The sequence below is a fragment of the Halomonas sp. genome (assembly GCF_014859505.1).
GTDB lineage: Bacteria > Pseudomonadota > Gammaproteobacteria > Pseudomonadales > Halomonadaceae > Halomonas.
The window spans coordinates 1-46108 of sequence record NZ_JACUUD010000013.1 but is presented as its reverse complement, the minus strand read 5'-3'; the positions used below and the strand labels follow the sequence as shown (position 1 = coordinate 46108).

The following is a 46108-nucleotide window of genomic DNA, read 5'->3' as shown; positions in this document are numbered from 1 at the left end:
AATAAGAGGATGGCTCAGCATCGGCGGGCCTCCTGCCGTGGTCCGAGTGCTTAACAGGCTAGCCATAATACCCGTCAACACTGTGACAACAATTCACAAGCGGGTGACGCGAACCAATTAGTGTACAAGTATTGTACATTGGTTCCGGTGCTGTGCACCTCTTGCTTGCCATCAGGCTGTCAACGAGACGTACATCAACAGGATGTCGCAGCCCTGCTAGAATGCGCGTCCCTTCGAGACGCGGCCGGGAGTGAGCATGACCTATGACGCGGTGATCATCGGCGCGGGCGCCGCCGGGATGATGTGCGCACTGACGGCGGGCTATGCCGGGCGGCGGGTGCTGGTGATCGACCATGCCAACCGGGCCGGCCGAAAGATCTTGATGTCCGGTGGCGGCCGCTGCAACTTCACCCACCTGGCCTCCACGCCCGCCAACTTCTTCAGCGCCAATCCGCACTTCTGCATCTCGGCGTTGAAGCGCTACCGCCCGGAGCACTTCGTCGAGCTGGTGGAGCGCCACGGGGTCGACTACGTGGAGAAGGCACCGGGCCAGCTGTTCTGCGCCGACTCCGCCAAGGAGATCGTGCGGGTACTGCTCACCGAGTGCGAGTGGGCTGGGGTGGAGCTGCGCCTCAGGACCGCCGTGGAGGGCATCGAGCGCCACGGCGAGGGCATGCGGCTCAAGACCTCGGCGGGCACCATCGATTGTGGCGCGGTGGTGGTGGCCACCGGCGGGCTCTCCATTCCCACCATGGGCGCCACCGGCTTCGGCTTTGATCTCGCCCGCCAGTTCGGCCTCGCCGTCACCGAGACCCGCCCGGCACTGGTGCCCTTCACCCTGACCTCGCAGTGGAAGGCGCGGGCCGAGGCGCTCGCCGGGGTGTCCTGCGCGGTGGCCGTGCGCACCCTGCGCTGCGGCCAGGCTCGCGGCCACTACCGCGAGCCCCTGCTCTTCACCCATCGTGGCCTGTCGGGACCGGCGATGCTGCAGATCTCCAGCTACTGGGAGCCGGGCGACGAGCTGGCCATCGACCTGCTGCCGGGGGTGGCGGCCTTCGAGGCGTTGTGCGCAGCGCGTCGGGAGACGCCCAGGCGCCAGCTCTCCAGCTGGCTGGCCGAGCGGCTACCCAGGCGCCTGGCCCAGGCGCTGGTGGAGTGGCACGGCGGCGACGGCGTGCTGGCCGAGCGCAGCAATGCCGAGCTGGCCGCCTGGGCGGCCCATCTCGGCGACTGGCGACTCAAGCCCGCCGGCACCGAGGGCTGGCGCACCGCCGAGGTGACGCTGGGCGGTGTGGACACCCGAGCGGTGTCGTCGAAGACCTTCGCGGTGGAGGGGCTGTCCCAGCTGCGTTTCATCGGCGAGGTACTCGACGTCACCGGCGAGCTGGGCGGGCACAACTTCCAGTGGGCCTGGGCCAGCGGGGTGGCCTGTGGCAGTGCCCTCTGAGGGGGCGTCAGGCGCCAGGTTCAGAGGTGCTAGGCCAGGCGCTGGGCGATCTCCTCCCACAGGGCCCGGTAGGCCCGGGCCGCGGGGGTAGCGGGGGCGAAGTGGCGCAGCGGGGCGCGCTCCAGGCCCATGCGCTCCACCACGCTGGCCCCGGGGATGGTGGTGGAGAGGCGTAGCGGCCAGCGCTCCGGCAGCGCGGCGATGGTCTCGCGGTGCAGGGTGCGTCGGCGATCGGCGAGGGTCACGAAGGGCCATACCTGGCAGGGGATGTCGCGCTCGTCGAGGAAGTCGCGCAGCTGCTCCAGGGTGCGCACCGAGAGCACCGTGGGCACGACGGGCACCAGCAGGGCGTCGACGCTGGCGAAGACGCTTTCGGAGAGTGTCGAGAGGCTGGGCGGGCAGTCCAGGATGACCAGGTCATAGACGTCGCGGACGGGCTTGAGAATGCGGCGCAACTGGGTGTCGCGCCGGGCGGCGAGCAGGTGGTCCAGCTCCCGGGAGGCCAGCGCGGCCGGCAGCAGGTCGAGGCGCTCGATCTCGGTGGCACGGATCACCTTGTCGAAGGCGGCATCGCCCTTTACCAGCCGGGCCACGCCGCCGCGCACCTTGGGCTTGGCGCGCAGGTAGAAGGTGGTGGCGGCCTGGGGGTCGAGGTCCCAGAGCAGGACGCGCCAGCCGGCGGCGGCGGCCTCGGCCGCCAGGTTCACCGCCGAGGCGGTCTTGCCGACCCCGCCCTTGATGCTGTAAAGCGCCAGCATGCGCATGGCGACCCTCCCTTCCCCGTTCCTTCCGGCCTGTTTCCGTTATTCGCGCCACTCCGGCCAGGCGGAGAGGCCAATTACATTAGCAGCTTCAGGCGTCCCTTTAGATGACAGTTTTCTGACAGTCGGCCAGCTCGCGCCGTAACGTCTATCCTCGTGGCAGAGACGGCTCGTGTGCCGCAAGGCTTGGATTCCCTGGAGGTGCTACATGACCCTGATCGCCGTTCACCGCGACCCCGGTGCCGACGCGACGTCGCTGCGCGATCGCGTGGTGGACGAGGCTCTGCGTCAGGCCGAGTCGCAAGGCTGGGAGGCGGTGCACCTCACCGAGGTGGCCGCTCGCCTGGAGGTGCCGATGGCCGCGGTGCTGGCGGAGTTCCGCGACATCGATGCGGTGGCCAATGCCTGGTTCCAGCGCGGCCTGGAGGCGCTGCTCGCCGACAAGCCCGACGGCTTCGCTCACTGGCCCGAAGCGCAGCGCCTCGAGCACTGCCTGTTGGCCTGGCTCGACGCCCTGGCGGTTCATCGCCGTATCACGGTGGCGATGCTGCGCACCAAGGCCCATCTGCCGCACCTGCATACCTGGGTGCCGATGGTGTTCGACCTGTCGCGCACCGTGCAGTGGTGGCGCGAGGCGGCCCGCCTGCCGTCGCCCTACGGCACCCGGCGCGCCCAGATCGAGGAGCTGTCCCTGACCGGGCTCTTCCTGGCCACCCTGGCAGTATGGGCCGGCGACGCAAGCGAGGGCCAGGCGCAAACCAGGCGCTTCCTCGAGAAGCGCCTGGCCTGTGGCTCGCGCTGGATGCGCTGGGTACCCGGCGGCCACGCGCATGACAGGGGTCACGAGGTGGCGCGTCAGATATAGCGCCCGCCCGAGGCGATGGCGACGGTGAGCAGACCCAGGATCAGGTTCACGCCGATCAGTCGGCGGATACGAGCGAGCTGGCGTCCGCCCTCGGGCCAGTCGGTGCCATCCACAGCGCGGCACAGTCGACGGTAGGGGACGAACCAGACGTGCAGGTAGATCGCCATCATCGCCAGGCCCAGCAACAGCATCAGGTGGATGTGCCAGCGCGCGCCGGCCATGCCGCCGAACACCGCGAACAGCATCCACAGCCCGGTGACGAGCAGCACCGCCACGGACGCCCACACCCAGGGAAAGAAGCGGGCGAAGACGCCGCGCCACAGGGTCAGGCGTACCGGAGGCTCCAGCAGTCCGGCGGCCACCGGCCTGAGGATCATCCAGGCGAAGAACATGCCGCCTACCCAGAGGAGAGAGGCGAGCACGTGCAGGGTAATGGCGAGAGACATGGGGGATTCCTTTCGTCGATGGGGTCAGCGGGATGGTGGAGTGCCTTTCCCGCACCATAGCGCGGTCCGGCGCTCAGCGTCACCCGCGGCTGGTGGGCGGCGCCGTCTCGCGGCATGATGGTCGGCGACTTGTTGTCGACGCCGGGAAACTCATGAAGAAGATACTGCTCATAGCCTTGTTGGCCCTGGCGGGCGTCTCCCAGTTCGAGGAGATTGGCTCCTGGTTCGGGTCCGGAGAGCCTGCTTCCGTAGAGCAGCGCCTTACCGGTCAAGCCCAGATCGACGAGACCCTGCGGCTGATCGAGCGGAGCGGGCCCTTTCCGCACGCCCAGGACGGCACGACCTTCCAGAATCGCGAGCGGCTGCTGCCTCAACGCCCAAGGGGCTACTACCGTGAGTACACGGTCGAGACCCCGGGGCTGTCCCATCGTGGCGCGCGACGCATCGTCACCGGCGGCGACCCGCCGGAGATCTTCTATTTCACCGATGACCACTACGCCTCCTTCCGGGTGCTGGAGGATCGTCGATGACCTCGCATTCTTCCAGCCAGGCGCTGGCGCGCTTCCTGGCCGACCCCGCCCATGGCGGCGTCTATCGTCTGACGGCCTCAAGGGCCGAGGGCTTCATCGAGGCCGATGGCCTTGATTGGCACTGTCTGTCTGTCCCGCATCGCTGGACCCGCGAGACGCTGCTGGATGCCCTGGCGGTGAGCCTGGCCTTTCCCGACTACTTTGGCCGTAACTGGGACGCGGCCTGGGATTGCCTGACGGAGCTCGGATGGGAGGCGGGCAGGGCGCAGGTGATCTTGTTACCCGCGGCCCCTGCCGACGACACGGCCATGGCCATTTTTCTGGATCTGATGAGGGAAGCCTGTGACCACTGGGCGGTTCGGGGGAAGACCCTGGCGGTCCTGTTGGTCGAAGAGGGATCGGATGCCAGAGCCGAAGCCGAACATATAAGCGCCGACAGCGAAGTACCGGCGTGGCTGACAGCTTTGCCACACTTACCGGAGGTGGGGCTGGGAGAGGGGGATTAGGCGTCAGCGCAGCAGGCGCCGCGCGCGACGCAGCAGCAGGACGCCAGCGGCTATCCGCTTGGCCACCCGCAGCAGGGAGTTCGGGTGGCGGGCGCTCTTCAGCAGCAGCACCCCGCCGATGGCGTAAAGCGGCGCCTTGAAACGCATCAGCGTCTGCCATCCCTCGTCGATGGGGCGGCTCGCCTCCCGCAAGCGGCTCGCTTCCACCAGGATATCGATACGCTGCTGTTCGATCCTGGCTTCAAGCTGGGTCTTGCGTTCGGCACGAGAGGGCTCGAGCGCCTCGTGGCGTGCCGGCAGCCTGGTTCTGGTATCAGCGCTCATGGCGTTCCTCCCGCCGCTCGCGTTCCACCAGATCGCGGTCGGTGGCCAGATGCTTCAGGGTGCTGGCCAGCAGGGTGCGCCGCTTGGCCAGTTGCAGCGCGCGCAGCGCCAGCAGCAGGCCGCCGCCCAGCAGCACCCCGGCGCTGACCGCGATGGCGGTGAGCCGATAGCTGTCCCAGAAGGCGACGATCACCAGGGTAGTCAGCACCCCGATGCCGAGCATCAGCAGAATCAGGCTGAGCCCCACGATCAGCAGCAGGCTCACCAGCCGAACTCGCTCCTCCTCGAGCTCGAGAACGGCGAGACGCAGACGCGTCTCGCCGGTGGCCAGCAGGCTGCCCAGCAGACGCCGGGCGGCAATGAACAGGCGTTGCGCCGGTCCCTGGCTTTCCTGCATCAGCGACGCCCGATCAGCATGCCGACGACCACGCCCAGGGCGGCGCCGACGCCGATGCTGGTCCAGGTATTATCGTGAACGTAGCGATCGACGGCATCGACCTGGTGCTCGACGGAATCGCGGGCCTCGCCATAGAGGCGCTCGCCGCGATCCTCGAGGCGGTCGCGGGTCTCCTTCAGGCGTTTCTCGGCGCGGTTTCGCAGCTCCTTGATGTTGCTTCGGGAGTCATCTGCAGTGGCGCTGACCAGCTCCTCGATGGTCTGGGTGAGGTGGTGCAGGTCTTCCTTGAGCTGCTGGGTGGATTCTTCGGTATGGTGGGCGCGTCTTGCCATCGGGTCTTCCTCTGACGGTGAATGACAGGAACAGCATAGCAGCCGGTGCCGCTCTTGCCACGGCTGTGACCGGTTGGGAGAGGAGGACGTGATTCGAGTCAGGGTCAGCGCGTCATGCTGCCGCCGCTGAACAGCGGATTGAGGCTGAAGCCCAGACTAAGACGGTGGTTACGGTGGTCATAGTCGATCATGCTTTCGCCGTGGCCGTAGTAGTACTGCACGTGGCCGCGGACATTGCTGTTGAACAGCGGCCAGGAGTAGTCGACCTGGGTACCCATGTTGCCCGCGCTGGGGTTGCCCCGCCATAGCAGGCTGAGTTCGTTGTCGCCGAAGCGCCGGGCCACGGTGACGTCCCCATAGCCCATGAAGCGTTCGATGTCGGGGTTGTCGTCCTCGCTCTTGGACTCCGGGATGCGCCAGTGGGGGGCCAGGCTGAAGGCCCAGTCGCCGCGCTGGAAGATGCTCTCCAGATAGATCCGGTTCCAGCTGCGCGAGAGCGGATCGGAGCGACCGTTGGAGGTATGGTTCAGTGCCAGGCGGTTGCGAACGTTGGTCCACCCCAGGGCCCGCCAGGCGTTGTCGAAGTTCATGAAGATTTCCGGCTCATAATTGGTCTCGCGGAAGGGCGAGGAGGAGTCGGTGTTGTAGGCCTGCCACCAGCTGCGCTGGGTAAAGGCGAAGTAGAGATCGCCAGTGTCGCCGAACAGCCCCTCGATCAGATTGACCTTGGCGCTGAACTGGAACTTCACCTCCAGGTCGCTGGGCCCGTTGATGTCGGAGATCTCGCGGAAGGCCTCTCGGTTGGGGCTGGTGGTGTAGCTCGCCGGGAACAGGTAGTTGCGCCGGTAGGTGGTGATGGCATAGGGGTTGCGGCGGGACTCGAGCTCGAGTTGGCGCCGCTCCACGGCCTCCAGGGCCGCAACCTCTTCCACCGGGATCGTTTCTGTCTGGGTGACGTCGTCGTCGGGCAGCGCCTGCAGCTCGCTCTGCAGCGACTCCAGCTCCTCGTTGAGCGCCCGGATGCGGGCCTGCAGGGAGGCGCGGTCCGCGGCGCTCTCCCCGAAGCTTGCCTCTCCGGGTTGTGGAGTCTCTGCCCGCACTACGCCTGCGAGCAGCAGCAGTGCCAGGGCGGCGCCGGCGAGGGTAGCAGGGAGGTTGAGCGAGGTCATGGGGAGATCCGGAAGAGAACGAGATTCAGACCGTCCTTCTACCACGCCCGGCGGTCAAGTCAACACGTGGTACCCTGCCGGAGGTGATTGCCATGCCTGCAGCAGGGTAAGAGAATCGTCACTGATGGATCCCTTCGGCAAGCGAGGTGGGCTGTGGATAAAGGTGTGGGCGCAAGCGCCGCGAAGGGAGGCGCAGCGAGTCGCCGGGGATGGCTTGCACTGGCGCTCCTGGCCCTGCTGCTGCTGACGGCGCTGCAGCCGGCCCGGGCAGAGGTGGAACTGCCGAAGCGCGACGACGTGGAGGCGCGGCTCGCCGCCCTGGCTCCCGAGGAGGGCGAAAGCCCCGGTGCGACACAGCGTCGTGAGATCGAGGCCCTGGAAGGCACGCTGACGGGCCTGGATGAAATGGCCAGGGTCGAGGAGCGCCTGGAGGTTCTGGAGGCGCGGGTGGAGCGAGCGCCCGCCGAGCTGCTGCGCCTTGAGCGGGAGTTGCTGACCGAGGAGGAGGCGGCCCTGGGCATGTCGGCCACCGACCTTGACGACCTGCCTCTCGACGAACTGGAGCAGCGCCAGCAGGAGGCGGTGATCGAGCTGCAGCGGCTGCAGGATCGCCTGGCCGAGGTCAACGCTCAGTTGCTCAACGCCCAGACCCTGCCCGAACGCGCCCAGCAGTCCATCTCCGAGGCCATGCAGGCGGTGGAGCGGGTGCGTCGTGCCCAGGATGAGATCGATAACCGTGAGCTGCCCAGCGATGCCCCCGGGGTCTGGCAGCACCAGGTGGAGCGCCGCCTGGCCGAGCTGACCCTGCTGTTTCATCAGCGTGAGCTGAGCACCAATAATCGCCTGCGCGAGCTCGACCAGCAGCGCCGCGACTTGATGATCCAGCAGATCACCCGCCAGGAGTCGGAACTCTCCCTGCTGCAGAACGTCATCGAGCGCAAGCGGCGCCTGGCCTCGGAGCAGGCCATTGCCGATGCCGCCCGGAACGATCCGCTGCTCGAGGCGGGTCATCCGGTGCTGGAGCGCGCCCAGGAGATCAACCGCGACCTCAGCCTGGAACTGCTGCGCGCCAACGACCGCACCAATGCGCTGGTGCGCGAGAGCCTCACGACGCGCAGCCAGCTCGACAATGTCCGCCAGCTGCAGCGCAGCCTCAACGAGCAGATCGACGCGATCCGTGGCAGCATGCTGCTGTCTCGGATTCTGCGCGAGCAGCGCCGCTCCCTGCCCCAGGTGGCGCCGCGCCGCGATCTCCAGGACGAGATCGCCGATCTGCGACTGCGCCAGTTCGATCTGGTGCGCCAGCGCGATCAGCTGCGCCAGGGTGAGCGCCTGGCTAACCAGCGGCTGGAAGAGGCCGGCGTCGAGGTCAGCGATGCCCTGGTCGATTCCCTGCAGCGCCTCTACCAGTCACGGCGCGAGCTGGTGGACCGCCTGGAGCAGACCTACGGCAGCTTGCTGAGCTCGGCCATCGAGCTGCAGCTCAACCAGCAGCAGCTGCTCGAGACCTCGCGAGAGCTGAGCGCGACCATCGACGAGCAGCTCTTCTGGGTCGCCAATACCCGGCCCCTGGACCTGGCCTGGGTGCGCCAGCTGCCCGCCAACCTCGTGCTGGAGTGGCAGGAGGGCGAGTGGCGGGAGGTGCTGCCGGTTCACTGGCGCCTGCCCACGGCCGGTGCCCTGGTCGGGGTCCCCCTGCTGCTGGCCGCTGTCGTGATGCTGTGGGTGCGCCGGCGCCTGAAGGCCCGTCTGGCGGTTCTGCATGAGCAGATCGGTCGGCTCCGCAGCGATACCCAGTTGCATACGCCTCGGGCGGTGTTGCTCAATGCCCTGCTGGCCCTTCCCGGGCCCCTGGCTCTGGCAGCCGTCGGCAGCGCCCTGCTGGCAGGCGGCGAGGGCATCGCCCACGGCCTGGGCCTGGCCGCCCAGCAGCTCTCGCTGGCCTGGTTGGTGGTCGCCTGGGGTCGCCGGTTGCTGGTGCCCGATGGCGTGGCCACCAAGCACTTCTACTGGCCGGCGGACTATGCCGCAAGGCTGCGCCGGCTGCTCGGCTGGCTGGGTGTCTCGCTGGTGCCGGTGCTGATGATCGCCACCCTGGCGCGGGACACCGACTTTGGCCTCAACCACCGCCCGGTCGCCCTGGGGCTGCTGGTCTCGGGCCTGCTGGCCATGAGCTTGGTGCTGGCGCGGCTGATCCTGGCCCATGCACCCTTCTTCGGCGTGCGGCTGTTCCGGCTGGTGCTGGGGCTCAGCATGGCCGCGGTGCCGCTAGCGCTGCTCGGACTGATCGCGGCGGGCTACGAGTACACGGCGTTGAGCCTGGTGGGACGCTTCGCCATCACCCTCTATCTGCTGGGACTGTGGATTCTGGTCGAGGCCGCGGTCGTGCGAGGCCTGGCGGTGGCGGCACGTCGCCTGGCCTTCAAGCGTGCCCTGGCCCGGCGGCGGGCCCATGCCCAGGAGGGAGCCGACGGGGGGCTGGAGGTGGTGGAGGAGCCACCCCTGGACATGGAGCAGATCAATCAGCAGTCATTGCGCCTCTCCAAGCTGATCCTGCTGATCGGCTTCGTGTTCCTGCTCTACCTGGTCTGGGCCGACCTGCTGACGGTGCTGGGCTACCTGGAGCAGGTGGCGATCTGGGAGACCGACGAGGCCGAGGGCGCCGACCTGGTCGGTGGTACCCTGTCGGTGGCCGATATCTTCACCGCGCTGCTGATCCTCGGGCTGACCCTGATGATGGCGCGCAACCTGCCCGGCCTGCTCGAGGTGATGGTGCTGTCGCGCCTGGAGTTGAAGCAGGGCAGTGCCTACGCCATCACCTCGCTGCTCTCCTATACCATCATCGGTACCGGCCTGGTCGCCTCGCTGGGCACCCTCGGCGTCTCCTGGGACAAGTTGCAGTGGCTGGTGGCCGCGCTTGGCGTGGGCCTGGGCTTCGGCCTGCAGGCGATCTTCGCCAACTTCGTCTCGGGGCTGATCATCCTCTTCGAGCGGCCGGTACGTATCGGTGACACCGTGACGCTGGGCAACCTCACCGGCACGGTGAGCAAGATCCGCATCCGCGCCACCACGGTGACCGACTTCGATCGCAAGGAAATCATCATCCCCAACCAGACCTTCATCACCGACCAGCTGATCAACTGGTCATTGTCGGACACGGTCACGCGAGTGGTGCTGACCTTCGGGGTCGCCTACGGCTCGGACCATCGCCTGGTGCATCGCCTGCTGCGACAGGCTGCCGACGAGAACACTCGGGTGCTGGCCGACCCCGAGCCTCAGGTGTTCTTCATGGATTATGGCGAGAGCACCTTGAACTTCGAGCTGCGCATCTTCGTCAACGCTCTGGGTGATCGACTCTATGCCACCGACGAGGTCAACTGCCGGGTGGGTGAGCTGTTCGCCGAGCACGAGGTCGATATCGCCTTCAACCAGCTCGATGTCTGGCTGCATCGCCCCGGCGGGGCGTCACAGCGGGTCCAGCAGGTGCTCTCCGCCGGCGAGCCTGCGCCGGCCCACCCGCCTCCCGGCGCCCACGGCGACCCGGGGGAGGTCGATCTTGACGGCGGGGGAGACGGCGGTGGCGGGGGAGACGGCGGACGCTGAGTCCCGTCAGGCCGGCGACGGCTCGCGCACGGCGTGGAGCAGAAACTCGCGGTTGCCGTCGCCACCCAGCAGCGGGCTTGGCTGCCAGTGGCGGATCGCCAGGCCCACCCCGGCGCAGCATGCGCGGATCCTTGCTTCCACCTCCTTGTAGCGGGCGGGATCGGTGACCAGCCCGCGGGCGTTGACACCGCCCGGTCCGACCTCGAACTGCGGCTTAACCAGGCTGGCGAGCTCGCCACCCTCGCGCAGCAGGGCGCTGATCTCCGGCAGGATCAGGGTCTGGGAGATGAAGGAGACATCCATCACTGCCAGGTCCGGCCCCGCGGCGCCCTGTGCCTCGAAGGCCGCCCGCAGGCGAGGGTCGGCGCTCATGGCCCGGGCGTTGAGCCCTTCCAGGCAGGTGACCCGGGAATCCTCGCGCAGGCCTGGGTCGAGCTGCTCGTGGCCCACCTCCACGCCGATCACGTGGCGGGCTCCATGGGCCAGGGCACAGTCGGTGAAGCCGCCGGTGGACTGGCCCACGTCGAGGACCAGTCGGCCCGTCAGGTCGAGTCCCAGCGCCTCGATCAGTCCCTCCAGCTTGAGCCCCGCCCGCGATACATAGCGCTCCTCGGGGTCCTCCTGCACCGCCAGCCGGGTATCCGCCGGCAGCTTCTCGCCGGGCTTCGTCAGCACGCGGCCGCCCTCGTCCAGGCTCACCCGCCCGTGGCGGATAAGCCGCTGGGCGCGGGTGCGTGAACGGGCCAGGCCCAGGGTGACGAGAAGCTGGTCGAGACGCGGCATCTTCCCCTAGGGTCCTTCGTCGGCCTGCAGGTCGGTGGGCGGGACTCTGTCTGCCCCCCAGCTGCGGTGGATGTGACCGATCACAAGGTCCAGCTCCGCCTGGGTGACCTGGGCCAGCTCGCCGCGCTCCAGCGGGTCGTAGTGGAAGATGTAGAGTCGTGAGGCGAACTGCTCGAAGGGCAGCGAGGCCTCTCCCGCACGCTCACCGTGGTCGGCGGTGCTGACCTTGATATCGTCACCCCAGTCCTGACCGCTGTCGTTGTTGGGATTGTAGAAATAGACCCGCATCACGTCAGAGGGGTCCAGCGAGACGCGCAGCACGGTGATGGCGTGCCAGCCGATGAAGCGTGCGGCGCTGTCGGTCACGGCAATGCCCGCCGGTTGGGGGTGTATCAGCGGCTGGTTACCGTTGTAATAGGGGTGGTAGCTCGCATAGAAGTGGCGCAGGAAGGTGTCCAGCTCATGGAGTTGGCCCGTGGCCACGTCGACGTTGATACGAAAGCCTCGCCCCGACCACCAGCCATGGAATTCCGGGTTGACCCAGCGGTGGGGGTCGCCTTCTCGGCCGATGCATCGTCGGCCCATCTCGGCATAGATGCGATCCAGGTGGGGCACCACGATCAGCGACACTGGGTCGAGGTCCAGGGGCAGGCTCTGGGCCACGCCGCCGCTGCTCTCCATCGAGGAGATCGGCTGGCCTTCGAAGTGCATGATGATCTCGTCGTCGCGGGCTGCCCAGGCCACCATCTGCAGCATGTAGTCGGGGTCGTTGTAGGCCCACATGGAGAGCGCCCGGGCCGACTGGCAGGTGGGGTTGTTGCCCTGACCGACGCCCAGCGGCTGGCCGAGCATGCACAACACCCCCTCCAGCAGCCGGGCCCTGGGTGAGACCGTCTCACCAAAGGCCAGGTTGAGCCGCGCCTGTGACCATTCGGAGAGCGTCAGGCTCAGCTGGCGCCACATGGCCGGGGCGACCGGCGGCTGGTAGAGGATGCCGCGCTCCAGCAGCAGCGCCAGGCCGAAGACGGCCTGGGGCGTGGTCGGGTGCACGCCGCTGCGGATCAGCGCGGAGACCAGCTCGCGGTAGCAGAGCAGGCAGTCGCGACCGGTGGCCGAGAGCCCGAGCGCCTCGGCCACCAGGTGATCGCTGTGATCCAGCAGGTGACGCAGCAGCACCGGGTGGTAGGACGAGACCAGCCCGGTGTCGTGCATGGCGCGGGCAAATCCGGTGGCTTCTCCCTGGAGGGCGGCGCTATCCATGCTGGAGAGCCGTTCACGATAGATCTCGTGCCCCGGATCCTCGCGGCAGGCCCGGGTAGGTCCGTAGAGCGAGCTGACCAGGCGGTCGGCGCCCTGGCCGCTGATGCCCAGGTCGATCTCCGGATTGGCCTGGCAGATGGCGATCTGGGTGATCATCGCCTTGACCGGCTCCACCTGGATGGGGCGCTGCTGCAGGATCCGCCAGATCTCTTCGATCAGACGGTCGATGATGTGCTCGTAGCCGATGCGCTGGGCCAGATGCTGGAACAGGTGGCGGGGAATCTGGGCCAGGCGGCCCTGGGTCTCGCGCTCTGCCTCGCTGGGTGCGCCGAACAGCAGCCACAGATTGATCGCCATCACCTGGGTCAGGTAGTGGTGCGCCTGCTCGGCGGAGATCTGGTCATGCAGGTACTCCCCCTTGGCCACGGCCAATAGACGCAACTCGCTCAATGCCTCGATCACCACCATGTTGGGGTCGGGGCTCTTGAGCGCATGGGTGGTCAGAGAAGGCACCAGAAACTGGGGAGTCTCCCAGTCTGAGCCTAGGAAGACCCCGGCCTTTTCGAAAGCCTGGGCGCGGGCCTCGATGGCGGCGGCACCGCCCTCCTGAAGCAGCACCCGGCGGGCGGTGTCGAACACCCGAGGCAGCTTGCCGGGCTTGGCAAACTCTCGGGAGTGAGTCAGGAGGCTGATCGCCTCATCCAGTTTCTGGCAGAGGCCAACGAGTTTATCGTTGGCCGCAGGCGTTGCATTCGTGTCTTGCGTCTGTCGGTGCGTGGTCACGCCGACTCCTTGTCGTCAGGCTGTCACCTTTCCATGACGCCTGTATCAGACATAGAAATCAAGCTCTTCCATATGCTTGAGCAGTTCCTTCATGCGTGCCGCCTCATCGCCCTTGAAGTAGACCAGGCCCCAATGGGTACCGAAGGCGGTGCGCTTGGTCACGGTTTCTTCCATCGGTGGCGTCAGCTCGTGGGACTCGAAGTAGGGGTCGTCCTCGACCTCCTCGGGAATCTCCAGCTTGCTGACCACGCGGCGGCGCGGATAGACCCCGAAGCAGCCGGCATAGCCGTCGGCGTCCACCACCTCCTTCGGGAAGAAGGCGGCGACCTCCTCCGGGGTAGTCCTGGGATCGAACACCAGCATGGAGGCCTGGTAGGCGTTGAAACCGTAGACCCGCTCGAGCAGCTCGAACACCTTGAAGCCCGGCGGCCGGTAGGCGACTTCGCCGAAGTACATCTCGCCGTCGCTGGTGACGAAGTACTCGGGGTGAATCAGGCCGAACTCGATGTCGAAGGCCTTGATCAGCTTCTCGATCTGGGCGGTGATCTGGGGGCGATAGTGCTCAAGTTCCGGGGAGGCGGGCACGAATACCGAGTAGCCTAGAGTCACGTACTCGGAGATGTTGAGGAAGGCGATCTTGCCGTTGTGGATCCACGCCTCCACGGCGAACTCCCAGCCGTCCAGGTGCGACTCCATCAGCACCGGGAACTCCTCGTCGGGAATGGTATCGACCTCGTCCGGGGTGCGGATCACCCGGTGGCCCAGGCAGCCGGCCTTGTCGAAGGCCTTGAGGTGGATCGGGTCGTTGGGGTCGCCGTCGAGCTTGAGCAGGGTCTGGTTGACCCGCTTGAGGAAGCGCACGACATCCTCCTTGTCATGGGCCTCCTCGAAGATGCCCACGCGGATGCCGCCCAGCTGGGCGCGTCGCTTCATCAATGCCTTGTCACGCAGCAGCAGCGACTGGCCGTAGAGGCGCGGGTTGTCGAGCAGCACCGAGTTGATGGCGCCGGCCCACTCCACGGTCTCCTCGAACAGCGGGATGGCGACGTCGACCTTCATCTCCTGGAGGGTGTGGGCGATCTCCAGGGAGCGGTCGTTCAAGCGTTCGAAGTTCCAGGGCACATAGGGAATGTCGTGCTTCTGGCAGTACTCTTCCGCCCAGTCCGGGGCGACCACCACGTAGCGTCGGTCGAAGTTTTCGGCAGCTTCGATGGCGTTCAGGCTCCAGCCAAGCAGAGCAATGTAGCCCTTGTTCGGATCCTTATTCATGGGTGCCTCCAGATGGGGGAGTGGACAGGTTCCCAGGCCGACCTCGGGTCAAGCCTTGGGGGGGGAAGTTTTTTTCCACGATACAGCAACGATCGGTCGGGTTCACCCTGGCCCGTGGGTGAAAACGGCCCTTGCCGGCCGGTCCCCGCGTTGTTATAGTGCGTCCGCACTCGGCAAGGCGTTGATTACCAACGCTCCAGTCCCCGAGCCCTTGACGTTGACGTTAAAGACGTCCTGCAATGGTGGCCCCGTCGGTCCTCCCGCAATGCTAAGCCGCAAACCCCGCCAGGCCCGGAAGGGAGCAACGGTAGTGGTGGACGCGTGTGCCGGGATGTGGCTGTCGGGGCCGCCTCCATTTCGGGCCTCGTCTTTTCCGATTTTTCCTCTTCCTGCGTGCCTGCCTCTCGTCCACCGAGCCGTCGATCGACGCCTCTTCCGGTGCGACTCTTACCTGCCCCCCTCCCAGTGCTTCTGCATCTCGATGAAGGTCAGCGAGGCCGACCAGGTGATCAGCATGAAGCCGGTGAGCGCCTCGGTGCCCATGAGAAAGCGGATATGACCCCGCGGCACCAGGTCGCCGTAGCCGAGGGTGGTATAGGTCACGGCCGAGAGATAGACATGGTCGAGGAAGGTGAGCGACTCGAAGCCGGCGAGGCTGCCCGCCAGGGGATGGTCGAGCAGTAGCCAGGCGGCCAGGCCGAACAGCCAGATCTCGGCGATATGCGCGCCCAGCAGGCCGAAGATCAGCATCAGGAAGCGCCGCCGCTGGGTGCCGGAGTTCTTATCCATCAGCCGGCTCAGCGTGATGGCCACCTCGTAGTGCAGCAGCACGCAGGCCACCACCACGGCGAAGGTGGTGCCCGCCACCAGCAGGTGGCCCGTATCGACCCATTCGTCTGTCACGGCTGGCATTCCCTTCACTAGCCCATGCATTGAGGTTATCGCAGTCAAGGGTATTCGGCAGCGGAGTCTTTCGTGGGTGGAGGGGATCGGCGTCAACGTCGCCAATGTGCTGAGCGGGTTCGAGCGCTGTTAATCGCGTTCGCCGATGGGGCGCTGGCTGCGCTGGCGCTGCTGAACCTGCATCGCGTCCATGCGTGACTTGAGGGCGGCCTGGGTGGCCTGCAACGCCTCGGCGCGGATCTCGGCCTTGGAGGCCCGCTGAGCTGCCTCCTGGGCCTGCTTCTGGGCCTCGTTGCGGGCTCGTTCCATGGCATCCACGCGCTGCTTCTGTTCGCTGCGCATCTCGGCGATCTCCTGACGCTGACGGGCGCGATCGGCCTGCAACTCCTTGTGCAGTTCGGCATGCTGCTCGGTCTTCTCGCGTACTTGAGCCAGGGCACTGTCGCGCTGGGCCTCGGCCACGGCCTGGCTGCGCTCCGCCTTGATGCGTTCGGCATCGGCGTCCCGCGCCTGGCGCTCGGCGGCCAGCCGGGCCTGCACGGCCTCCTCAAGCTGCTCGCGCAGCATATCCACCTGCTGGCGGGTCTGCAGCAGCGCCTCGCGATGGGTGCGCGCCTCGCGCTGTTCGATCTCAAGGCTCTCGCGCAGTTCGTTGAGACTCGCCTGCAGCTCATCGCGACGCGCGAGGGCCTGCTCGGCAGCGCTCTCCGCGGCGGCCAGTCGAGTCTCTCGCTCGGCGAGGCGCTGTTCCATCGCTTCGCCCAGCTCGGCCAGGCTGGCGGCGTCGCTGCGGGCCTCATCGGCGAGCTGCTCCCCGCGTGACAGGGCGGCGCTGGCGTGTCGCTCGAGCTCCTCCTCCAGCGCGGCGATGAGGGCCTCCGGCAGCCGGGGAGCGGGGGGCGACGACGCAGGGCGCGCGGCGCGCCAGGCGCTCAGGTGGCGCTGGATACGGTTGGGCGAGCCGGCGCCCAGGTGCTCGCAGACCCGTGCCAGGGTGGGCTCTGCCCCGCGCCCCTCGAGGTTCTCGGCGGCGGCGGCGACCTGTTCATAGGAAATCCCCGCCGTGGGCGGTGCGGAAGGCTGTCGGCTCATGGTCTCATCCCTGTTCGAGGCGCGCTGGGCTGTCATTCGGGCCGAGACTACCACAGCCGGAGGTCGGCGCAGAGGCCGGAGCCCGCTTCTCGGGACCTGCGGCCCGGGTTGCTTTCCGCGGCCGGCCCCAGTCGCTAGAATGAATGATCCCATCGGGCCTCGGGCGCCGATCAATATACCGGGCGCCGGCATCTCGCCGACTTCCGACCACCGCAAGGATTCCGCGCTGCATGAGCTATCAGGTTCTGGCCCGCAAGTGGCGGCCGCGTACCTTCCACGAACTGGTGGGCCAGGAGCACGTCCAGCGTGCGCTGGTCAACGCCCTGGACCAGGGCCGACTGCACCATGCCTACCTGTTCACCGGTACCCGCGGGGTCGGCAAGACCACTCTGGCGCGGATCCTTGCCAAGTGCCTCAACTGCACGGCCGGCGGTCATGGCGACGAGGGCATCACCTCGACCCCCTGCGGTGAGTGTTCCAGCTGCCTGGCCATCGACGAGGGGCGCTTCGTCGACCTGATCGAGGTGGACGCCGCCTCACGCACCAAGGTGGAGGACACCCGCGAGTTGCTCGACAACGTGCAGTACGCGCCGACCCAGGGGCGCTACAAGGTGTACCTCATCGACGAGGTGCACATGCTCTCCACCAGCAGCTTCAATGCGCTGCTCAAGACCCTGGAAGAGCCGCCGCCCCACGTGAAGTTCCTGCTGGCCACCACCGACCCGCAGAAGCTGCCCGCCACGGTGCTCTCGCGCTGCCTGCAGTTCACCCTCAAGCACATGCCCCCCGAGCGCATCGTCGGCCACCTGGCCAAGGTGCTCGAGGCCGAGTCGGTGCCCTTCGAGGAGAGCGCCCTGTGGCTGCTGGGCCGCGCCGCCGAAGGCTCCATGCGCGATGCCATGAGCCTCACCGACCAGGCCATCGCCTTCGGGCAGGGGCGGGTCGAGCATGCCGACGTGGCGGCCATGCTCGGTACCCTGGACCAGCGCCACGTGCTGGCGCTGGTCGAGGCCCTGGCCGAGGTGGACGCCGCCCGCCTGCTGGCCGAGGTCGCGGCGCTGGCCGAGCGCGCCCCGGACTTCGCCGCCGTGCTCGATGAGCTCACCGCGGTGCTGCACCGCCTGGCCATCGGCCAGATGGTGCCCGACGCCCTGGACAACGGCCACGGCGACCGCGAGGCGCTGCTCGCCCTCGCCGCACGCTTCACCGCCGAGGACGTGCAGCTCTACTACCAGATCGGCATTCAGGGGCGCGGCGACATGGAGCATGCGCCTGACCTGCGCACTGCCCTGGAGATGACCCTGTTGCGCATGCTGGCCTTCCGCCCCCAGGGCGTGCCGAAGCCAGCCAGCACGGCGCTGCCGCTGCGCGGCCCGGGACCGAGTGTGCAGGCGTCCAGTGCCCCGCAGGCCGCCCCAGGCGCTTCCTCGGCGCCTCCCGTGCCGGCTCCTTCGCCGTCCGCGGCGAGGGAGGCTGCGCCCGCGCCCATGCCAGAGCCGGAGCCGGCCGCCGCGGCGGCCGAACCCGAGGCGCAGGCGGCGCAGGCGGAGGCGCCCCCGCCCTGGGAGGCGTTGCCCGAATCGCCCTCGGAGCCTGCCCCCGAGCCCCATCACGAGGCGGCTCTGGAGCCCCGGGAGCATACCGAGCCTCGCCCCCCCGAAATTGCGCCCGCACCCAAGCCTGAGCCTGAACCAGAAAAGATGGCGGTGGCCTCGGACGAGCAGCAGCAGGCCGCGTCCCCCGCCCCGGTCGAGGCGCCTTCCGCCGTCCCGCTCCCTGGCAGGGAGGGACTCTTCGGTCACGCCGAGTGGCTGGCCTGCTTCGAGTCCCTGGGCCTGGGCGGCCTGACCCGCAACCTGGCGGCCAACTGCGTGGTGGAGCAGGACGACGGCGAGGTGCTGCGGATGCGCCTGGACCCGTCGCTGGCCGCGATGCAGGCCGATATCCACCTGGAGCGCATGCGCGATGCCCTGGCGAACCATGGCATCGTGCGGCGGCTGGCGGTGGAGGAGGGGACCCTGCCCGAGGGCGTCGAGACCCCGCGCCAGCAGGCCGAACGGCTGGCGGCCCAGCGCCACGCCGAGGCGGTTGCCGCCCTGCAGCGCGACCCCAATATCCAGAAGCTGCAGCAGGCCTTCGGCGCGCGCCTGGTGGAGTCCACGGTCAAGCCCGTCGATGCCGGGGCACCTTCCTGACAGGCGCGTTCCTGAACGGCGGGGCCGCCGCGATATCATAGTCAGACGCACCAGACGCATGCCGATTCACGGACCGATACATCGATAGATAAACAGACCGATAGAGAGGAATGACCATGTTCAAGGGTGGAATGGGCAACATCATGAAGCAGGCCCAGGAAATGCAGGAGAAGATGCAGCGCGTCCAGGAGGAGGTCGCTCGGGCCGAAGTGCAGGGCGAGGCGGGCGCGGGCATGGTCAAGATCACCATGAACGGACGCCACGACGTCAGCAAGGTCGACATCGACCCCAGCGTCATGGAGGAGGACAAGGAGCTGCTCGAGGATCTGCTGGCCGCCGCGGTGAACGACGCGGTGCGCAAGGTGGAGGCCAACTCCAAGGCCAGGATGGAGGAGGTCACCGCCGGGATGAACTTGCCGCCGGGCTTCAAGATGCCGTTCTGATGAGCTTCTCCCCCCTCGTCGAGAAACTGATGGAGTCGCTGCGGGTGTTGCCCGGCGTCGGGCCCAAGACCGCCCAGCGCATGGCCATGCACCTGCTCGAGCGCGACCGCGACGGCGGCCGTCGCCTGGCCGCGGTGCTCGATGAGGCCATTGAGCGGGTCGGCTACTGCCGGCGCTGTCGCACCCTCACCGAGGAGGAAGTGTGCGGGCTGTGCGAGAGCGCGAGGCGTGACGACGCCCTGCTCTGCGTGGTGGAATCCCCCGCCGACCAGCTCGCCATCGAGGAGGCCGGCGGCTACCGCGGGCGCTACTTCGTGCTGCACGGCCACCTCTCGCCGCTGGACGGCATTGGCCCCGAGGATATCGGCCTCGACCAGCTCGAGTCGCGGGTGGCCGAGGGCGGTATCGAAGAGATGATCCTCGCCACCAACCCCACCGTGGAGGGCGAGGCCACCGCTCACTACATCGCCGCCCAGTTCGCGTCCCGGGGGGTGCGCCTGTCGCGCCTCGCCTATGGTGTGCCCATGGGGGGCGAGCTCGAATACGTGGATGGCGGTACCCTGAGCCGCGCCTTCAACGGTCGCCTGCCGTTCCGGGGCGACTGACCCACTGTCCCCATGTCTCCCCACCCTCTCGCTTACCGACCTGCCGGAACCCCCATGCCATTGACCCCCGAAATACGCTGGATCGATACTCCAGAGGCTCTGGACGCTGCCTGTGCCGAGGTGGCCGCCGCCGATGTCATCGCGCTGGATACCGAGTTCTTCCGCGAGAATACCTTCCACCCGGTGCCGGCGCTGATCCAGTTCTCCATCGGCGGCCCGGCGTGGCTGGTCGACCCCCAGGCGGTGGCCTGCACCCACGCCTTCCGTCGGCTGCTGGCCGAGGGGCCGCTGAAGCTCGTCCACGCGGCCAGCGAGGACCTCGAGGTCTTCGCCGGCTGGGCCGGCGTCACACCGTCGCCGCTGGTGGATACCCAGCTGGCCCAGGGCCTGCTGGGCGAGACCCCGTCCATGGGCTACCAGAAGCTGGTGGAGCACTGGACCGGCCACACCCTGCCCAAGGACGAGACCCGCTCCGACTGGCTCAAGCGTCCGCTCTCCGAGACCCAGCAGGCCTATGCGGCCCTGGACGTGATCTACCTGATCGAGGTGTGGCAGCAGCAGCGCGAGTCGCTGGAGCGCCACGGTCGGCTTGCCTGGCTCATGGCGGACTGCGCCGAACTGGTGGCCCAGGCGGGGCGCAACGGCGAGTCCGATGCTCAGTGGTACCTGCGCCAGCGCCAGTTGTGGCGCCTGACCCCGCGCCAGGTCGAGGCCTACCGCCGCCTGACCACCTGGCGGGAGGGGGAGACCCGGGCCCGCAACCTGCCGCGGGGCTGGCTGGTCCACGACCGGGTGCTCTATGCCATCGCCGAGGCACTGCCCGAGAACCGCTTCGAGCTGGCCCGCATCGAGGACGTCAAGCCGAGCCTGATCAAGCGCGACGGCGATACCCTGCTGGCGCTGGTGGCCGAGGCGCGCCACCTGGACGAGGCCGAGCTGCCGCCGGCGCTGCCGTCGCCCATGGCGCCGGAGTTCAAGCGGGTGCTCAAGGCGCTGAAGAAGGTGGTCAACGCCGCGGCCGAGGCCCAGGGGCTGGCGCCGGAGGTGCTGTTGCGCCGTCGGGACCTGGAAGCTCTGGTCACCGCCCACCTGGACGACGAACCGCTGCCGCTGCCCTCTGGATGGCGCGGCGAGCAACTGAATGCGGCCCTGGTGAAGTCCCTGGAGGAACAGCCCCGATGAACGACGACCGGATGCGTGGCGACAAGCTGCTGTGCGAGGTGTTCAAGAGCTCGCGCATGGATGAGATGTATCTCTATGTGGACAAGCGCGAGGGGCTTGCCCGGGTGCCCGAGCCGCTGCTCGAGCGCTTCGGCAAGCCGCAGCCGGCGATGACCCTGATCCTGACCCCCGACAAACGCATGGGCCGCGCCCAGGCGGCCGACGTCATGGCGTCGATTCGCGAGAAGGGTTTCTACCTGCAGATGCCCCCGGCCAAGGAGGAGTACCTTCTCGATCTCTACCGCACCCCCACCGAGGCGCGTTATTGAGCTGGCTGAGCATGGCAGTCACTGCCTGTGGGAAGGGGCGCCGGGGACAAGCCGAAGAGGAGGTCCTATGCCAGGGACGGCATCGGTAGCGTACAGGGAGGTATTCACAGCGCCTCTCTCGCAGGCTTGTCCCCGGAACAGCCCCGTCGTCGCTTCTGCAAGATGGCAGTATGAACGGGAGACGTCATGAGAGAACGCTTCTGGGAGCAGTACCCCCTCGAGGAGCTTACCGCCGAGGAGTGGGAGGCGCTGTGTGACGGCTGCGGCCAGTGCTGCCTGCTCAAGTTCCAGGATGACGAGAGCGGCGAGCTGGCGGTGCTCAACCTGGCCTGCGAGCTGCTGGATACCCACAGCTGCCGCTGCAGCGACTACGAGCACCGGCTCGAGCGGGTGCCGGAGTGCACCCGGCTCACCCCGGAATTGATCCACCAGTTCCGCTGGCTGCCCCATTCCTGCGCCTATCGTCGGGTGGCCGAGGGGCGCAAGCTGGCCCGCTGGCACCCGCTGCTCTCCGGCGACCCGGAGCGGGTCCACCGCAAGGGGATCAGCGTGCGCAGCTTCGCCGTCACCAGTCGCGGGGTCCCCGAGGGTGAGTACGAGGACCATATCATCGCGGTGATCCCCATCGATTGATCCTGCCAGGAGAAGAGCTGCTGTAACCTCTCAAGCCTTGAGGCTACTGGTGGGGGGGGTGAATAACCTCCAGGACTTCAATCCACTGGTGGGAGATCGGCTCTGCCGGGCGAATGGCGGCGAAGCCGCCCCGGCGGTGTTGTCGGCGTTGGCGCATACCGCCCAGGAGCCCTTCGGTCTCCATTCGCCGGGCGGAGCCCATCTCCCACAAAACCCGGCTCTTCGCCCCGCGGAGCCCAGCTTGCATGTTGAAAGCGGGCGGGGGAGGTCTTCTGCTCAGGAGCGGTTAATGCTGGCGGGAGATTCCATGTGGACCCTTATGCCTCGCGGTTTTCCAGGCCCAGCGCCCAGAGGATATAGGCGTCCTGGCGGGCGCCGTCATGCCATGCCTTGAAGCGACCCGAGGCGCCGCCGTGGCCGGCGGCCATGTCGGTGCGCAGCAGCACCGGCCCCCGGGCGGTGCCCAGCTCCGTCAGCCGGGCGTAGAGCTTGGCAGGCTCCCAGTAGGGCACCCGGGTATCGTGCCAGCTGCCCTGCAGGAACAGGGTCGGGTAGGGAGCCGCGGCCAGGTTGTCCAGCGGCGAGTAGGCACGGATGCGCTTGCGGGCGTCGGGCTCGTCGGGGTTGCCCCACTCGGTGTATTCGGCAGTGGTCAGCGGCAGGTCGGGGTTCTCCATGGTGCGCAGCACATCCACGAAGGGCACGTCGAGCACCGCCGCACAGAAGGCCTCCGGCGCCAGGTTGAGGCTGGCGCCCACCAGCAGGCCGCCGGCGCTGGCCCCGTAGGCGGCGATGCGTTCGCCGTCGCTGATGCCGTGCTCCACCAGGCAGTCCCGGGCGGCGAGAAAGTCCCGGAAGCTGTTGGCCTTGTGCTCCAGCTTGCCGGCCAGATACCAGGGCTCGCCGCGGTCGCCGCCGCCGCGCACGTGGGCCACGGCGAAGGCCACGCCGCGGGCCAGCAGCTCCAGGCGCGCCACCGAGAACCAGGGGTCGAGCACCTCGCCGTAGGCGCCGTAGCCGTAGAGCAGAGTCGGCAGGGGATGGCCCGCCAGGTCGGCGCGCATCACCACCGAGACGGGGATGCGCTCGCCGTCGTGGGAGGTCGCCCACAGCCGTTCGCAGGCGAGCTCCTCGGGCTTGAGGTCGCCGTGAATCGGCTGCTGCTTGAGCAGGAGGCGTTCGCCGCTGTCCAGGTCGTGCTCGATCCAGCTCACCGGCAGCACGAAGGACTCCTCGCGCAGGCGCAGGCGGCGCTGGTCGAAGTGGGGCGCATCGCCCAGCGCCAGGCTGCAGGGGGTCTCCGGCAGCGGCAGGCGCTCGTCCCGGGTCACGCCGTGGCCGGCATCGAACTCCATCACCCGGAGCCTGACCTGGGCCTCCTCGTGGTCGCGTTCGGTGATCACCAGACCCCAGGCGAAGGCATCGGCCCCCTCCAGGGTGTCCTCGTCGCGGTGGGGAATCAGCGGCTGCCAGCGGTCGGCGTCGGCGGCAGCGTCCAGATGCGCCTCGTCGATCACGTCGAGACGGAAGTGGGGGGCGCCGCGGTTGTGCAGCAGGTAGAAGTGGCCGGGGCGATGGTCCAGGGAGAGTTCCACGCCGCTCTCCCGGGGGCGGAAGCAACGCGGGGGGGTGGCCGGCGCCCGGGCCGGAATCAGGTAGCTCTCGCTGGTGTCCTTCGAGGCGCTCTCCAGCACCAGCCACTCCCGGGAGCGGGTCTTGCCGAGCCCCAGCCAGAATTCCGGGTCCTCCTCGCGCAGCACCAGCGCAGGCTCGCCCGCCACGCTCTCGGCCAGCGCCAGACGCCAGATGCTCTCGGGGCGCTGGGTGGCGTCGAAGCGGGTGAAGAACAGGGTGGTGTTGTCCTCGGCCCAGGTGAGCTCGGGGCCGATGCCCTCCAGCAGGCGCACCGGCTCGCCATCGGGGAGCCGGGCCAGGAAGAGGTCGAACATCTCGTCGCCCCGGGTGTCCTCGGTCCAGGCGAGCCAGCGCTCGTCGGGTGAGAGGGCCATGTCGCCGAGCTCCAGGAAGTCGTGGTCGGCGGCGCGGGCCTCGAGGTCCAGGAAGGGCGCGGCGCGGTCCGGCTTGCCGTTGGGGTGGCGCCACCATACCGGGTAGTCGGCCTCGGCGGCGGTCTCGCTCCAGTAGGTGTAGTGGTCCAGCGGGGAGCGCAGGCCATGCACGGCCAGCTCGCGGCGGGCCAGGTGGCCGTGGTAGAGCCGCTCCACCAGGTCGTCCAGGGGGGCAAACCAGGCGGCGAACTCGGCGTTGGCCGCCTCCAGGAAGTCGGCGACCGCCGGCTCCTCGCGGTTTTCCAGCCAGTGCCACTCGGGGTCCTCCGGGCGACGGAAGTGGACCACCGGGGAGGCGGCGGCCGGGCTGTCGGGGCGATGCGGCGGCTGTGCTTTCATGGTGGGAGATGTACCATACTCAAGACTGTGAAAAGAGAGGTGGCAATGCCGATTACCGATTCGATGCCCCTACTATGGCTGGTCTATGCCGTCCTGTCGCTGGTGGTGCTGCTGACCGGCTACCTGGGCCTGGCCTTCCTGCCACGGCTGCTGCGTCTGCCGATCACCTGGCTGGTGGCCGGCGTGATGTGGGTGCCGACGCGCTTTCATATGCCGCTGCTGGAGGAGGGGGAATTCTACACCGGTCTGGCGCCGGCGGTGGTGGTGGCCCTGGTGGGCTTCCTCGAGCGCGACAGCGGCCTGATGCTGCCGGCGCTGATGCTGACCGCGGCCGGCGCGGCGGCGGGTGTGGCCTTCGGGCTGCTGCTGGCCTGGCGCGGCAACGCCCGTGACCACTATGTCGACATGGATGACAACGAGGACGATGCTCCCCCTGCCAAGCGTGGCGGTGGCGGGCGTCGTGAGCCGGTGATCGGCTGATCGCATGCCGACCATCGGCCCATCATGAGCCGAGTATCGGCTAAGGAGCCGGGAATGGCTGGTTCGTGGATGACTGGGTCATGGAAGGTCAGTCCGACAGGGCGGGGGGTGTATTGCCTGCTGCTCGCGAGTTTGCTCTGGCTGGCAGCCGATTCGGGGGTGGCTCAGCCGGTCGAGGAGAACCCGGATGTGCGGGTGATCATCGATGTCTCGGGCAGCATGCGCAGCAACGATCCCGACCAGCTCGCCGCCAGCGCCCTGGAACTGCTGGCCGCGCTGCTGCCGGACGGCACGCCGGCCGGCGTCTGGACCTTCGGCGAGCGCGTCGACACCCCGCTTCCGCTCGACCCGGTCGATGACGGGTGGCGCGAGCGTGCCATGGCCCTGCGTCCCGCCCTGGTGGAGTACCAGCAGCACACCGACATCGAGGCGGCCGTGCGCGAGGCCGCCGAGAGCCCGGCCAACGGCTGGCGCCATCTGGTGCTGCTCACCGATGGCATGATCGACCTGTCGCCGGCACGGGGGACCAAGCCGGAGGTGGACCTCGCCTCTCGGCGCACCCTGCTCGAGGAGCTCGCCCCGGCGCTGGCCCGGCGCGGCGTGGTAGTGCATGCCATCGCCTTCTCCGATGCGGCGGATCTGGCTCTGGTGGAGCGCCTCTCCCGGATGACCGGCGGGCTGCCGGCCATGGTCCACTCGCCGGAGAGCCTGCTCGGCGCGTTCGTCGATATCGTCGAACGCATCTTCCCCGCCGACCAGGTGCCTCTGGTCGAGGGTCGCTTCTCCATTGAGCCCGGCGTCGAGGCCTTCTCGGCGCTGCTCTTCCACGCCCCCGACGCCGCTCCATTGACCCTGGTCGCCCCGGACGGCACTCGCCATGATCCCCAGAGCCCGCCCCCCGGCGCGCGGTGGCAGGTGGAGCCGCGCTTCGACCTGCTGCGGGTGCCCGATCCCGCCCCCGGCGAGTGGCGCCTGGAGGGAGAGATCGCCGACGACAGCCGGATCGGGGTGCGCGGCGCGGTGAGCCTGCAGCTCGCACCGCTGCCGGCGGTGATTCACCCGGGGCTGGCGCTGCCGCTTGAGGCCTGGCTGGCCCGCGGGGGGGAGCCCTGGGAGGCGGCGCCGGAGGATCTCGCCATCGGCGCCGCCCTGCTCGACGGTGAGGACACACCCCGGGTGGAGGTGGAAATGGAGCGCCAGGGGGATCGCTTCGTCGGCGAACTGACGGTGCCGGAGCTCTCCGGCGCCGCCCGCCTGCGCCTGCATGCCCAGGGGCAGGGGATCGTCCGCCAGCGCTACCTGGCGGTCAATGTACAGTCGCTGCTGAGCCTCATGGATGACGCCGAGGAGGGCCTCGGGCTTGCCGGAGGAGCGGGCCTGAGCGCATCGGGCGAGCGCTTCCACGAGGATCTCGCCACCGGCCGCGAGGGTGAGGCGGTGCCCGACAGCGCCGCCGACCGATTCATCGAGTTCATCAACGACCTGCCGGCCCAGGCCGCCGCCCTGTGGCGCGAAGGCCGGCCCTGGCTCGAACGCCGTGGCGCGGCCTTCGCCGGCGACCCGCGCCAGTGGGCGGTGGCGGGCCTGGTCGTTCTGACGCTTCTGATTCTGCTGGCATGGCGGCATCGACGCCGGCCGCGCAGGGCCATCCACCGGGAGGATCCGTATGTGTGAGCTTCTGGGCATGAGCGCCAACGTGCCCACCGATATCTGCTTCAGCTTCACCGGCTTCCTGCATCGCGGGGGCGGCACCGGCCCCCATCGCGATGGCTGGGGCATCGCCTTCTACGAGGAGGGCGGCTACCGCGACTTCCGCGACCCCCACCCCTCGGTGCATTCGCCCATCGCGCGGCTGATCACCGACTACCCCATCAAGTCGAATATCGTCATCAGCCATATTCGCCAGGCCAACGTCGGCCAGGTGCGCCTGGCCAACACCCACCCCTTCGTGCGCGAGATGTGGGGCGCCCCCTGGTGCTATGCCCACAACGGCCAGCTCGAAGGCTGGCAGGGCCTGCCGCTCAGCTTCTATCGCCCGGTGGGGGATACCGACAGCGAGCATGCCTTCTGCTGGCTGCTGGGCGAGCTGCGCCGCTGCTTCCCCCAGTGCCCGGAGAGCGACGCCGAGCGTCAGGGGCTGTGGCGGCTGCTCCACCAGCTCTGCGAGCGCCTGCGCGGCCTCGGGGTGTTCAACCTGCTGCTGGCCGACGGCGACTACCTCTATACCTTCTGTTCCACCAAGCTGGCCCACATCACCCGGCGTGCCCCCTTCGGCCGGGCGAGCCTTTCGGATGCCGAGCTCACCGTGAACTTTGCCGAGCACACCACGACCCATGACATCGTCTCGGTGATCGCCACCGAACCCCTTACCGATAACGAGGACTGGGAGCGCATGGTCCCGGGGGAACTGCTGGTATGGCGTGACGGCGTGATCCAGGCGCGCATCGGCCGGCCTGGCGCGTGAAATCGACCGGTTGCCCCTGGGGGCGGGGATGGCCCAGGCTGTCGGTAAGGGGACCCGGCATTAAGGGATAGCCTCACCGGTTTCAAGCTGTCGTTTCAATCGATCGTTTTACAGTCTGTGTCGGCCGGTTTAAGGTAGGGCCCCGGGACAACAACAAGCGCCGGTGGTCCATCGGCGACACAGCGGAGAGACGTGATGAGTGAGCATGCCAACGCCCCGATCCTGTCCGGCCCCGAGCTCAAGGGGATGGAGGAGTACGATTCGGTCAACGATGTCTTCCATGCGGCGGTCAAGCGCTATGCCGACAAGCCGGCCTTCAGCTGCATGGGACAGACCCTGACCTTCGCCGACCTGGATCGCCTCTCCGGCGACTTCGCAGCCTGGCTCCAGCACGACACCACCCTGCAGCCCGGGGATCGCATCGCCATCCAGCTGCCCAACGTGCTGCAGTTCCCGGTGGCGGTATTCGGCGCCATGCGGGCGGGCATGGTGGTGGTCAACACCAACCCGCTCTACACCGAGCGGGAGATGGCCCACCAGTTCAAGGATTCCGGGGCCAAGGCCATCGTGATCCTGGCCAACATGGCCGACAAGCTCGAGAAGATCCTCGACCGCACCGATATCCAGCATGTGCTGGTCACCGAGCTCGGCGACCTGCACGGCTTCCCCAAGCGCCCGCTGATCAACCTGGTGGTCAAGCACGTCAAGAAGATGGTGCCGCCCTTCCGTCTGCCCGGCCACACCCCCTTCCGCCGCGCCCTCAAGGAAGGTGCGGCGCGCCAGCACCGCGAGGTGGAGCGCGAACTTGACGACATCGCCGCGCTACAGTACACCGGCGGTACCACGGGCCTGGCCAAGGGCACCATGCTGACCCACCGCAACCTGGTGGCCAACATGCTCCAGGCGGGGCAGGCCATCGGCAAGGGGCTGACCAACGGCGAGGAGGTGGTGATCGCGCCGCTGCCGGTCTATCACATCTACACCTTCACGGTGAACTGCCTCTTCCTGATGGAGACCGGCAACCACTCGGTCCTGATCACCAACCCCCGCGACCTCCCCAACTTCGTCAAGGAGCTGAAGGGGCTCAAGTTCACCGCCTTCATCGGCCTGAACACCCTCTTCAACGCCCTGTGCAATCGCGAGGACTTCCGCGCCCTGGACTTCTCGAGGCTCCACCTGACCATCTCCGGCGGCATGGCGCTGACCAAGGCCGCGGCGGAGCGCTGGAAGGATGTCACCGGCTGCGAGATCGCCGAGGGCTACGGGCTCACCGAGACCTCGCCGGTGGTCAGCTTCAACCCGGTGGATGCCATCCAGCTCGGCACCATCGGCCAGCCGGTGGCCGGCACCCGGGTCAAGGTGGTGGATGCCGACGGCAACGACCTGCCCTTCGGCGAGCCGGGCGAGCTCTGCGTGCAGGGCCCCCAGGTGATGAAGGGCTACTGGAACCGCGACGACGAGACCATCAAGGTGATCGACGACGACGGCTGGTTCCACACCGGCGACATCGCGGTGCTTCAGGACGACGGCTATATCCGCATCGTCGATCGCAAGAAGGACATGATCCTGGTCTCCGGCTTCAACGTGTACCCCAACGAGGTGGAGGATGTCGTCGCCACCCATCCGGGCGTGCTGGAGTCCGCCGCGGTAGGCGTGGAGGACGAGAACAGCGGCGAGGCGATCAAGCTCTTCGTGGTACCCCGCACCGATGACCTCGACCCCGATGAGCTGCGCGCCTGGTGCAAGAAGGAGCTGACCGGCTACAAGGTGCCCAAGTACGTGGAACTGCGCGACGAGCTGCCCAAGACGAATGTGGGCAAGGTACTTCGCCGCCAGCTGCGCGATGAGGAGCGCGAGAAGGCCAGGGCCGCCTCCTGAGCCGGCGATAGCCGCTGCCTGGCCGAGCCATAGCCAGCCTCAATGGCCCGGATTAGGCGCCGCCCGCGCGGCGGCGTTACAATGATCTGCCCGTACCGGCTCGCCGGTGCGGGCAGTTTTCCTTGCCGCCCTCCACCTCCGGAGCCGCCGTGTCCGACGTGACCACCGACCCTTCTCCCGCCACCGACGCCCTGACCGATACCGACCGCCTGCGTGCCCTGCACCAGGCCCTCGACGGCGTGCTGCTGCGCGACCGTGCGTCGCTCGACAAGCGCCTGCACGGCCTGGCGCGGCGGGTGAAGGAGGGCAAGCCGGTGGATCGCGGGCTGCACGAGGTGGCCCAGGCCGTCGCGCGCTCCCGCGAGATGGTGGCGCGGCGCGCGGCCCGGCCGGTGACGCTCAACTATCCCGCCGAGCTGCCCGTGGCGGAGCGTCGCGAGGAGATCCTCGACGCCCTGCGCGACCACCAGGTGGTGGTGGTGGCCGGCGAGACCGGCTCCGGCAAGACCACCCAGCTGCCCAAGATCTGCCTGGAGCTGGGCCTGGGGCGCCGCGGGCTGATCGGCCACACCCAGCCGCGGCGCCTGGCGGCGCGCTCGGTGGCCGCGCGCCTGGCCGAGGAGCTGGAGACGCCGCTGGGGGAGCAGGTCGGCTACCAGGTGCGCTTCACCGACCAGAGCAGCGACCAGACCCTGGTCAAGCTGATGACCGACGGCATCCTGCTGGCGGAGACGCGCCACGATCCCGACCTCACCCGCTTTGAAGCGATCATCATCGATGAGGCCCACGAGCGCAGCCTCAACATCGATTTCCTGCTCGGCTACCTGAAGCGCCTGCTGCCGCGGCGTCCCGACCTCAAGGTGATCATCACCTCGGCCACCATCGATGTTGCGCGCTTCGCCGCCCACTTCGCCCGGCCCGGCCGGGGCGATGCGCCCGACCGGCCGGCGCCGGTGGTGGAGGTCTCCGGCCGCACCTACCCGGTGGAGCTGCATTACCGCCCGCTGGTGCGGGAGGCCGAGGACGAGGAGGATCGCACCCTGCAGGAGGGCATCCTGCATGCGGTGGAGGAGGTCGAGCGCATCGAGCGCGAGAAGCGCTGGCTCCATGGCCCCCGCGACATCCTGGTGTTCCTGCCCGGCGAGCGGGAGATCCGCGAGACCGCCGATACCCTGCGCCGGGCCGACCTGCGCGGCACCGAGATCCTGCCGCTCTATGCGCGGCTCTCCAACGCCGAACAGAATCGCGTCTTCGCGCCCCACGCCGGGCGGCGCATCGTGCTGGCCACCAACGTCGCCGAGACCTCCCTGACCGTGCCGGGCATCCGCTACGTGATCGACCCCGGCCTGGTGCGCATCAGCCGCTACAGCTACCGCACCAAGATCCAGCGCCTGCCGGTGGAGCCGGTCAGCCAGGCCAGCGCCAACCAGCGCATGGGGCGCTGCGGCCGCGTGGCCGAGGGGGTCTGCATTCGCCTCTACGACGAGGAGGACTTCCTCGCCCGGCCCGCCTTCACCGACCCCGAGATCCGCCGCACCAACCTGGCCTCGGTGATCCTCTCCATGCTGTCGCTGAAGCTCGGTGACATCGAGGCGTTCCCCTTCGTCGACCCGCCCGATTCGCGCTTCGTCACCGACGGCTTCCGGCTGCTCTTCGAGCTGGGCGCGGTGGACGAGAAGGGCGGCATCACCCCCATCGGTCGCAAGCTGGCCCGGCTGCCCATCGACCCGCGCCTGGCACGCATGGTGCTGGCCGGGGCCGAGCAGGGTGGCCTGCGCGAGGTGCTGATCGTGGTGGCGGGCCTCGCCGTTCAGGACCCCCGCGACCGCCCGGCGGAGAAGCGCCAGGCCGCCGACCAGGCCCACCGCCGCTGGCAGGACCCGGACTCCGACTTCGTGGCGCTGCTCAACCTCTGGGACGGCGTCGAGGCGGCCAGGGAAGCGCTCTCCGGCAACCAGCTCAGGCGCTGGTGCAAGGAGCACTACATCAACTACCTGCGCGTGCGCGAATGGCACGACACCTTCCGCCAGCTGCGCCAGCTGCTGCGCGACATGCAGATCGAGGTGCCGCCCCCGGTCCCCTGGCCCGCCCCCGAGGAGGGCGATGCGGAGAAGGCGCGCAAGGAGAGCCGTCGCCGCCAGGCCGCCACCCTGCATCGGGCGCTCTTGCCCGGGCTGCTCTCCCACCTGGGGCTGCTCACCGAGAACCGCGAGTACCTGGGGGCACGCAACCGCAAGTTCGTCATCCACCCCGGGTCGGGGCTCGGCAAGAAGTCGCCCAAGTGGCTGATGGCCTTCGAGCTGGTGGAGACGACGAAACTGTTCGCCCGCACCGTGGCGAAGATCGATCCCGAGTGGATCGAGCCGCTGGCCGGGCACCTGGTCAAGCGCAACTACGCCGAGCCCCACTGGGAGATGAAGCGCGCCCAGGTGATCGCCAAGGAGCAGGTCACCCTGTTCGGCCTGCCCATCGTCGCCGGGCGCAAGGTACATTTTGGTCCGGTCGATCCGGCACAGTCGAGAGAGCTCTTTATCCGCCGGGCGCTGGTGGAGGGGGAGTTTCGCACCCGCGGCGACTTCTTCGCCCACAACCGGGCATTGGTCGAGGAGGTCGAGGACCTCGAGGACCGCGCCCGGCGCCGCGATATCCTGGTGGACGAGGAGACCCTGTTCGCCTTCTACGACGAGCGCCTCCCCCAGGGCATCCACAACGGCCGTGGCTTCGAGGCGTGGCGCAAGCAGGCCGAGGCCGAGAACCCCGGGGTGCTCAAGTTCGATCGCGCCGCCCTGCTGGCCCGGGAGGCCAGCGAGATCACCCAGGCCGACTACCCGGACGAGATTTCCCTGAACGGCGTGCGCTACCCGCTCGCCTATCACTTCGAGCCCGGCGCGGTCGACGACGGGGTGACCCTGACCGTGCCCGCCGCCATGCTGCCCCAGCTGCCTCTGGCGCGGCTCGAGTGGCTGGTGCCGGGCCTGCTGCGCGAGAAGTGCATCGCGCTGATGAAGTCGCTGCCCAAGGCGGTGCGCCGTCAGGTGGTGCCGATCCCCGACTGGGTGGATGCCGCCCTGGAGACTTTCGTCGCCGACGACGTGCCGCTCACCGAGGCGCTGGGCGAGTTCCTGCGTCGGCGGACCGGCGTGCGGGTCCACCCCGATGACTGGCAGCTCGACCAGCTCGAGCCCCACCTGATAATGAACCTCAAGGTGGTGGACCACGAGGGCAGGACCCTGGGCCAGGGGCGCGATGCCCGCGAGCTGGAGCGCCGCTTCGAGGCCGCGGCGGGGCAGGGGGCCCGTGCCCTGGCCGCCGAGGCGCGCCTGGAGGCGCCGGTGGAAGGGCTGCCCGAGGCCGCGCTGCCCGAGTCCCGGGTGACCACCCAGGCGGGCATCCGCGTCGAGGCCTTCCCGGCCCTGGTGCCCGAGGGGGAGGCCTTCCGGGTCGAGCTCTTCGACCACCCGGACAAGGCCCGCGAGGCCCACCGCGACGGCATCGTGCGCCTGGCCATGCGCCGCCTGCCCGACGCGGTGCGCGAGATCGAGCGCCTCAAGGGGCTCGGCACCTGTGCGCTGCTGTTCGCCAAGGTGGGCAGCAAGCGCCAGCTGACCGACGACGTGGTGCGGGCGGTGTTTATCCGGGGGGTGGCGCAGGATCCGCTGCCGCGCTCGGCGGCCGAGCTCAAGGCGCGCCTGGCGGCGACCCGCGCCGAGCTCCTGCCCCGGGCCGAGGCCCTGGTGGCCACCCTGGAGGCCGCCCTCAAGGGCCATCTGGCGGTCACCAAGGCGTTGAAGGGCAACCTGAATCTGGCCCTGGCGCTGGTATACAGTGACCTCAAGGCCCAGATGGCGCGGCTGGTGCACCCCGGCTTCGTCGGCGAGGCCGGCGAGTGGCTCGACGAGTACCCGCGCTACATGGAGGCGGCCCAGATCCGCCTGGAGAAGGCGCCCCGGGAGCGCCTGCGCGACCAGATGCACATGCAGGAGATCCACGCCCTGGAGTCGCGCCTCGAGGCCCGCCTTCAGAGCGAGCGTCGCGGCGGCATGGCGCCCCCGGCGCTGGCCGAGTTCCGCTGGTGGATCGAGGAGCTGCGGGTCTCGCTCTTCGCCCAGCAGCTGGGTACCCGATTTGCGGTTTCCGCCAAGCGCCTCGAGAAGCGCTGGGCGGAGATCACCGGGCGCCCCTGAGCGCCCGCATGAACAGCGGCCGCGGTGAGCGGCCTTGGCGGCAGTGGCCGCGAAAGGGAGAACGTATGACCAACGTCGTGATCACCGGCACAGGACTCTTCACGCCGGAGAACACCATCGACAACGATGCCCTGGTGGCCTCGTTCAATGCCTGGGTGGACGCCGAGAACGCGCGCCACGCCGAGGCGATTGCCGCAGGCGAGCGTGAGTCCCTGGCGCACTCCAGCAGCGACTTCATCGTCAAGGCGTCGGGCATCCACAGTCGCCATGTGCTCGATGCGAAGGGCATACTCGATCCCGAGCGCATGCGCCCGCGGCTGCGCGAACGCAGCAACGACGAGCCCTCCATCCAGGGCGAGATGGGCGCCACCGCGGCCCGCCAGGCCCTCGCGCACGCCGGTGTCGACGCCGCCGATATCGATCTCGTCATCGTCGGCTGCTCCAACCTGGAACGCCCCTACCCGGCGGTGGCGGTGGAACTGCAGGCCCTGCTCGGTGCCGGCGGCTACGCCTTCGACATGAACGTGGCCTGCAGTTCGGCCACCTTCGCCATCGAGACTGCCGCCAACGCCATCCGCGCCGGAAACGCGACCCGTGCGCTGGTGGTCAGTCCGGAGATCTGCTCGGCGCACCTCAATTTCCGGGACCGCGACAGCCACTTCATCTTCGGCGATGCCTGCACCGCCATCGTACTGGAGCGCGATGATCTGGCCACCTCCCAGGCGCGCTTCGAGATCCTCGGCACGCGCTTGGTGACCCGCTTCTCCAATGCCATCCGCAACAACGCCGGTTTCCTCAATCGGGTGACGGATTCGGACCCCCAGGCGCTGGACAAGCTCTTCGTCCAGGAGGGGCGCCGGGTGTTCAAGGAGGTCTGCCCCCTGGTGGCGGCGCTGATCAGCGACCACCTGGCGAGCCTGGACCATAGCGGCGATGACCTGGCGCGGATGTGGCTGCACCAGGCCAACCGCCACATGAACGACCTGATCGGCCGCCGGGTGCTGGGCCGCGATCCCAGCGAGCAGGAGGCGCCGGTGATTCTCGATCGCTACGCCAACACCAGCTCGGCGGGCTCGATCATCGCCTTCCATCTGCATCGCGATGACCTTGCCGCCGGAGACCTGGGAGTGATCTGCTCCTTCGGGGCGGGCTACAGCGCGGGCAGCGTGGTGGTGAAACGTGTCTGACGCCCTCGTGATAATTGACAGGACAACTCGCACAAAAAGCCGCAGGGAGAGAACGCTGATGACCAGCAGGACGGTAACGTGGGGCAAGGCGCTGGCGGGTCTGCTTGCGGTGGGACTGCTGGCGGGATGCGCCAGCACGGCGGCGATGGAGGAGCGCCATCCTGACGATCCCTGGGAGGGCTTCAACCGGCGCGTCTTCGTCTTCAACGATGCCGTGGATCGCGCGGTGCTCAAGCCGACCGCCAGGGGCTATCGGGCGGTGACGCCGCAGCCGGTGCAGACCGGCGTGGGCAACTTCTTTTCCAACCTGGGCGAGCCGCGCACGGCGCTCAACAGCCTGCTGCAGGGCAAGCCCGGCAATGCCGGCATCGCCATGTCGCGCTTTTTCATCAACACCACCATCGGCATCGGTGGCCTGTGGGACTTCGCCACCCATATGGAGATCACCGGCCGCGACGAGGACTTCGGCCAGACCCTGGCGGTCTGGGGATGGGAGGAGTCGCGCTACCTGGTGCTGCCCCTGCTGGGGCCGAGCACCGTTCGCGACACCGGCGGCCTGCCTGCCGATGCGGTGACCTATCCCCTCTACTATTTCGACGACGCCGAACTCGAGCTCGCCCTGACGGCGCTGAGGATCGTGGACATGCGCGCCGGGCTGCTCGACCAGGAGGAGCTGATCAGCGGCGATCGCTACAGCTTCATCCGCGATGCCTGGCTGCAGCGTCGCCGCTTCGAGATCAGCGATGGTGAGATGGGCGATGATCCCTTCGCCGCGGATGATTTCGATTTCGATGATACGGACTTCGACGACGACGCCTTCGACGACGCCTTCTCCGACTGAGGCTCCTTTCCATGGATAGTCCCAAGCAGCTGATCGGTGTGATCGATGCCCCGGGCCCGGCGCGTGATGCCCTGGCCGAGACCATCGCTCGAGACGGCCTGGCGGTGATCGCCGCCGAAAGCCCTGATGGGTTGCCGCCGGAGGTGTCGCTGGTGGTGGCCCACGTCCGGGGGCTGTCCGACGACCAGTGGGCGCCCCTCTGCCAGCGGCTGCCGACCCTGGTGGTCAGCGATAGCCGCGAGGCGCCCGGGCTGCTCTCGGCGGTGGATGTCGGGCTGGTGGACTACATCGTCGAGCCGCTGCGCCACGGCCAGCTGCTGCGGCGCATGATTCGCAAGGTGATCGAGCTGCGCCAGCTGGAAGAGGCGCGGCGCGAGGATCAGGCACGGCTCGAGGAGCTCAACGAGAGCCTGGAGACCCACCTGGCGATGCTGCGCCTCGACCAGCAGGCCGGCGGCCAGATCCAGCGCAAGCTGCTGCCCCCCCGGCCTCAGACGGCGGCCGGGGTGACCTGCGACTACTGGTTCGCTCCCTGGCTCTACCTCTCAGGCGATTTTCTCGACTTTCAGCGTCTGGATGAACGGCACCTGCTGTTCTACTTTGCCGATGTCTCCGGCCATGGTGCCTCATCGGCCTTCGTCACGGTACTGCTCAAGTATCTGGCCAACCGCTGGCAGGGGGAGTGGGACGGGACGGCGCCGGAGGCCCTGCCGCCGCGCTGGCTGTCGGATCTCAACCGCGAGTTGCTGGACACCGGCATCGGCAAGCATGCCACCCTGTTCGTCGGGGTCATTGACCTGGAGCGTCGCTATCTTCACTATTCGCTGGGCGCACAGCTGCCCATGCCCCTGCTGGTGGCGGAGGGTGAGGCTCATCCTCTGCCGGGCGTAGGCATGCCGGTGGGGCTTTTCCCTGGTGCCGAATACCCTACCCTGGGGTGTTCGCTACCCGAGAACTTCCGCCTGTGGCTGTGTTCGGATGGAGTATTGGAATGCCTGCCGGGCGAAACGCTCGACATGCGGCTCAGGGAACTCGAGCAGCGGGCTCTGGCCAGCGAAACACTGGAGGACCTGCGGAACAGTCTGGCGCTTGGCCAAGTGGCCAGCGGTGACAACGCCAGCCTGGATACGGGAATCGAGGCGCTGCCCGACGACCTGACCATCATGATGTTGAGCGGATTTGGCAATGTTGAACCATGAAGGACGCATCAAGGCGGCATTCGAAGCCGGTGTCTTCGTCCTCAAGCTGTGCGGCGATGTACGCCTGACCCTCTGCGCGACCCTGGATAGCCAGGCCCAGCAGCTCGCCGAGACCCCGGGGCTCACGACGCTGATCATCGATCTGCGCGAGGCCACCAATGTGGACTCCACGGCCTTGGGCTTCCTCGCCAAGGTGGCCATGGCGGTGGAAGGGCGCCTGGCCGAGCGCCCCACCATCGTTGCCGACAATCCCGACATCCAGCGCATGCTGGATGTGATGGGCTTTGCCCGCTACTTCACCCAGGTGGAGGCACCCATCACCGAGGTCTGTGAGCTGTGTGACCTGCCGGAGATCCCCTGCGACGTGGAGGAGACCCGACGGCGCATTCTCGAATCCCATCGCATCCTGATGCGGATGAGCGAGCATAACCGGGAGGAGTTCCAGCCACTGGTGGAGATGCTCGAGGCCCAGGAGGCCGCCTCTCACCACCACTGATCCGAGCGTCCTCCTCCCTGCGACGCTATCACCGGCGCAGCTCGCCCAGCAGCGCTTCCAGCTTGCGCTGGTCCTCCATGAACTTGCGGATGCCTTCGGCCAGCTTCTCGGTGGCCATGGTGTCCTCGTTCATGTGCCAGCGGTAGTCGGCCTCGTGCAGCGGCTCCGGGGCGCGGGTCTCGGCATCCTGAGGAGAGAGCCGGCGTGCCAGGGTGCCGCTGGTGTCGGCCAGCTCGCCGAGCAGGGCAGGGGAGATGGTCAGCCGGTCGCAGCCGGCCAGCGCCAGGATCTCGCCACTGTTGCGGAAGCTCGCCCCCATCACGATGGTGTCGTAGCCGTGCCCCTTGTAGTGCTCATAGATGCGCTTCACCGACTGGACCCCGGGGTCGTTGTCGCCGCTGAAGTCGGCCTCCGGTGACTGGGCCTTGTGCCAGTCGAGGATGCGCCCCACGAAGGGCGAGACCAGGGTCACCCCGGCGTCCGCGCAGGCCTGAGCCTGGGCGAAGCCGAACAGCAGGGTCAGGTTGGTGTGGATGCCTTCACGCTCGAGTTGCTGGGCGGCGCGGATGCCTTCCCAGGTGGCGGCGACCTTGATCAGGATCCGCTCCGGTCCGACCCCGTGGCGTCCATAGCGCTCGATCAGCGAGCGGGCTCGGGCCAGGGTGGCATCGGTGTCGAAGGAGAGCCTGGCGCTCACCTCGGTGGAGACGTAGCCCGGCACCAGGGAGCTGATCTCGCTGCCGATCTCCACGGCCACGGCATCCAGGGCGTCGTCGATATCGGCGGCCTGGCGGGCGATCTCGCCCAGCCGTTCGCGGCGCCCCTCCAACTGGGCGGCCTGCAGGATCAGCGAGGGGTTGGTGGTGGCGTCGGTGGGCTGGAATCGACGGATGGCGTCGATGTCGCCGGTGTCGGCGACCACGGTGGTCATCTGCCGCAGTTGCGAAAGCAGATCGTCGGCCATGGGCTGGGCTCCTCGTGGAAATGGGACCGGTCACTCTATCAAGCCAGTATGACAGGGAACAGGGACCGGCAGGGAAGGCGACAATGGGCTATTATTAGCCGCCTATCTATGCATCATCAGGAGCTTCCTTGATCCTCGACGCTCGACGCTTTCTCTACTCGGAGCATTGCGACCTGTCGCCTGGGCTCTATCCGCTGGTGTTCGGCATCAACGTGATGGCCATGGCGGTCTTCAGTCGGCTCAATATCCGCCTGCTGGCGGGTCGCGCCGGCCATGCCTGACGCCCTGCTTGCCTGGCTAGACATGAGTCTCGGCACCTGGCTCGGCTGCGCGGCGGTGCTGGCGCTGGGGGCTTTCGTGCAGCGTGCGACCGGGTTCGGCCTCGCCGTGGTGGGGGCGCCGCTGCTGCTGATGCTGGAGCCGCGGCTGGTCCCGGTGATCCTGGTACTGTTCGGCTTCACCGTGGCCCTGACTACCCTGCGCTATTACTGGCGCGAGGTTCGCCTGGCCGAGATCGGCATGGCCCTGGTAGGGCGAATCCCCGGCAATGCCCTGGGACTCTGGCTGCTGCTCGCCGCGCCCATGGCGCTACTGGAGAAGCTGATCGCCGGCAGCGTGCTGTTCGCCGTGGCGGTGACCCTGTTCCGCTTCCGCCTGCCGGTCAACCGCGCCACCCTGTTCGGTGCCGGGGTCTTCTCGGGAATCCTGGGCACCATCGCCGCGCTCAGCGGCCCGCCCCTGGTGCTGCTGCTGCACGGCTTCTCGCCGGACCGCCTGCGCGGCACTCTCTCGGCCTTCTTCGTGGTTACCGCCCTGATGACCCTGGTCACCCTGGTCCCGGCCGGGCTGGTCAGCGCCTGGCATTTCGGCATGGCGCTGACCTTCGTCCCGGGGGTGCTGGCCGGCAGCTGGCTGGCCAGCCGCGTCGCCCATCGCCTCGACCGCCGACTGCTTCAGGGGGCGTCGCTTGCGCTCTGCACCCTGGCGGCGCTGGGGCTGCTGTTGTGACGTTGCGCCTGGAAAGTGTTGTCACACAATATTCATCAATCCGGCGCGTCATGTCACCGAAGTGTCATGGGGTCTCCCTATAGTCGCCTCCATCGATCCACGGATAGCGGATCGAGTCCTCAACGCTGCGACATGCGGCGCACGACACCTGGAGACCAAGATGAAACTCAAGCTCATCGCTGCAGCCGTTATCGGTGCCTCTTTCGTCAGCACCGCCGCCATGGCGGAACGCGTCGACCCTAACCTGCCCGACTATGAGTCCGTGAGCGGCATTTCCGGCAACATGACCAGCATCGGCTCCGATACCCTGAACAACCTGATGACCCTGTGGGCAGAAGAATTCGCCAGCATCTATCCCAATATCAATATCCAGATTCAGGGTGCTGGCTCTGGCACCGCCCCCACCGCCCTGACCGAGGGCACCGCCCAGTTCGGTCCGATGAGCCGCGAGATGCGCACTTCCGAAGTTCAGGCCTTCGAAGATCGCTTCGGCTATCCGCCCACCATGGTGCCTGTGGCCATCGACGCCCTGGCCGTCTACGTCAACCAGGACAACCCCCTGGAAAGCATCACCCTACCGCAGGTCGACGCCATCTTCTCCGACACCCGCCGCTGCGGCTATCCGGAAGACATCACCCGCTGGGGCCAACTGGGTCTGGAGGGCAACTGGGAAAACCGCGACTTCACCCTGTATAGCCGTAACGCCGTTTCCGGCACCTACGCCTTCTTCGCCGAGAATGCCCTGTGTGGCGGCGATTTCAGGGATAGCATCAACGAGCAGCCGGGTTCTGCTTCGGTGGTTCAGGGCGTGAGCGAGTCGATCAACGGCATCGGCTACTCCGGCATCGGCTACATCACTTCCCAGGTTCGCGCGTTGCCGGTAGCTCGTGACGAGGGCGAGGAAGCCTTCACGGTCGATAACGAGAATTACCCGCTGGCCCGCTTCCTCATGGTCTACGTGAACAAGCACCCCAATGAAGAACTGGCCCCGCAGCAGGCCGAGTTCCTGAAGATGGTGCTCTCCAAACAGGGCCAGGAAGTGACCGCCCGTGACGGTTACATCCCGCTGCCCGAGACCGTGGCCAGTCGCGTGCGCGGCGAGCTGGGCATCGACTAACCATCTGATATACAAGTTGTTGACCGGGGCGCTCAGGCGCCCCTTCTTTATTTCAGGGGCTGTCACAAAGCTGTCACGGACCCTGCTTACCCTCTGCGTATCTTTCCACCTGACGGGATTGCCCATCCGCCATGAATGACATGTCCCAACGCCCCAGGTCGGGTCAAGGCCGGTCGCTGCTGCCCACCCCCGAGCAGCGCGAGCGCCTGCGGCGCAAGCGCACGCTGAAGGACAACATTTCCCGCTACGGTATCGGTGCCGCCGGCATCGGAGTCGTGATCGCCCTCGGGATGATCTTCGTCTACCTGTTCTCCGAGGTCATGCCGCTCTTCAAGTCGGCCCAGGTCTCGACGCAGCAGGCCTATGCCATTCCCGGGGTGGAAGGCGGCGAGTCACTCGAGCACCTGATCATCGACCGCTACGACACCCTGGGGGCGAGCTTCACCGGCACCGGGCGCATTACCTTCTTCGATCTGGACGGAGGCGCCTGGCGTTCATCGTTCGAGATGCCCCGGCCCGATGGCGCGACGCGCTCGGCATTCGCCACCGCCTTCGCCACCACGGGCGCCTTCGCCTACGGGTACGACAACGGCACCATCAGCCTCGGCCGGGTGGACTACGCGATCACCTACCCGGATAACCTGCGCCACATCGAGCCCGAGCTGAAGTTTCCCTTCGGCGAGGAGCCACTGACCCTGGACGAGGCGGGACGGGCCATCCGGGTGCTGGGTCTGCAGGTCAGCGATCGCGGTACCTATGCCGCTGCCGAACTCGAGGACGGCACCCTGATGGTGACCTCCTTCGATCGCCGGGAGAACATCATGACCGGCGAGGTTAGCGTGGAGCGGACCACGGCCGAGCTGCCCGGTTTCGACGGCCGCGCCCATCAGATCCTGATGGACAACCGCTTTCGCCATCTCTACGTTTCAGATAACGATGGCTACATCCATCACTACGATATAGGCAACCTGCGCGACCCCGACTACCGTGGCGCGTTGCGAGTCACCGATAACGGCTACGTTTCCTACATGACGCTGCTCAACGGTACCGTGTCGCTCATTGCCGGCACATCCGATGGGCAGGTGCGCCAGTACTTTCCGGTACGCGACGATCAGAACCAGCACGACCTGACCCATATTCGCGATTTCGCGCCCTACGCTGCGCCGATCACTCACATCGAGGCGGAATATGGGCGCCGGGGTTTTCTGGTCGGCGATGCGATCGGCAACCTGGGCATTCATCACGCCACCGCCGGAGCTGATGTCTTCGACGCCCCGATGACCGAGGGCCCCCTGAAGCGTATCGCCATCTCGCCGGTCAATTCGATGGCGCTGTTTGCCGACGAGAACCACCAACTCCAGGTGGCCAGCGTCAGCAACCGCCATCCCGACATCTCCCTCTCCTCGCTGTGGCAGCGAGTGTGGTATGAGGGCAGCAGCGAGCCGCGCTTTGTCTGGCAGTCTTCGGCGGGGGGCGATGAGTTCGAGTCCAAGATGAGCCTGGTGCCGCTTACCCTGGGCACGCTCAAGGCGGCCTTCTATGCCATGCTGTTTGCCACGCCGCTGGCGCTGATGGGAGCCATCTATACCGCCTATTTCATGTCGCCGAAGCTGCGCGGCAAGGTCAAGCCCACCATCGAGGTCATGGAGGCGCTGCCCACGGTTATCCTCGGCTTCCTGGCGGGGCTGTGGCTCGCCCCCTTCGTCGAGAATCGGCTGCCGGCAGTGTTCAGCATCCTGATCCTGATGCCCATTGCCATGCTGGTCTTCGCCTACCTCTGGAGTCGCCTGCCAGAGCGGCTGCGCACTTGGGTGCCTGACGGCTGGGAGGCGGTGCTGCTGATACCGATCATCATTTTCGTAGGCTGGGCCTGCGTCACGGCGAGCCCCTATGTGGAGATCATGTTCTTCGATGGCAGCATGCGCCAGTGGTTGACCGACAACGGTTTCACCTACGACCAGCGCAACGCCCTGGTGGTAGGCATCGCCATGGGCTTCGCGGTGATCCCGACGATCTTCTCCATCGCCGAGGATGCGGTCTTCAACGTGCCCAAGCACCTCACCCAGGGCTCGCTGGCGCTGGGTGCCACTCGCTGGCAGACCGTAGTCGGTGTGGTGCTGCCGACTGCCAGCATCGGCATGTTCTCTGCGGTGATGATGGGCTTTGGTCGCGCGGTGGGAGAGACCATGATCGTGCTGATGGCCACCGGCAACAGCCCGATCATGAACTTCAATATCTTCGAGGGCATGCGCACCCTGTCGGCCAATATCGCGGTGGAACTGACGGAGTCGGCGGTGGGCTCGAGCCACTTCCGGGTCCTGTTCCTGGCCGCCCTGGTGCTGCTGGGCATGACCTTCCTGGTCAATACGCTGGCCGAGATCATTCGCCAGCGTCTGCGCAAGCGCTACGGCAACCTCTGATACCGGGAGACTCTGATGAAACTTTGGTGGAAAAGCGGTGCCCCCTGGGTGTGGTTGAATGCCGGCGCGGTGGCGATCTCGATCATCATGGTGGTGGGTCTGATCGGCCTGATTGCCGTGCGCGGACTCAGCCACTTCTATCCCACCGAAATCGTCGAATTTCAGGTGGGTGACCCGGAGCTGGGCCTCGTCCAGATGGTGATGGGTGAGCACGTGCGTGCCGAGACCATCCCGGTGCCCGTGGCGCGAGATGCGGGCATCGCGGTGCCCCCCGAGCTAAGCGACGATGAGCTGGTGACCCGGCATCTGATCAAGCAGGGAAACCGCGACGTGACTGGCAGCGATTTCGCCTGGTACGCCGAACTGCAGATGTCCGAGTGGCAGGCGCCACCGGATGCCATGCGCCTGGAGCGCCGCGAATGGGGCGATTTCTACGGTTATGCGCTGCGCGTGCTGGAGGATGGCGAGGTGGTCGCCGAAGGCGAGGGGCTGTGGGACACGGTGCAGTCACGGGTTGCTCGCGCCAACACACTTTATAGGGAGCTTAACCGAATCGAGCGTAACGACGTGGGGGTGATCAGCTCGGAAATGGAGGAGTTGCGCCTGCGGGAGCGTGCCCTGCAGCGTGAGCCCGATATCGAGCCCGCCACGCTTCAGGCGCAGCTCGGCCAGATCCAGGATCGGCAGGCCATTCTGGATCAGGAGTTCCAGACCCTGCGCGGTGAGATCGATATCCTGCGCAGCGAGCTCTATCGCGACACCCTGGTGGCATCGGTCACCGGGGGGCAGGAGGTCCAGATTCGCATCGGCGATATCGTGCGGGCCGTTCAGCCCAACAGCCTGACCCTGACCGCCAAGGCTGTGGAGTATGTGCAACAGTTCTGGGCCTTCGTCAGCGGTGAGCCTCGCGAGGCCAATACGGCCGGCGGCATCTTCCCGGCGATTTTCGGCACCGTGACCATGGTGTTGCTGATGTCGATGATCGTCAGCCCCTTCGGCGTGCTGGCCGCCATCTACCTGCGCGAATATGCCACACAGGGCCCGCTGCTGCGTCTGATCCGTATCTCGGTCTACAACCTCGCCGGGGTGCCCTCCATCGTCTACGGGGTTTTCGGCCTGGGCTTCTTCATCTACACCATGGGGGGGTCTATCGACCAGCTGTTCTACTCTGAGCGGCTGCCATCCCCCACCTTCGGGTCGCCGGCGTTGATCTGGGCCTCGCTGACGCTGGCACTGCTGACCCTGCCGGTGGTGATCGTCTCCACCGAGGAGGGCCTGGCGAGGATTCCCTCGTCGGTGCGACATGGCTCCCTGGCGCTGGGGGCGACCAAGTCGGAGACGCTCTGGAAGGTGGTGGTGCCGCTGGCCACGCCGGCGATGATGACCGGCATGATCCTGGCCATTGCCCGGGCTGCGGGCGAGGTGGCGCCGCTGATGCTGGTGGGGGTGGTCAAGCTGGCGCCGACCCTGCCGGTGGATTCCACTTTTCCGTTTATTCATCTGGAGCGGCAGATCATGCACCTGGGCTTCCATATCTATGACGTTGGCTTCCAGAGCCCCAACGTCGAGGCTGCCCGCCCACTGGTCTACGCCACGGCACTGGTGCTGGTGATCCTGATCATCGTCCTCAACCTGACCGCCATCAGTATTCGTAATCGGCTGCGCGAGCGCTATCGCGCCGCTTCGGACTGATGGACGGCGATTCTCCGGATAACGATCGGCGGTCAAGGCCGCCGATCACCAGAACACGAGACACGAGACCATGACCTCAATGACTACCGCTCCCCGTCCCGTCGCCAGCCCTGCCCGGACTCCCTCGGGAATGAAAGGCGTCACCTTCCAGGTGCGCGACCTCAACCTCTACTACGGCAAGGAGCAGGCGCTCAAGAGCATCAATCTGGACATCCCTCGTCACAAGGTCACCGCCTTCATCGGGCCGTCCGGCTGTGGCAAGTCCACCCTGCTGCGCTGCTTCAACCGCATGAACGACCTGGTGGACGTGTGCCGGGTTGAGGGGCAGATCCTGCTGGACGGCGAGGACATCTACGCCCGGGGCGTCGATGTGGCGGAGCTGCGGCGCAAGGTTGGCATGGTGTTCCAGAAGCCCAACCCCTTCCCCAAGTCGATCTATGAAAACGTGGCCTATGGCCTGCGCCTGCAGGGCGTCAACAACAAGGCCGTCCTCGATGAGGTGGTGGAGCGCTCGCTGCGCGGCGCCGCGCTGTGGGACGAGGTCAAGGATCGCCTTGGCGACAACGCCTTCGGGTTGTCCGGCGGCCAGCAGCAGCGTCTGGTGATCGCCAGGGCCATTGCCATCGAGCCCGAGGTAATCCTGCTCGATGAGCCGGCCTCCGCGCTGGATCCCATCTCCACGCTGAAGATCGAGGAGCTGATCAATGAGCTCAAGGACAAGTACACCATCCTGATCGTGACCCACAACATGCAGCAGGCGGCCCGGGTCTCCGATTACACCGCCTTCATGTATCTGGGTGATCTGGTGGAGTACGACGAGACCGACAAGATCTTCACCGAGCCCGCCAAGAAGCAGACCGAGGACTACATCACCGGCCGCTACGGCTAGGTTTGGGAGGAAGTTGGGGGGCAGGCCGGGGCGGGAGCCGCCTCGGGCCGCCTATACTGGGCCGAAGCAGATGACAAAGGACGTCGTAGCGTGGTCGGCCACCATCCCTATCTCCCCCTGACGCTCCGGCTGGGGACCACCCAGACCCTGGCCTGGGCCTCCAGCTACTACCTGCCGGCGATACTGGCCGTGCCCATGGCGCGAGGGCTGGGCCTCTCCAGCGCCAGCGTCTTTGCGGCCTTCTCGTTGGCCCTGGTGATCTCGGCGGTCCTCGGCCCCTTCGTGGGCCGCTGCATCGATCGCCGGGGCGGTCGCGACATGCTGGTGGTCTCCAACCTGGTGCTGGCGGCTGCCCCAGGCCGGCCCCATCGAGACGCTGGAGGCCAGCGACGGCGAGGATCCGCCTGCGCCCGTCGCGTCCGCCTGACCATGGTCCTGCTGGCCTATGTGTTCGCCGCCGGCTGGTTCGTCCCCACGGCCATGGCGGCGCACCTGCCGCGGCTGCTCCAGGAGACCGGGGTCTCGCTGCCGGTGGCCGTGGCGGCGGCTCCCCTGCTCTTCGGGCTGCTGCTGGAAGCGAACGGAGCGGGTGTACTATGGCTGACCTCGGGGTTGATGCTGGGGGCCTGTCTGGCGCTGCTGGCGATCCGCCGGCCCGCCTGAGGCATCGCGGCCACCCCGGTCGCTGTCGACCCGGCGGGATTTGGCATAGGATTAATCCTTTGGAAAGACCACCACGAGGAACGCCTTGATCGCTCTCGAACCCGCTCGACTGCTCAAGTGCCTGGGCGACGAGACCCGCCTGACCCTGACCCTGCTGATTCGTCGCGAGGGAGAACTCTGCGTCTGCGAGATGACCCATGCCCTCGATGAGTCACAGCCCAAGGTGTCGCGCCACCTGGCGCAGCTGCGCAGCTGTGGCCTGCTCAGCGATCGCCGCGAGGGCCAGTGGGTCTACTACCGCATTGCCGAGACCGCGCCGGAGTGGGTCACGGAGGTGCTGCTGGCCGCCGAGAAGGGGCAGGCCGAGCGCCTCGCCAGCCTC

At 67.6% G+C, this 46108-nt stretch carries 41 protein-coding genes and 1 other RNA gene; 29 read left to right on the top strand and 13 right to left on the bottom strand.

The annotated features are described in order from the left end of the window. Positions 1 to 256: 256 nt before the first annotated feature. Positions 257 to 1447, top strand: a complete 1191-nt coding sequence (locus IBX53_RS03600; protein ID WP_290905464.1) for an NAD(P)/FAD-dependent oxidoreductase — start codon at positions 257 to 259, stop codon at positions 1445 to 1447. A 29-nt stretch (positions 1448 to 1476) separates the two neighbouring features. On the opposite strand, the gene IBX53_RS03595 is transcribed toward IBX53_RS03600, so the two are convergent. Then, on the bottom strand, positions 1477 to 2211 hold the full coding sequence (locus tag IBX53_RS03595) for a ParA family protein (protein ID WP_290905461.1): 735 nt from the start codon (positions 2209 to 2211) through the stop codon (positions 1477 to 1479). 205 nt (positions 2212 to 2416) lie between these two features. Between IBX53_RS03595 and IBX53_RS03590 the strand changes: the two genes are divergently transcribed. Next, complete coding sequence (locus IBX53_RS03590; RefSeq protein ID WP_290905459.1) at positions 2417 to 3073, top strand: hypothetical protein; 657 nt, start codon at positions 2417 to 2419, stop codon at positions 3071 to 3073. Here IBX53_RS03590 and IBX53_RS03585 read toward each other — a convergent pair. Then, positions 3064 to 3519 (bottom strand): CopD family protein, encoded by a 456-nt coding sequence (locus IBX53_RS03585; RefSeq protein WP_290905456.1) that lies wholly within the window; start codon positions 3517 to 3519, stop codon positions 3064 to 3066. The genes IBX53_RS03590 and IBX53_RS03585 overlap by 10 nt on opposite strands. A gap of 152 nt (positions 3520 to 3671) precedes the next feature. Between IBX53_RS03585 and IBX53_RS03580 the strand changes: the two genes are divergently transcribed. Beyond that, positions 3672 to 4049, top strand: a complete 378-nt coding sequence (locus IBX53_RS03580; protein ID WP_290905454.1) for a ribonuclease domain-containing protein — start codon at positions 3672 to 3674, stop codon at positions 4047 to 4049. Next, entirely contained in the window at positions 4046 to 4555 is a 510-nt protein-coding gene (locus tag IBX53_RS03575; RefSeq protein WP_290905451.1) for a barstar family protein, read from the top strand. The genes IBX53_RS03580 and IBX53_RS03575 overlap by 4 nt, the downstream gene beginning before the upstream one ends. 3 nt (positions 4556 to 4558) lie before the next feature. On the opposite strand, the gene IBX53_RS03570 is transcribed toward IBX53_RS03575, so the two are convergent. The 4 genes from IBX53_RS03570 to IBX53_RS03555 all read right to left on the bottom strand — a co-directional run bounded on the left by IBX53_RS03570 (position 4559) and on the right by IBX53_RS03555 (position 6777). Continuing rightward, a complete protein-coding gene (locus IBX53_RS03570; RefSeq protein WP_290905449.1) occupies positions 4559 to 4879 on the bottom strand; it encodes a YqjK-like family protein in 321 nt (106 codons plus the stop codon). Then, positions 4869 to 5276: a phage holin family protein gene (locus IBX53_RS03565; RefSeq protein WP_290905446.1), complete on the bottom strand. Its 408-nt coding sequence runs from the start codon at positions 5274 to 5276 to the stop codon at positions 4869 to 4871. The genes IBX53_RS03570 and IBX53_RS03565 overlap by 11 nt, the downstream gene beginning before the upstream one ends. Continuing rightward, on the bottom strand, positions 5276 to 5608 hold the full coding sequence (locus tag IBX53_RS03560) for a YqjD family protein (protein ID WP_290905444.1): 333 nt from the start codon (positions 5606 to 5608) through the stop codon (positions 5276 to 5278). Before IBX53_RS03560 ends, IBX53_RS03565 begins: the two co-directional genes overlap by 1 nt. 104 nt (positions 5609 to 5712) lie before the next feature. Continuing rightward, positions 5713 to 6777, bottom strand: a complete 1065-nt coding sequence (locus tag IBX53_RS03555; protein ID WP_290905441.1) for a phospholipase A — start codon at positions 6775 to 6777, stop codon at positions 5713 to 5715. 219 nt (positions 6778 to 6996) lie between these two features. Here IBX53_RS03555 and mscK point away from each other — a divergent pair, with 219 nt between their 5' ends. Next, positions 6997 to 10380 carry a mechanosensitive channel MscK gene (gene mscK, locus IBX53_RS03550; RefSeq protein WP_290905469.1) on the top strand — a complete coding sequence of 1128 codons (3384 nt, stop codon included), beginning with the start codon at positions 6997 to 6999 and terminating at the stop codon, positions 10378 to 10380. A 6-nt stretch (positions 10381 to 10386) separates the two neighbouring features. On the opposite strand, the gene IBX53_RS03545 is transcribed toward mscK, so the two are convergent. Genes IBX53_RS03545 through IBX53_RS03535 form a run of 3 tightly spaced genes read right to left on the bottom strand, consistent with a single transcriptional unit; the run spans position 10387 to position 14475 of the window. After that, positions 10387 to 11163, bottom strand: coding sequence for a TlyA family RNA methyltransferase (locus IBX53_RS03545; RefSeq protein WP_290905437.1), 777 nt, complete (start codon positions 11161 to 11163; stop codon positions 10387 to 10389). Positions 11164 to 11169: 6 nt separating this feature from the next. Next, positions 11170 to 13206: a hypothetical protein gene (locus IBX53_RS03540; RefSeq protein ID WP_290905434.1), complete on the bottom strand. Its 2037-nt coding sequence runs from the start codon at positions 13204 to 13206 to the stop codon at positions 11170 to 11172. A gap of 45 nt (positions 13207 to 13251) precedes the next feature. Beyond that, positions 13252 to 14475 (bottom strand): carboxylate--amine ligase, encoded by a 1224-nt coding sequence (locus IBX53_RS03535; RefSeq protein WP_290905431.1) that lies wholly within the window; start codon positions 14473 to 14475, stop codon positions 13252 to 13254. Positions 14476 to 14724: 249 nt separating this feature from the next. Between IBX53_RS03535 and ffs the strand changes: the two genes are divergently transcribed. After that, positions 14725 to 14821, top strand: an RNA gene (gene ffs, locus IBX53_RS03530) — signal recognition particle sRNA small type. Between the two features lie 101 nt (positions 14822 to 14922). Here the strand turns inward: ffs and IBX53_RS03525 are convergent. Both IBX53_RS03525 and IBX53_RS03520 read right to left on the bottom strand, forming a co-directional pair. Continuing rightward, positions 14923 to 15378 carry a potassium channel family protein gene (locus IBX53_RS03525; protein WP_290905428.1) on the bottom strand — a complete coding sequence of 152 codons (456 nt, stop codon included), beginning with the start codon at positions 15376 to 15378 and terminating at the stop codon, positions 14923 to 14925. Between the two features lie 129 nt (positions 15379 to 15507). Continuing rightward, positions 15508 to 16470, bottom strand: coding sequence for a DNA-binding protein (locus IBX53_RS03520; RefSeq protein WP_290905426.1), 963 nt, complete (start codon positions 16468 to 16470; stop codon positions 15508 to 15510). Between the two features lie 230 nt (positions 16471 to 16700). Between IBX53_RS03520 and dnaX the strand changes: the two genes are divergently transcribed. From dnaX to IBX53_RS03490, 6 genes are all read left to right on the top strand, one after another. Further along, the gene (gene dnaX, locus IBX53_RS03515) at positions 16701 to 18665 is read left to right on the top strand and encodes a DNA polymerase III subunit gamma/tau (protein WP_290905424.1); all 1965 of its coding nucleotides are present in this window, start codon (positions 16701 to 16703) and stop codon (positions 18663 to 18665) included. 116 nt (positions 18666 to 18781) lie between these two features. Then, entirely contained in the window at positions 18782 to 19108 is a 327-nt protein-coding gene (locus IBX53_RS03510) for a YbaB/EbfC family nucleoid-associated protein (protein ID WP_290905421.1), read from the top strand. Next, positions 19108 to 19713 carry a recombination mediator RecR gene (gene recR / locus IBX53_RS03505; protein WP_290905419.1) on the top strand — a complete coding sequence of 202 codons (606 nt, stop codon included), beginning with the start codon at positions 19108 to 19110 and terminating at the stop codon, positions 19711 to 19713. Before IBX53_RS03510 ends, recR begins: the two co-directional genes overlap by 1 nt. 54 nt (positions 19714 to 19767) lie before the next feature. After that, a complete protein-coding gene (rnd, locus tag IBX53_RS03500) occupies positions 19768 to 20895 on the top strand; it encodes a ribonuclease D (RefSeq protein ID WP_290905416.1) in 1128 nt (375 codons plus the stop codon). Beyond that, positions 20892 to 21203 (top strand): YcgL domain-containing protein, encoded by a 312-nt coding sequence (locus IBX53_RS03495; RefSeq protein ID WP_290905413.1) that lies wholly within the window; start codon positions 20892 to 20894, stop codon positions 21201 to 21203. The genes rnd and IBX53_RS03495 overlap by 4 nt, the downstream gene beginning before the upstream one ends. Before the next feature lie 186 nt (positions 21204 to 21389). Then, positions 21390 to 21836 (top strand): YcgN family cysteine cluster protein, encoded by a 447-nt coding sequence (locus IBX53_RS03490; protein ID WP_290905409.1) that lies wholly within the window; start codon positions 21390 to 21392, stop codon positions 21834 to 21836. A 317-nt stretch (positions 21837 to 22153) separates the two neighbouring features. Here the strand turns inward: IBX53_RS03490 and IBX53_RS03485 are convergent, their stop codons facing one another. Continuing rightward, complete coding sequence (locus tag IBX53_RS03485; protein ID WP_290905407.1) at positions 22154 to 24244, bottom strand: prolyl oligopeptidase family serine peptidase; 2091 nt, start codon at positions 24242 to 24244, stop codon at positions 22154 to 22156. 45 nt (positions 24245 to 24289) lie between these two features. Between IBX53_RS03485 and IBX53_RS03480 the strand changes: the two genes are divergently transcribed. The 9 genes from IBX53_RS03480 to IBX53_RS03440 all read left to right on the top strand — a co-directional run bounded on the left by IBX53_RS03480 (position 24290) and on the right by IBX53_RS03440 (position 36973). Then, positions 24290 to 24724: a hypothetical protein gene (locus tag IBX53_RS03480; RefSeq protein WP_290905401.1), complete on the top strand. Its 435-nt coding sequence runs from the start codon at positions 24290 to 24292 to the stop codon at positions 24722 to 24724. 159 nt (positions 24725 to 24883) lie between these two features. After that, positions 24884 to 26398, top strand: a complete 1515-nt coding sequence (locus IBX53_RS03475; RefSeq protein WP_290905396.1) for a vWA domain-containing protein — start codon at positions 24884 to 24886, stop codon at positions 26396 to 26398. Beyond that, entirely contained in the window at positions 26391 to 27188 is a 798-nt protein-coding gene (locus IBX53_RS03470; RefSeq protein ID WP_290905392.1) for a class II glutamine amidotransferase, read from the top strand. Before IBX53_RS03475 ends, IBX53_RS03470 begins: the two co-directional genes overlap by 8 nt. A 195-nt stretch (positions 27189 to 27383) precedes the next feature. Next, positions 27384 to 29066 carry an AMP-binding protein gene (locus IBX53_RS03465; RefSeq protein WP_290905388.1) on the top strand — a complete coding sequence of 561 codons (1683 nt, stop codon included), beginning with the start codon at positions 27384 to 27386 and terminating at the stop codon, positions 29064 to 29066. A gap of 158 nt (positions 29067 to 29224) precedes the next feature. Next, complete coding sequence (gene hrpA, locus IBX53_RS03460) at positions 29225 to 33250, top strand: ATP-dependent RNA helicase HrpA (RefSeq protein WP_290905467.1); 4026 nt, start codon at positions 29225 to 29227, stop codon at positions 33248 to 33250. Between the two features lie 65 nt (positions 33251 to 33315). Beyond that, a complete protein-coding gene (locus tag IBX53_RS03455; RefSeq protein WP_290905385.1) occupies positions 33316 to 34437 on the top strand; it encodes a beta-ketoacyl-ACP synthase III in 1122 nt (373 codons plus the stop codon). A gap of 58 nt (positions 34438 to 34495) precedes the next feature. Then, the gene (locus IBX53_RS03450) at positions 34496 to 35278 is read left to right on the top strand and encodes a VacJ family lipoprotein (protein WP_290905382.1); all 783 of its coding nucleotides are present in this window, start codon (positions 34496 to 34498) and stop codon (positions 35276 to 35278) included. Positions 35279 to 35289: 11 nt separating this feature from the next. Continuing rightward, positions 35290 to 36477 (top strand): PP2C family protein-serine/threonine phosphatase, encoded by a 1188-nt coding sequence (locus tag IBX53_RS03445; RefSeq protein ID WP_290905377.1) that lies wholly within the window; start codon positions 35290 to 35292, stop codon positions 36475 to 36477. Continuing rightward, a complete protein-coding gene (locus tag IBX53_RS03440) occupies positions 36464 to 36973 on the top strand; it encodes an STAS domain-containing protein (protein ID WP_290905372.1) in 510 nt (169 codons plus the stop codon). Before IBX53_RS03445 ends, IBX53_RS03440 begins: the two co-directional genes overlap by 14 nt. Before the next feature lie 28 nt (positions 36974 to 37001). On the opposite strand, the gene tal is transcribed toward IBX53_RS03440, so the two are convergent. Then, entirely contained in the window at positions 37002 to 37937 is a 936-nt protein-coding gene (gene tal, locus IBX53_RS03435; protein WP_290905369.1) for a transaldolase, read from the bottom strand. Positions 37938 to 38065: 128 nt separating this feature from the next. Between tal and IBX53_RS03430 the strand changes: the two genes are divergently transcribed. The 8 genes from IBX53_RS03430 to IBX53_RS03395 all read left to right on the top strand — a co-directional run. Then, the gene (locus IBX53_RS03430) at positions 38066 to 38218 is read left to right on the top strand and encodes a hypothetical protein (protein WP_290905367.1); all 153 of its coding nucleotides are present in this window, start codon (positions 38066 to 38068) and stop codon (positions 38216 to 38218) included. After that, entirely contained in the window at positions 38211 to 38945 is a 735-nt protein-coding gene (locus IBX53_RS03425) for a sulfite exporter TauE/SafE family protein (RefSeq protein WP_290905364.1), read from the top strand. The genes IBX53_RS03430 and IBX53_RS03425 overlap by 8 nt, the downstream gene beginning before the upstream one ends. Positions 38946 to 39105: 160 nt before the next feature. Continuing rightward, positions 39106 to 40062 carry a phosphate ABC transporter substrate-binding protein PstS family protein gene (locus IBX53_RS03420; protein WP_290905362.1) on the top strand — a complete coding sequence of 319 codons (957 nt, stop codon included), beginning with the start codon at positions 39106 to 39108 and terminating at the stop codon, positions 40060 to 40062. Between the two features lie 140 nt (positions 40063 to 40202). Further along, positions 40203 to 42482, top strand: a complete 2280-nt coding sequence (locus IBX53_RS03415) for an ABC transporter permease subunit (protein ID WP_290905359.1) — start codon at positions 40203 to 40205, stop codon at positions 42480 to 42482. A gap of 15 nt (positions 42483 to 42497) precedes the next feature. Further along, the gene (pstA, locus tag IBX53_RS03410) at positions 42498 to 44174 is read left to right on the top strand and encodes a phosphate ABC transporter permease PstA (RefSeq protein WP_290905356.1); all 1677 of its coding nucleotides are present in this window, start codon (positions 42498 to 42500) and stop codon (positions 44172 to 44174) included. Positions 44175 to 44304: 130 nt separating this feature from the next. Continuing rightward, on the top strand, positions 44305 to 45063 hold the full coding sequence (gene pstB / locus IBX53_RS03405) for a phosphate ABC transporter ATP-binding protein PstB (protein WP_290905353.1): 759 nt from the start codon (positions 44305 to 44307) through the stop codon (positions 45061 to 45063). A gap of 90 nt (positions 45064 to 45153) precedes the next feature. Beyond that, positions 45154 to 45726 (top strand): hypothetical protein, encoded by a 573-nt coding sequence (locus IBX53_RS03400; RefSeq protein ID WP_290905350.1) that lies wholly within the window; start codon positions 45154 to 45156, stop codon positions 45724 to 45726. An 85-nt stretch (positions 45727 to 45811) separates the two neighbouring features. Beyond that, on the top strand, positions 45812 to 46108 hold a 297-nt coding region (locus IBX53_RS03395; RefSeq protein ID WP_290905348.1), incomplete at its 3' end, for a metalloregulator ArsR/SmtB family transcription factor.

Bases quoted from the DNA above. Each gene is read 5' to 3' on its own strand.
- IBX53_RS03445 (WP_290905377.1), top strand. From the start codon at position 35,290: ATGGATAGTCCCAAGCAGCTGATCGGTGTGATCGATGCCCCGGGCCCG.
- IBX53_RS03535 (WP_290905431.1), bottom strand. From the start codon at position 14,475: ATGAATAAGGATCCGAACAAGGGCTACATTGCTCTGCTTGGCTGGAGC.
- dnaX (WP_290905424.1), top strand. From the start codon at position 16,701: ATGAGCTATCAGGTTCTGGCCCGCAAGTGGCGGCCGCGTACCTTCCAC.
- IBX53_RS03590 (WP_290905459.1), top strand. From the start codon at position 2,417: ATGACCCTGATCGCCGTTCACCGCGACCCCGGTGCCGACGCGACGTCG.
- IBX53_RS03470 (WP_290905392.1), top strand. From the start codon at position 26,391: ATGTGTGAGCTTCTGGGCATGAGCGCCAACGTGCCCACCGATATCTGC.
- pstB (WP_290905353.1), top strand. From the start codon at position 44,305: ATGAAAGGCGTCACCTTCCAGGTGCGCGACCTCAACCTCTACTACGGC.
- IBX53_RS03585 (WP_290905456.1), bottom strand. From the start codon at position 3,519: ATGTCTCTCGCCATTACCCTGCACGTGCTCGCCTCTCTCCTCTGGGTA.
- IBX53_RS03545 (WP_290905437.1), bottom strand. From the start codon at position 11,163: ATGCCGCGTCTCGACCAGCTTCTCGTCACCCTGGGCCTGGCCCGTTCA.
- IBX53_RS03450 (WP_290905382.1), top strand. From the start codon at position 34,496: ATGACCAGCAGGACGGTAACGTGGGGCAAGGCGCTGGCGGGTCTGCTT.
- IBX53_RS03520 (WP_290905426.1), bottom strand. From the start codon at position 16,470: ATGAGCCGACAGCCTTCCGCACCGCCCACGGCGGGGATTTCCTATGAA.
- pstA (WP_290905356.1), top strand. From the start codon at position 42,498: ATGAAACTTTGGTGGAAAAGCGGTGCCCCCTGGGTGTGGTTGAATGCC.
- IBX53_RS03555 (WP_290905441.1), bottom strand. From the start codon at position 6,777: ATGACCTCGCTCAACCTCCCTGCTACCCTCGCCGGCGCCGCCCTGGCA.
- IBX53_RS03465 (WP_290905388.1), top strand. From the start codon at position 27,384: ATGAGTGAGCATGCCAACGCCCCGATCCTGTCCGGCCCCGAGCTCAAG.
- IBX53_RS03490 (WP_290905409.1), top strand. From the start codon at position 21,390: ATGAGAGAACGCTTCTGGGAGCAGTACCCCCTCGAGGAGCTTACCGCC.
- IBX53_RS03595 (WP_290905461.1), bottom strand. From the start codon at position 2,211: ATGCGCATGCTGGCGCTTTACAGCATCAAGGGCGGGGTCGGCAAGACC.
- IBX53_RS03480 (WP_290905401.1), top strand. From the start codon at position 24,290: ATGCCGATTACCGATTCGATGCCCCTACTATGGCTGGTCTATGCCGTC.
- IBX53_RS03560 (WP_290905444.1), bottom strand. From the start codon at position 5,608: ATGGCAAGACGCGCCCACCATACCGAAGAATCCACCCAGCAGCTCAAG.
- IBX53_RS03580 (WP_290905454.1), top strand. From the start codon at position 3,672: ATGAAGAAGATACTGCTCATAGCCTTGTTGGCCCTGGCGGGCGTCTCC.
- IBX53_RS03415 (WP_290905359.1), top strand. From the start codon at position 40,203: ATGTCCCAACGCCCCAGGTCGGGTCAAGGCCGGTCGCTGCTGCCCACC.
- IBX53_RS03485 (WP_290905407.1), bottom strand. From the start codon at position 24,244: ATGAAAGCACAGCCGCCGCATCGCCCCGACAGCCCGGCCGCCGCCTCC.
- IBX53_RS03565 (WP_290905446.1), bottom strand. From the start codon at position 5,276: ATGCAGGAAAGCCAGGGACCGGCGCAACGCCTGTTCATTGCCGCCCGG.
- IBX53_RS03440 (WP_290905372.1), top strand. From the start codon at position 36,464: ATGTTGAACCATGAAGGACGCATCAAGGCGGCATTCGAAGCCGGTGTC.
- IBX53_RS03510 (WP_290905421.1), top strand. From the start codon at position 18,782: ATGTTCAAGGGTGGAATGGGCAACATCATGAAGCAGGCCCAGGAAATG.
- recR (WP_290905419.1), top strand. From the start codon at position 19,108: ATGAGCTTCTCCCCCCTCGTCGAGAAACTGATGGAGTCGCTGCGGGTG.
- IBX53_RS03455 (WP_290905385.1), top strand. From the start codon at position 33,316: ATGACCAACGTCGTGATCACCGGCACAGGACTCTTCACGCCGGAGAAC.
- rnd (WP_290905416.1), top strand. From the start codon at position 19,768: ATGCCATTGACCCCCGAAATACGCTGGATCGATACTCCAGAGGCTCTG.
- IBX53_RS03600 (WP_290905464.1), top strand. From the start codon at position 257: ATGACCTATGACGCGGTGATCATCGGCGCGGGCGCCGCCGGGATGATG.
- tal (WP_290905369.1), bottom strand. From the start codon at position 37,937: ATGGCCGACGATCTGCTTTCGCAACTGCGGCAGATGACCACCGTGGTC.
- IBX53_RS03575 (WP_290905451.1), top strand. From the start codon at position 4,046: ATGACCTCGCATTCTTCCAGCCAGGCGCTGGCGCGCTTCCTGGCCGAC.
- IBX53_RS03495 (WP_290905413.1), top strand. From the start codon at position 20,892: ATGAACGACGACCGGATGCGTGGCGACAAGCTGCTGTGCGAGGTGTTC.
- IBX53_RS03420 (WP_290905362.1), top strand. From the start codon at position 39,106: ATGAAACTCAAGCTCATCGCTGCAGCCGTTATCGGTGCCTCTTTCGTC.
- IBX53_RS03425 (WP_290905364.1), top strand. From the start codon at position 38,211: ATGCCTGACGCCCTGCTTGCCTGGCTAGACATGAGTCTCGGCACCTGG.
- IBX53_RS03570 (WP_290905449.1), bottom strand. From the start codon at position 4,879: ATGAGCGCTGATACCAGAACCAGGCTGCCGGCACGCCACGAGGCGCTC.